The sequence below is a fragment of the Pedobacter nanyangensis genome (assembly GCF_003313505.1).
Lineage (GTDB): Bacteria > Bacteroidota > Bacteroidia > Sphingobacteriales > Sphingobacteriaceae > Pedobacter > Pedobacter nanyangensis.
The window spans coordinates 115343-163176 of record NZ_QMHO01000011.1 but is presented as its reverse complement, the minus strand read 5'-3'; the positions used below and the strand labels follow the sequence as shown (position 1 = coordinate 163176).

Annotated in this window: 52 protein-coding genes (1 of these 52 cut by a window edge); 36 read left to right on the top strand and 16 right to left on the bottom strand. The window is 40.5% G+C overall.

All coding sequences use genetic code 11. The features are described from left to right. Nucleotides 1-981 (bottom strand): site-specific integrase (locus DUT71_RS16460; RefSeq protein ID WP_113663634.1); only part of this gene is annotated, 981 nt, incomplete at its 3' end. A gap of 344 nt (nucleotides 982-1325) precedes the next feature. Between DUT71_RS16460 and cls the strand changes: the two genes are divergently transcribed. After that, a complete protein-coding gene (gene cls, locus DUT71_RS16455; RefSeq protein WP_113663633.1) occupies nucleotides 1326-2798 on the top strand; it encodes a cardiolipin synthase in 1473 nt (490 codons plus the stop codon). A gap of 314 nt (nucleotides 2799-3112) precedes the next feature. Here the strand turns inward: cls and DUT71_RS16450 are convergent, their stop codons facing one another. From DUT71_RS16450 to DUT71_RS16435, 4 genes are all read right to left on the bottom strand, one after another. Next, on the bottom strand, nucleotides 3113-3901 hold the full coding sequence (locus DUT71_RS16450; RefSeq protein ID WP_113663632.1) for a helix-turn-helix domain-containing protein: 789 nt from the start codon (nucleotides 3899-3901) through the stop codon (nucleotides 3113-3115). Next, nucleotides 3901-4995 (bottom strand): MBL fold metallo-hydrolase, encoded by a 1095-nt coding sequence (locus tag DUT71_RS16445; protein WP_205313971.1) that lies wholly within the window; start codon nucleotides 4993-4995, stop codon nucleotides 3901-3903. Before DUT71_RS16445 ends, DUT71_RS16450 begins: the two co-directional genes overlap by 1 nt. 46 nt (nucleotides 4996-5041) lie before the next feature. After that, nucleotides 5042-5713 carry a Rossmann-fold NAD(P)-binding domain-containing protein gene (locus tag DUT71_RS16440; protein ID WP_113663630.1) on the bottom strand — a complete coding sequence of 224 codons (672 nt, stop codon included), beginning with the start codon at nucleotides 5711-5713 and terminating at the stop codon, nucleotides 5042-5044. 145 nt (nucleotides 5714-5858) lie between these two features. Beyond that, entirely contained in the window at nucleotides 5859-6233 is a 375-nt protein-coding gene (locus tag DUT71_RS16435) for a hypothetical protein (RefSeq protein ID WP_162796083.1), read from the bottom strand. Between the two features lie 188 nt (nucleotides 6234-6421). On the opposite strand from DUT71_RS16435, the gene DUT71_RS16430 reads away from it, so the two are divergent. After that, entirely contained in the window at nucleotides 6422-7768 is a 1347-nt protein-coding gene (locus DUT71_RS16430; RefSeq protein ID WP_113663628.1) for a Gfo/Idh/MocA family protein, read from the top strand. 52 nt (nucleotides 7769-7820) lie between these two features. Here DUT71_RS16430 and DUT71_RS16425 read toward each other — a convergent pair whose 3' ends face one another. Both DUT71_RS16425 and DUT71_RS16420 read right to left on the bottom strand, forming a co-directional pair. Then, the gene (locus DUT71_RS16425; protein WP_113663627.1) at nucleotides 7821-8843 is read right to left on the bottom strand and encodes a LacI family DNA-binding transcriptional regulator; all 1023 of its coding nucleotides are present in this window, start codon (nucleotides 8841-8843) and stop codon (nucleotides 7821-7823) included. Nucleotides 8844-8939: 96 nt separating this feature from the next. Next, entirely contained in the window at nucleotides 8940-9287 is a 348-nt protein-coding gene (locus DUT71_RS16420; protein WP_113663626.1) for a hypothetical protein, read from the bottom strand. 173 nt (nucleotides 9288-9460) lie between these two features. On the opposite strand from DUT71_RS16420, the gene DUT71_RS16415 reads away from it, so the two are divergent. Beyond that, nucleotides 9461-9988 (top strand): superoxide dismutase family protein, encoded by a 528-nt coding sequence (locus DUT71_RS16415; protein WP_113663625.1) that lies wholly within the window; start codon nucleotides 9461-9463, stop codon nucleotides 9986-9988. A gap of 80 nt (nucleotides 9989-10068) precedes the next feature. Beyond that, entirely contained in the window at nucleotides 10069-10605 is a 537-nt protein-coding gene (locus tag DUT71_RS16410) for an ExbD/TolR family protein (protein ID WP_113663643.1), read from the top strand. Between the two features lie 72 nt (nucleotides 10606-10677). On the opposite strand, the gene metK is transcribed toward DUT71_RS16410, so the two are convergent. After that, nucleotides 10678-11964 carry a methionine adenosyltransferase gene (gene metK / locus DUT71_RS16405; protein WP_113663624.1) on the bottom strand — a complete coding sequence of 429 codons (1287 nt, stop codon included), beginning with the start codon at nucleotides 11962-11964 and terminating at the stop codon, nucleotides 10678-10680. A gap of 225 nt (nucleotides 11965-12189) precedes the next feature. Between metK and DUT71_RS16400 the strand changes: the two genes are divergently transcribed. The 30 genes from DUT71_RS16400 to DUT71_RS16255 all read left to right on the top strand — a co-directional run bounded on the left by DUT71_RS16400 (nucleotide 12190) and on the right by DUT71_RS16255 (nucleotide 39377). Beyond that, nucleotides 12190-13074 carry a diacylglycerol/lipid kinase family protein gene (locus tag DUT71_RS16400; RefSeq protein ID WP_113663623.1) on the top strand — a complete coding sequence of 295 codons (885 nt, stop codon included), beginning with the start codon at nucleotides 12190-12192 and terminating at the stop codon, nucleotides 13072-13074. A gap of 67 nt (nucleotides 13075-13141) precedes the next feature. Continuing rightward, on the top strand, nucleotides 13142-13498 hold the full coding sequence (locus DUT71_RS16395; protein ID WP_113663622.1) for a translation initiation factor: 357 nt from the start codon (nucleotides 13142-13144) through the stop codon (nucleotides 13496-13498). A 135-nt stretch (nucleotides 13499-13633) separates the two neighbouring features. Then, nucleotides 13634-15238 carry a phosphoenolpyruvate carboxykinase (ATP) gene (gene pckA, locus DUT71_RS16390; RefSeq protein WP_113663621.1) on the top strand — a complete coding sequence of 535 codons (1605 nt, stop codon included), beginning with the start codon at nucleotides 13634-13636 and terminating at the stop codon, nucleotides 15236-15238. Between the two features lie 273 nt (nucleotides 15239-15511). Next, on the top strand, nucleotides 15512-16396 hold the full coding sequence (locus DUT71_RS16385) for a MotA/TolQ/ExbB proton channel family protein (protein WP_113663620.1): 885 nt from the start codon (nucleotides 15512-15514) through the stop codon (nucleotides 16394-16396). 81 nt (nucleotides 16397-16477) lie between these two features. Then, nucleotides 16478-17095 carry an ExbD/TolR family protein gene (locus DUT71_RS16380; protein WP_113663619.1) on the top strand — a complete coding sequence of 206 codons (618 nt, stop codon included), beginning with the start codon at nucleotides 16478-16480 and terminating at the stop codon, nucleotides 17093-17095. 10 nt (nucleotides 17096-17105) lie between these two features. Further along, nucleotides 17106-17651, top strand: coding sequence for an ExbD/TolR family protein (locus tag DUT71_RS16375; protein WP_113663618.1), 546 nt, complete (start codon nucleotides 17106-17108; stop codon nucleotides 17649-17651). Nucleotides 17652-17680: 29 nt separating this feature from the next. Further along, nucleotides 17681-18496, top strand: coding sequence for an energy transducer TonB (locus DUT71_RS16370; protein WP_113663617.1), 816 nt, complete (start codon nucleotides 17681-17683; stop codon nucleotides 18494-18496). A gap of 6 nt (nucleotides 18497-18502) precedes the next feature. After that, the gene (locus DUT71_RS16365) at nucleotides 18503-18742 is read left to right on the top strand and encodes a hypothetical protein (RefSeq protein WP_113663616.1); all 240 of its coding nucleotides are present in this window, start codon (nucleotides 18503-18505) and stop codon (nucleotides 18740-18742) included. Then, nucleotides 18739-19662, top strand: a complete 924-nt coding sequence (locus DUT71_RS16360) for a PstS family phosphate ABC transporter substrate-binding protein (protein WP_113663615.1) — start codon at nucleotides 18739-18741, stop codon at nucleotides 19660-19662. The genes DUT71_RS16365 and DUT71_RS16360 overlap by 4 nt, the downstream gene beginning before the upstream one ends. 82 nt (nucleotides 19663-19744) lie before the next feature. Then, the gene (locus tag DUT71_RS16355; RefSeq protein ID WP_113663614.1) at nucleotides 19745-21460 is read left to right on the top strand and encodes a tetratricopeptide repeat protein; all 1716 of its coding nucleotides are present in this window, start codon (nucleotides 19745-19747) and stop codon (nucleotides 21458-21460) included. Between the two features lie 79 nt (nucleotides 21461-21539). Further along, nucleotides 21540-21911 (top strand): NADH-quinone oxidoreductase subunit A, encoded by a 372-nt coding sequence (locus tag DUT71_RS16350; RefSeq protein ID WP_113647791.1) that lies wholly within the window; start codon nucleotides 21540-21542, stop codon nucleotides 21909-21911. Between the two features lie 123 nt (nucleotides 21912-22034). Then, nucleotides 22035-22577: an NADH-quinone oxidoreductase subunit B gene (locus DUT71_RS16345; protein WP_097133603.1), complete on the top strand. Its 543-nt coding sequence runs from the start codon at nucleotides 22035-22037 to the stop codon at nucleotides 22575-22577. Beyond that, complete coding sequence (locus tag DUT71_RS16340; protein WP_113663613.1) at nucleotides 22577-23077, top strand: NADH-quinone oxidoreductase subunit C; 501 nt, start codon at nucleotides 22577-22579, stop codon at nucleotides 23075-23077. Before DUT71_RS16345 ends, DUT71_RS16340 begins: the two co-directional genes overlap by 1 nt. A 2-nt stretch (nucleotides 23078-23079) precedes the next feature. Next, nucleotides 23080-24294, top strand: coding sequence for an NADH-quinone oxidoreductase subunit D (locus DUT71_RS16335; protein WP_113663612.1), 1215 nt, complete (start codon nucleotides 23080-23082; stop codon nucleotides 24292-24294). Further along, entirely contained in the window at nucleotides 24287-24811 is a 525-nt protein-coding gene (locus DUT71_RS16330; RefSeq protein WP_113663611.1) for an NADH-quinone oxidoreductase subunit NuoE family protein, read from the top strand. The genes DUT71_RS16335 and DUT71_RS16330 overlap by 8 nt, the downstream gene beginning before the upstream one ends. A gap of 65 nt (nucleotides 24812-24876) precedes the next feature. Next, a complete protein-coding gene (nuoF, locus tag DUT71_RS16325) occupies nucleotides 24877-26247 on the top strand; it encodes an NADH-quinone oxidoreductase subunit NuoF (RefSeq protein ID WP_113663610.1) in 1371 nt (456 codons plus the stop codon). 187 nt (nucleotides 26248-26434) lie between these two features. Next, nucleotides 26435-27445, top strand: coding sequence for a 2Fe-2S iron-sulfur cluster-binding protein (locus DUT71_RS16320; protein WP_113663609.1), 1011 nt, complete (start codon nucleotides 26435-26437; stop codon nucleotides 27443-27445). Next, nucleotides 27445-28482: an NADH-quinone oxidoreductase subunit NuoH gene (gene nuoH, locus DUT71_RS16315; protein WP_113663608.1), complete on the top strand. Its 1038-nt coding sequence runs from the start codon at nucleotides 27445-27447 to the stop codon at nucleotides 28480-28482. Before DUT71_RS16320 ends, nuoH begins: the two co-directional genes overlap by 1 nt. A gap of 6 nt (nucleotides 28483-28488) precedes the next feature. After that, nucleotides 28489-29001, top strand: coding sequence for a NuoI/complex I 23 kDa subunit family protein (locus DUT71_RS16310; RefSeq protein WP_113663607.1), 513 nt, complete (start codon nucleotides 28489-28491; stop codon nucleotides 28999-29001). An 86-nt stretch (nucleotides 29002-29087) separates the two neighbouring features. After that, a complete protein-coding gene (locus tag DUT71_RS16305) occupies nucleotides 29088-29594 on the top strand; it encodes an NADH-quinone oxidoreductase subunit J family protein (RefSeq protein WP_113663606.1) in 507 nt (168 codons plus the stop codon). Next, a complete protein-coding gene (nuoK, locus tag DUT71_RS16300) occupies nucleotides 29587-29916 on the top strand; it encodes an NADH-quinone oxidoreductase subunit NuoK (protein ID WP_113663605.1) in 330 nt (109 codons plus the stop codon). Before DUT71_RS16305 ends, nuoK begins: the two co-directional genes overlap by 8 nt. Before the next feature lie 18 nt (nucleotides 29917-29934). Further along, nucleotides 29935-31833: an NADH-quinone oxidoreductase subunit L gene (nuoL, locus tag DUT71_RS16295; RefSeq protein WP_113663642.1), complete on the top strand. Its 1899-nt coding sequence runs from the start codon at nucleotides 29935-29937 to the stop codon at nucleotides 31831-31833. Between the two features lie 19 nt (nucleotides 31834-31852). After that, nucleotides 31853-33319, top strand: coding sequence for a complex I subunit 4 family protein (locus DUT71_RS16290; protein ID WP_113663604.1), 1467 nt, complete (start codon nucleotides 31853-31855; stop codon nucleotides 33317-33319). A gap of 4 nt (nucleotides 33320-33323) precedes the next feature. Next, nucleotides 33324-34697, top strand: a complete 1374-nt coding sequence (locus DUT71_RS16285; RefSeq protein WP_113663603.1) for an NADH-quinone oxidoreductase subunit N — start codon at nucleotides 33324-33326, stop codon at nucleotides 34695-34697. A gap of 46 nt (nucleotides 34698-34743) precedes the next feature. Next, the gene (locus DUT71_RS16280) at nucleotides 34744-35403 is read left to right on the top strand and encodes a DedA family protein (protein WP_113663602.1); all 660 of its coding nucleotides are present in this window, start codon (nucleotides 34744-34746) and stop codon (nucleotides 35401-35403) included. Nucleotides 35404-35411: 8 nt separating this feature from the next. Continuing rightward, nucleotides 35412-35954, top strand: coding sequence for an inorganic diphosphatase (locus DUT71_RS16275; protein ID WP_113663601.1), 543 nt, complete (start codon nucleotides 35412-35414; stop codon nucleotides 35952-35954). Between the two features lie 6 nt (nucleotides 35955-35960). Then, nucleotides 35961-37379 (top strand): hemolysin family protein, encoded by a 1419-nt coding sequence (locus tag DUT71_RS16270; RefSeq protein WP_113663600.1) that lies wholly within the window; start codon nucleotides 35961-35963, stop codon nucleotides 37377-37379. A 64-nt stretch (nucleotides 37380-37443) separates the two neighbouring features. Then, nucleotides 37444-38151, top strand: a complete 708-nt coding sequence (locus tag DUT71_RS16265; RefSeq protein ID WP_113663599.1) for a 16S rRNA (uracil(1498)-N(3))-methyltransferase — start codon at nucleotides 37444-37446, stop codon at nucleotides 38149-38151. Next, a complete protein-coding gene (locus tag DUT71_RS16260; RefSeq protein WP_113663598.1) occupies nucleotides 38151-38873 on the top strand; it encodes a DUF4159 domain-containing protein in 723 nt (240 codons plus the stop codon). Before DUT71_RS16265 ends, DUT71_RS16260 begins: the two co-directional genes overlap by 1 nt. 3 nt (nucleotides 38874-38876) lie before the next feature. Next, on the top strand, nucleotides 38877-39377 hold the full coding sequence (locus DUT71_RS16255; RefSeq protein WP_113663597.1) for a biotin/lipoyl-containing protein: 501 nt from the start codon (nucleotides 38877-38879) through the stop codon (nucleotides 39375-39377). A gap of 100 nt (nucleotides 39378-39477) precedes the next feature. On the opposite strand, the gene DUT71_RS16250 is transcribed toward DUT71_RS16255, so the two are convergent. Continuing rightward, complete coding sequence (locus tag DUT71_RS16250) at nucleotides 39478-41049, bottom strand: SUMF1/EgtB/PvdO family nonheme iron enzyme (RefSeq protein WP_113663596.1); 1572 nt, start codon at nucleotides 41047-41049, stop codon at nucleotides 39478-39480. 445 nt (nucleotides 41050-41494) lie between these two features. Between DUT71_RS16250 and porV the strand changes: the two genes are divergently transcribed. Both porV and ispF read left to right on the top strand, forming a co-directional pair. Beyond that, nucleotides 41495-42658 carry a type IX secretion system outer membrane channel protein PorV gene (gene porV / locus DUT71_RS16245; protein WP_113663595.1) on the top strand — a complete coding sequence of 388 codons (1164 nt, stop codon included), beginning with the start codon at nucleotides 41495-41497 and terminating at the stop codon, nucleotides 42656-42658. Beyond that, nucleotides 42658-43137 (top strand): 2-C-methyl-D-erythritol 2,4-cyclodiphosphate synthase, encoded by a 480-nt coding sequence (ispF, locus tag DUT71_RS16240; protein ID WP_113663594.1) that lies wholly within the window; start codon nucleotides 42658-42660, stop codon nucleotides 43135-43137. The genes porV and ispF overlap by 1 nt, the downstream gene beginning before the upstream one ends. A gap of 344 nt (nucleotides 43138-43481) precedes the next feature. On the opposite strand, the gene DUT71_RS16235 is transcribed toward ispF, so the two are convergent. The 7 genes from DUT71_RS16235 to DUT71_RS16205 form a co-directional block, all read right to left on the bottom strand. Continuing rightward, nucleotides 43482-44357, bottom strand: a complete 876-nt coding sequence (locus DUT71_RS16235) for a pirin family protein (RefSeq protein WP_113663593.1) — start codon at nucleotides 44355-44357, stop codon at nucleotides 43482-43484. Nucleotides 44358-44381: 24 nt separating this feature from the next. Next, nucleotides 44382-44912: a YceI family protein gene (locus DUT71_RS16230; RefSeq protein ID WP_113663592.1), complete on the bottom strand. Its 531-nt coding sequence runs from the start codon at nucleotides 44910-44912 to the stop codon at nucleotides 44382-44384. A 117-nt stretch (nucleotides 44913-45029) separates the two neighbouring features. Then, complete coding sequence (locus DUT71_RS16225) at nucleotides 45030-45617, bottom strand: Crp/Fnr family transcriptional regulator (protein ID WP_113663591.1); 588 nt, start codon at nucleotides 45615-45617, stop codon at nucleotides 45030-45032. Beyond that, on the bottom strand, nucleotides 45618-45782 hold the full coding sequence (locus tag DUT71_RS16220; protein ID WP_113663590.1) for a FeoB-associated Cys-rich membrane protein: 165 nt from the start codon (nucleotides 45780-45782) through the stop codon (nucleotides 45618-45620). It lies immediately after the preceding gene. A 90-nt stretch (nucleotides 45783-45872) separates the two neighbouring features. Further along, a complete protein-coding gene (locus DUT71_RS16215) occupies nucleotides 45873-46433 on the bottom strand; it encodes a type 1 glutamine amidotransferase domain-containing protein (RefSeq protein WP_113663589.1) in 561 nt (186 codons plus the stop codon). A 115-nt stretch (nucleotides 46434-46548) separates the two neighbouring features. Then, nucleotides 46549-47298 (bottom strand): glycosyltransferase family 2 protein, encoded by a 750-nt coding sequence (locus tag DUT71_RS16210; protein ID WP_113663588.1) that lies wholly within the window; start codon nucleotides 47296-47298, stop codon nucleotides 46549-46551. Between the two features lie 260 nt (nucleotides 47299-47558). Further along, on the bottom strand, nucleotides 47559-47834 hold the 3' portion of the coding sequence (locus tag DUT71_RS16205) for a GIY-YIG nuclease family protein (protein ID WP_113663587.1). It continues 21 nt past the right edge of the window; only the last 276 of its 297 coding nucleotides appear in the window; its start codon lies beyond the right edge, outside the window; the stop codon is at nucleotides 47559-47561.

Sequence of the window (47834 nt, the reverse complement as noted above, 5' to 3'; positions counted from 1 at the left end):
GATGTGGCCAGTTTGCAAAAAAAGCAGTGGCCAGTTTTGGAATAATCTACATCTAGGAAGCGTGTTACCGTATTTTGTCATAATTGTCTTAACGATAGGGTGCATAGGAATCGAAACCTGTGTTCCCGTTTTCTGAGTTCTAATCTTAATCATGCTCTTACCACTTGGATCTGTTGAAATATGTTCATTAGTAAGTTGACTAAAATCAGAAAACCTTAGACCTGTATAACATCCAATTAAGAAAAGGTCTCGAGTCCTAGAAAGATATCCTTGTTCGAGTTCTAATAAGTAAAGCTTTTTTAATTCATCTTCATTAAGGTATATATGGTCTCCATCTTCTTTGTCTACTTTAAAGCGTTTACTTTTAAAGTCTTTAGGCACATTTATACCCCTTTCTTCTGCCTCTCGTAAAAAAGCTTTTAATGTTTTAATGTATTTGCCAATTGTGTTATTGGTAAAACCTTTTTTCAAAAGAAACTCTTTAAAATCGAGATAAAAATCAATGGTGATTGAGTCGAAATCAATCTTTTTCCTTTTTTTCTCCGCATAAGTATTTAAGTGACTCAATGTTGTGTTGTAAACACTTATTGTTCCAAGCTGTTTGTTGTCTTTAGACTGTTCTATGAAATCTTTAATAAAAGATGTTAAAGTAACTTTGACATTTACTTCTTTGTCTATATGTAAATCTTTTAGGAGCTCTTTTTTTAAGCTTTCGGGAGTAATAGTTTGTCCGTCGTTTTTTAAACGCCTATATGCATTGTTAACTGCTGTTTCAATATTATTTAGACGGGTATTAAATTCTGAATGTTCAATAAATGTCTTTATGCTCTTAGCCCTCTGTTTATCTACATTCCAGTTTTTAGGATGTATCTTTTCACCAGTAGACCACTTGAGCTTTTTATAGTCAAAATGATATTGTAGATAAACTAGTGTTTCTTTATCGCTTTTTGGTTCTTTAAGTATAAATTTTGCTTCTGGCATGCCCTCATTGTTGATATATTAAAGATAAATATAATTTGAGTAGGGGACGAATGAGGGGACGAAATATTTTTATTTGTTTTAATTTGGCTTTACTTCTATTTGCCTAAAAGTTTGTATATTGCTATTTAAAGAGGTATTTTAAATATGAAGAGATTAAAGAGAAGAAAATATAATCAGTCCCGTCCGGACCGCAAGAAAGCTTCAACAGAAATGTTGGAGCTTTTTGCTTTTATGGACTTTCACCAGCCGCATTTGCGCATTAGTTATCGCCTAAAATTCGTTTTGCTATAAAACTTAAAGGCCATCAATTGTTTTATCCTATATTTGATTAAACAAGCGCTTACATGCTGCAGCAACAAACCATCTGGATTTTAATCGCCGAAATTGCCTACCTCCTCATTTTGGGCATTACCTGTTTTCGTATTGTTTACGATACCCGTTCAGGGAGTAAAACCCTGGCCTATCTGTTGTTTGCCATATTTGTACCGGTTATTGGCATCGTCTTTTATTTCTCCTTTGGCGTAAATTACCGCAAGCGGAAAATGTACGATAGAAAGCTGAACGTGGATGAACAATTCAAGAAAGAAGTACATCGGTTGTTTCAGGCGCATAATCTCGAGGAAGCCATCCATAGCGATGAGGTACTGCTCAAATCTGAACGTTTGATTAAGCTACTGGCCAATAGGAAATCAAACCGGGCCTTTCTGTTACCTAATAACAATTTCCAACTGTTATTTAATGGAGAAGAAAAATTTCCAGCCCTTATTGCTGATCTACAAGGGGCCAAACACCACATCCATATCGAATATTACATCTATGAAAATGATGAAATAGGCAATACCATTAAGGAAATATTGATTGCAAAAGCCCAACAGGGGGTTAAGGTGAGGGTAATTTACGATGATTTTGGCAGTAAGGGCATCCGTAGAAATATTGTCAGAGAACTTAAGCGCAATGGAGCAGAAGCTTATCCCTTTAACAAAGTGCGCTTGTTGCTATTGGCCAATAGGCTCAACTACCGCAATCACCGTAAAATTGTTATTATTGATGGTATTGTGGCCTACACCGGCGGTATTAACGTGAGCGACAAGTACATTAACGCTTCCCGTAACCGAACCTATTGGCGAGATACGCACCTTCGTATTAAAGGAACAGGCGCCATGGCCCTGCAACAAGTTTTTGTGTCAGATTGGAACTTTTGTAGCGATGAACATCTGTCGGTTTCCGGAGATCAGTACTTCCCTTTTAACCAGATGGAGGTGCACGGACAGGGCAAGTTGCAGGTGATTTCGAGCGGACCCGATTCAGACCTGCCCAATATTCTGTTTGCAACCTTGCAGGCCGTTCATACCGCCAAGTCGGAAATATTGCTCACTACGCCATATTTTATCCCCGACGAAACTTTACAGCAAAGCTTGCTCATGGCGGCCATGGGGGGCATTGATGTGAAGCTTTTAGTGCCCGAAAAAGGCGACTCGAGAATTGTGGACAGTGTGTCGCGGATTTACTTTGAGGAGCTGTTACAGGCTGGCGTAAAAATTTACCTTTATAAACGGGGTTTTATCCATGCCAAAACTTTTGTGGTTGATGGGGTGCTGGCATCGGTGGGCACGGCAAATCTCGATTTGAGGAGCTTTGACCTGAATTTTGAAGTATCTACGCTCATTTACGATACCCAGATTGCCGAGCAGTTGCGTAACGCATTTTATGAGGATTTGAAGCATAGCGAGCAACTGTTTTATACTCGCTGGATTAAGCGTTCCTTATGGATCAAGGGCTTGGAAAGGGTACTGCGGTTGGTTTCTCCCTTTATGTAGCTAGTGCTTTTCTTGTCGCTTGTTCGTCTCTTTTTGTTGGGGTCTTCTGCTTTGTGTCACCCTTTCAGGGGCCATCGCATTGTTCCTGCATTTGCTATCATAATATCACCATTTCGTGGTTTCACTTGTTGGTGCTTCGGATGAATATGGTTGTTGGCTGGGCTACCTGGATATTATGCTTTTTGCTGATGGATTTGGAAGGTTAGGTCAGAAGGACAGCCATTATTAAAGGATATTGGATTGGCGCACAACCACGAAGTAGTGACACCATAAACCATGCATCTTTGCTGGAACTGCTAAGCAGATGTGAACAATTAGCTCTCTGCCAATTTGGTGGGTGCATAGCCAAACAGCTTCTTAAAAGCAAAGGAAAAATGCGACAAATCCTCGAAGCCCAAATCCAAGTAAATATCCGAAGGCTTTTGCTGTTTCTTGCTGATGAGGAAATGCGCCTCCTTTAACCGTTTTTGGATGAGCCATCGGCTAGGCGTTTCAGCAAATATCTTCAGGAAATCTCTCTTGAAAGATGACAAGCTACGCCCTGTGAGGTAAGCAAAACGCTCAATCCCAACGTTAAACTTATAGTTTTTGTTCATAAAAGCTTCCAGATCTATTTTAGCCGGAATACCAAAATCAAATAGTACATTGGCCAAATCAGGATTGGTTTGTAGTAAAACAAGCAGGAGCTCCTCTCGTTTTACCATATCAAAAGCACCCTCTATTTGATGCCCATCTTGATAGTAGGGCATGAGCGAACTTACAAAATGAGGGACTAAAGGTGTTTTCTGGAGTTCATAAAAAGCACCTTTGGCTACCGTTCCCGTTTTCCTAACGCCATGTTTTTGCTGGAACTGTTTCAGGAAAGCTTCGTCAAACACTACCACAACCTTTTCAAAAGCTCCGTTATCTTCCGTTTTGGTATAGCGGGCCAGATAGTTCTTTCTAATCAAACAATACTCCCCGCTTTTAATGGTGTATTTTTTATCGCCATCATAACCGGTGGCATTGCCTTTGGCCAAAAACATAAAGATATGCTCCGGAATAAATTGCTCTGGCGAAATTTCGGGACCTATGTAACAAGAGGTAATTTCTGCAGTAGCCATTATTTAACTCCTTTCCACCATTGTTTAAATGCTTGCGTATTATTGTCAAGCTCAACTTTTTCTCCAATCATAGGCGTTACCAAAGGCAGTTTCCCTTCCGCTAATCGGCTAATATCGTTGAGTGGCTCGTCCCATTGGTGCATGGCCAAGGTGAACTTAGAAGAGTGCACTGGAAACAATCGCTTTGCCTTTAAATCTTTGGCCGCTTGTAAAGTCTCGTGTGGTAAAGTGTGGATGGCCTGCCAGGCTACATTGTATTGGCCGTTCTCTAAAATGGCGAGATCCATAGGGCCAAACTTCTCTCCAATTTGTTTAAAGTGCGTATCGTAACCACTATCGCCGCCAATAAAAATCTTAGCTTTTGGCGTTTCTAAAATATAGGAAGTCCAAAGCGTGTTGTTGCGTGTAAAACCACGGCCAGAGAAATGTCGCCCAGGCACCGTATGAAGCTTGAATCCGTCGCCTAGGTTAATTTCTTCGTACCAATCCCTTTCCATAAGCTGGGCAGGAGAATAGCCCCAGTATTCAAAGTGTTCGCCCACGCCAAGTCCGCAAATTACGGTATTCACTTTTGATTTTAGGGCGATAATGGTTTCATAATCCAAATGATCGTAATGATCGTGACTGATTACCAAGTAGTCGATGTTGGGCAAATCATCTGTACTGTAAATTTCTGTACCTTTAAATGATCTGGTAGTGCCCGGCAGGGGCGAAGCATTTCCGCTGAATACGGGGTCTACCAAGAAACGCTTGCCATTCACTTGCATAAAATAAGAAGAATGGCCAAACCATACCAACACATTTTCATTGGCGGGCAAGTTTTGCAAATCCGTTTTTACCGAAGGCAAACGATCCACGGGCTTGCGGCGAGGGTGGTTTTTGAATAACATATCGAACATCACGCCCAACATCGAATAGCCCTCCGTTAAGCTGGGAGTGTGGTGCAAATTTTGGAATTTGCCGTCCTTATAGTTGGGAGATTGCAGCATACGCTCTAAACGTTTACCGCTGGGTGCCTTGCCAAATTTGGGCGAGCGCATATAAAAATAGGTGCTAATGGCCAATAGCAAGGCCAAGCTTAACAATACGATCATAGTGTATTTAAATATTTTAAGTGTTTTTTTCATGGATACCTGAGCGCTAATGTTTGGCTAACTGTTTTATATCCGAAACTTCTAAAATCTGTTTTGGATATCCTATGGCAATGCTATTGATCATTGCTTGGCCAACCTCTTGCATCGTGCTTACGTTGTTGGGCAACAACCATTTAAAAAGCCCATACATTTTTCCAATAACCTTGTAATAGCCTTTAACGTTTTGTTGGCCTTTGGTGGGTTTCATAAATCCCGGCCTGAAATGATATAATGTTTTGAAATCCATTTCAGCAAGGGCGTTTTCGGTTTTTCCTTTTACCCTTGCCCACATGATTCTACCTCGCTCTGTGCTATCGGTATGACTGCCAGAAATGAAGCAGAAAGCCAGGTTTGGATTAATTTCAAGCAAAGTATCGGCAAAAGCCAAAGTTGTATCGTAAGTGATGTAGCGATAATCCTGTTCGTGCATTCCGGCAGAACTGATTCCTGCACAATAAAAACAGGCATCGTAGCCTTTTAACTGGCTTTTTATCTCGTTAAGCCCAAAAAAGTTGGGTACCAATAGCTCTTTAAGCTTGGGATGGGTTTTGCCGCAGGCTTTCCGGCCAACTACCAATACTTCGGCAATTTGGGGCCTGGTGAGGCATTCCAACAAAACACCTTCTCCCACCAATCCGGTAGCACCAGTAAGGATAACTTTTTTAGCAGTGTTATTCAATGCGTTATGAATTGTTTATTTCTCTCTATGATAAATTTACGATACAAAAGTCAGCATAAAAAACAAATAACGCTTTGTTAAAAAGTTCAATTTTGTTTTGTTGAAAAGTTCAATTCAATTGGGTTGCCTGGCGAGGTAAGTGAAGCTATCTGTATTTGCGGAAAAAAATACCTGCTGTAAGGTCCCAAAACCAGCGGTTGGTATCTACTTTGGCTTCTCCGCAGTCAATTACAGCACTTCTAAAGGCAGCAAACCTAGCCAGTTTTGTTATTGGCCAAACCCTAAAATGCTTTTGAATGCCCAAGGAGATCCGGTAGGCAATTAAATGTCCCCAAATTTCGGCCACTAACGAAGCCCTATTGATGTTAAGCGCACGGCCATAGTGTGCCTGGTAGTCTCGTTTGATGTCATCTACTAAAATTTCGCAATGTTTGTACAGCAGGTTAAGGGTCTGTTTCTGCTTGTAAGGCCTAAAATCCAAACTTACCACTTTTGGCCTAAAGCTTACTTCAAGTGTCAAAGATTTAATAAAATATGTTTTAAGGGTACTATTCATTTAAAATATAAAACAAGAGATATCATATCAAACGTTTGCGCATCATTCATGGTTGTCAATATTTCTAATTAGCCTCAGTTTTTTCCTACCTTGAGCCTAAATTTCACCAAGTATATTAACCTAATACAACCAATACAAATAAACCGATTTAAATGGAAAGAAGAGATTTTATCAAAAACGGCGCTTTGGCTACTGCAGGAATGACCATATTGCCTACAGGTTCTTTATTTGCAAAAGATACCGGGAAAGTACGTTTGGGCTATATCGGCGTGGGTGCCCGCGGCATGAACCATATCAAGGAAGGATTGTTGCGGGACGATGTAGAAATTGTGGCCATTTGTGATACCCAGGAAAGCTCCCTGAAGATTTGTAGGGCCGCTATTGCCAAAGCCGGTAGAGCAGCAGCAAAAGAATATACAGGCGGTTTGGATGCCTACAAGGCACTGGCCGACCGAAAAGATATTGATGCGATCATTATTTCTACGCCTTGGCAGTTCCACCATGCACAGGCCGTTTATGCCATGAACGCCGGTAAGTATGTAGGCTGTGAAGTAATTGCCGGATTAACTGTTGACGAACATTGGGATATCGTGAAAACCTCTGAAAAAACCGGAATGCCCTACATGACCTTGGAAAACGTATGTTACCGCAGGGATGTTTTGGCAGCCTTGAATATGGTAAGAAACAAAGTATTTGGCGAACTGGTGCATTTGGAAGGAGGCTACCAGCATGATCTAAGAGAAGTACTGTTTAACAATGGAAAGCAATACTATGGTGGAGGTGTGGAGTTTGGCCCCAATGCGCTAAGCGAAGCCCAGTGGCGCACCCAGTTTAACATTGATGTGGATGGCGATTTGTATCCAACTCATGGGGTAGGGCCTATCATGCAGTGCATCGATATCAACCGTGGCAACCGTTTTACCAATTTGGTTTCTTTCAGTTCAAAAGCTTTAGGTTTGGCAGATTACGTAGAGAAAAAATCACCAGGACATCCAAATGCCAAAATCAAATATAAAAACGGCGATGTAACCACCACCCTACTAAACTGTGCTAATGGCGAAACCGTAATGCTTACCCATGATACGCATTTGCCAAGGCCTTATTCTTTGGGGTTCCGCATTCAGGGAACCAACGGCCTGTGGATGGATGTGAATAAATCTGTACATATCGAAGGTGTCTCAAGGCCACACAGTTGGGACAAAGCCGAAGAATGGTTTAAAAAATATGACCATCCACTTTGGAAAAAATACGAAGACAAAGCCATGGGGGCTGGCCATGGGGGCATGGACTGGTTTGTGTTTAACGCCTTCGTTATTGCCGTAAAAGAAAAGAAACAAACACCTATTGATGTTTACGACTCGGTAACCATGAGTGTAATTACACCACTTTCAACCAAGTCCCTCAAAGAAGGGAATAAGCCACAAGCTTTCCCTGATTTCACCAAAGGGAAATGGGCTAGCCGCAAAAATACTTTTGCATTAGATGACAGTGGCTATTAAAAATACCGGACTAACTTTGGCAACCTAAGCTTAACCGTAAAGATTGTCAAAGTTAGTTTCCTTTTGTACGCTCAATAAGTTCAGCTTCGATCACTGTTTTATAAAAGGCCTGTTCCTCTTCCCCGTCTTTATTGGCAATAAGGTCAAGCAAGGTATCAATAGCTTTCTGGCCCTGTATCGCCGGAAACTGCTCTATCGAAGCCAACGGCGGATAGGCCATATAATCGGTAATGGGTGCATTGGCAAAACTTACCAATTCAATATCCTCATTTACCTTTACTCCTTTTTGGAGCGCATGTTTAACGGCAAAGGCCGAAACATAATCATTAAAGGTAACAATGGCGGTAGGCTTGCGTTTATGGTTAAGCAAGGTTTCCATGGCCCAAATAGTACCTTCTTCGGTCAAATCGCAATTAATCACCAGGCTTGGATCAAACTTCAGCCTGTTTTTCTGTAAAGCTTTAATGTAACCTTCTTTTCGCTGTCCACTGGCCAGCAGAGAAGTGGGCCCATTAATCAGGCCGATATTCCGATGGCCACGTTTCAGTAAAAAGTTAACTGCTTCAATACTGCCATTTTCTATGTTACAGGCCACATAGTGGATGTTTTTGAGTGGCGGTATGCGGTCAAAGAAAACCGTTGGGATACGAGATTTCTTCAATTGCTCAAAGTGCTCGAAATTGGACGTATTTTTGGCTACAGAAACCAAAAGCCCATCAATGCGGTGCGTTTTTAGTTTTTCCACCAAAAGCTTTTCCCGTTCTTCATCATCGTGCGATTGTGCCAACAAAATGGTATAGTTCCGCTTGTAGGCAATGTCTTCGATAGCACTCATTGCTACTGCAAAGAACGCTTCCGCCAGTTCCGGTAAAATAACACCAATGGTAAAAGTTTTGCCTTTTTGGAAGAAAATAGCGGTTTGATTGGGTTCATAGCCCATTTCGGTAGCCATTTGCTTTACTCGCTGCTGTGTAGCCAAGCTAATGCTGGGGTGCGCATGCAATGCCCTTGAAACCGTGGAGAACGATAAGTCTAGCTTTTTCGCAATTTCTTTAATAGTTACTGGTTTCTTCATTGATGATTGCACGCTTTAACGCAAATATATGTTTTTCCAGTATAATTAATATCAAGCGTTTGCGTAAAGGTTTTGCAGATACTAAAAGAGCTTTTTCTAATGAAAAAGCTCTTGTTCGTCTCGGTCGGCAGTATTAATGCGCTTGAGGAAGTCTGCAAAGGCAGCGCCATCATTATCAGAATAGGCCCCGTAGGCATCTAAAATGTAGCCCATGTTCTTGTCGCTATCCTCAATCATATACAGTACCGAATTATCTGCAGGGTCCGACATCCCTTCAAACCTATAGGTTTTCACAATGGTGAGATCATCTGGCGTATATATTTTGTTGAGCGCTTTTGATTGCATCTTACCGTGGTCGGTCATTTTAAGTTCGTTGTCTATGCCCTTTTTCCTTAGTTTTTCAAGGATTTGGCTAAGGGTATTCATCTCTATTGGCTGTTCCATAACTTTTAAAATTGATCTACCTTAAAAACATCCCAAGTTTGGAATAGTTTTGCTTTTTATTTGCAGTAAAACCACACCTATACAAACCAAAAGTGCTGGCGGTTGTTGTGCTAAAGTGTTTTAAGTCCTTAAACCATGAGGTAAACTAATTAGTAACAACTTAAACCAATATTATGAAACATTATTTTTTATGCTTTGCTCTTGCTGTTTGTACCACATTTATGGGGTGTGCAAATAAGGAAAGAGAGGTGGCTTCGGCCAATTTAAATTCAACCGCTAATAACCAGGCTATAGGTACTGCCAAGTTTTATCAAATGGACAATGGCAAGATCAGGATGGATTTGGAAATAAACATGCCCGAAAGAGCAGATAGTACCGTGGCGGTGCATTTTCATGAGCACGGAGATTGCGGCAATATGGGCGAAAATACACATGGTCACTGGAACCCAACCAACGAACCACATGGCAAGTGGGATTCTGATTCATTCCATTCCGGAGACATCGGCAACATTGCGCTTGATGGTAAAGGCCATGCTAAAATTTCGTTGAGCACCACCAGATGGAGTATCGCAGATGGTGATGCGAAAAATATTATCGGAAGAGGAATTATTGTTCATGGCGGGACCGATGACTACCAGACACAGCCTACGGGAAACTCTGGCCCGAGGATAGGGTGTGGGGTGATAGCTGCCGTTAAGTAATTAAAAGGGTGATTAAATTTTAATCGCCCTTTTTTATGCAAATAAAGCAAAATGGTCATCATCCTAAAAACCGAACAAAGATGGCAACACTTAACGTTCCTCAAAGCGGCAAGGCCGTAAAAGGAAGCACTCGCAGACCGATTCCAGAGGTAGACTTAACCGCAATGGTTGATTTGGCATTTCTGCTTATCACCTTTTTTATGCTCACGACCTCCTTAAGTAAAATGAATGTAATGGACATTGCTAAGCCAGTACCAGTAACGCATCCCGAGCACTTAGCGCCTTGGCCAGCTTCAAAAACCCTAACTATTTTGCTAGGTAAAGACAATAAAGCCGTTTACTATCTTGGTAGAGCCACCGATGGCCAGATGCATGTTGTCGACGTTGCTCAGATCCAAAAGGCAATTTTAGAAAATAGACAAATTGTAGCAAGCACACACCAAGAAGCAAAAGACAAGGAAATGTATGTGATCATCAAACCTACCGCCACGTCTGTTTTCCGCAACTTTGTAGATTTAGTTGATGAAATGCACCTCAATAAGGTGAATACTTACGCGATTGATGATAAATATGTGCTGGCAGAGGAAGCCAGCTTTATGAAAGCTAAAGGGATATAGCTAAACTAAAAACCACATAGAACCATAGATGTATCAAGAAAGATTAACCTATGTTTCTATGTGGTTAAAAAATTATAAACCGAAAGCAGCTTTTACTTGATCAACGTAATCTAGTTTTTCCCAAGTAAACAACTCAACGCTAACTGTTTTTTCCTCACCATTTGGCGATTTGAAAACTTTAGTTACCGTTTCCGGTTGACGGCCCATGTGCCCATAGGCAGCAGTTTCACTGTAAATTGGGTTTCTTAATTTCAAGCGTTGCTCAATAAAGTAAGGGCGCATATCGAAAATAGATTCTACCTTTTTGCTAATTTCCCCATCGGTTAAGGCCACTTTGGAAGTTCCATAGGTAACCACATTGATAGAGGTAGGCTTTGCAACACCAATAGCATAAGAAACCTGCACTAAAACTTCATCGCACAAACCAGCCGCAACCAAGTTTTTGGCAATGTGTCGAGTAGCATAAGCAGCACTTCTATCTACTTTACTTGGATCTTTTCCCGAGAAAGCCCCACCACCGTGCGCTCCTTTGCCACCATAAGTATCTACAATGATTTTTCTGCCGGTTAAACCAGTATCGCCATGCGGCCCACCAATTACAAAAACGCCAGTTGGGTTAATATGGTAAGTAATATCATCATTAAATAAATGAGCGTATTGAGGATATTTAGCTTTAATTCTTGGAATCAAGATAGAGATTAAATCATTTTTGATTTTAACCAACATTTCCTCGTTTGCGGCATTCTTGTCTTCTTTCGAATCAGATTTAGGCTGCACAAAGTCATCATGCTGTGTAGAAATTACAATGGCATCAATTCTTTGGGGCTGGTTGTCGTCTGAATACTCGAGGGTAACCTGTGATTTTGCGTCAGGGCGTAAATAAGTAATCTCGGCATTCTCTCTCCTTAGCGTAGCCAACTCCCTTAATAGGGCATGCGATAAATCAAGTGCCAATGGCATATAATTTTCGGTTTCGTTGGTTGCATAGCCAAACATCATTCCTTGGTCGCCGGCACCCTGCTCTTCTTTAGTGCTTCTGTCAACGCCTTGGTTAATATCTTGAGATTGTTCGTGGATAGCAGACAAGACACCGCATGAATTGGCTTCGAACATGTACTCGCTTTTGGTGTAACCAATTTTCTTGATCACATCTCTCGCAATTTGTTGTACATCTAAATAGGTTTTAGATTTTACCTCGCCCGCCAAAATTACTTGTCCTGTAGTAACCAATGTTTCACAAGCTACTTTTGACTCGGCATCAAAAGCCAAAAAATTATCAATTAACGCGTCCGAAATTTGGTCGGCAATTTTATCCGGGTGACCTTCAGATACAGATTCTGATGTAAATAAATAAGACATCTAATTTTTTAATTAATTAAACAAACAATAAAAAAATAAAGTGTTTGATGCCCCCGATAGGCTGTAAATAGAAGTGTAGCAACAGAATTAGCACTTTTTTTTACGTGGTTGCAATCAGTCCCGAAACTTTCGGCATTAGCAAATCAGTCCACTTTAATGCTGCAAAACTACTACAATAAATTTTAATACTCAAAAATTATCAATTATTTTGTGCGCTAATTATTTATGTCGCAAAACAAGTCTAATATCCTTTTCATCATTAATCCTATTTCGGGAGGCAAAAAGAAGACCGATCTGCCAGCTTTGATCGATCAGTTTTTGGACAAGGATAAGTATGCGCCTATATATGCCTTCACCGAGTACGTTGGCCATGCAGCTGAGCTGGCTGAAGAAGCAGAGAAGAAGGAGTACGATGTTATTGTTGCCGTGGGCGGCGATGGTACCATCAACGAAGTTGCCAGCAAATTGGTGCACAGCGATAAATCGTTGGCTATTGTTCCTTTTGGCTCGGGCAATGGCTTGGCACGTTTCTTAAATATCCCGCTGAGCGCAAAAAAAGCCATCGCCCTAATCAATACGGCCAAACCACGGGTCATAGACACTGCCGAATTAAATGGCAGAAAGTTTTTTAACATGGCAGGGATGGGATTCGATGCCCATTTAAGTTCGGTTTTTGCCGGCAACAAAAAGCGGGGACTAAAAAGTTACGTAGAGCTTGGGTTTAAAGAAATTACCACTTATAAGGCGCAGCCCTATCATATTGAGATTGATGGGGAGGCATATGATAACTCGGCCTTTGCCATTAGTATTGCCAATTCATCGCAATATGGTAACAATGTTTACATCTCCCCCAAATCATCTTTAACAGACGGTTACTTAGATGTTTGCATCATACATCCCATTTCTTTGGTGAAATTGCCCGTTTTGGCGTTTCAAATGATTACCGCAAAAACACATCGATCAAGTTTAGTCAAAATCATCAGAGGAAAGCATATTAAAATAAAACGTATGGCGGCTGATGCCGTGCACCTGGATGGCGAACCTTTGAAACTTGGCGAAGAGCTTGAAATAAAGATAATCCCAGCATCGTTAAAGATACTAAGCAACTAATTTTAACGAATCCATGTACACTGTACTGGCACTATCCACTAATCCCTAACCACCAGTTCCTAATACCATGAGCAAGCAAAAGAAAAATACCTTTAATGATTTCAGCGGAATCATGTTTTCTACCGATCCTGATTTTGTTTATGAAAATCAGCAAACGGAAGAGCAGCAAACACTGCCCAATGCTCAACAAGATTTGAGGGTGATGTTAGACCGGAAAAACAGGGGCGGGAAAACAGTGACCCTGGTTACGGGTTTTATTGGTACGGAGGCCGATTTGGAGAAGCTGACCAAAACCCTTAAAACCAAATGTGGAGTTGGCGGAAGCGCCAAAGACGGCGAGATTATCCTGCAGGGCGATTTTAAAGAAAAAGTGTTTTTACATCTTCAAAAAGAGGGCTATAAAGTGAAGAAGTCTGGAGGATAGATTTTATTTGTAAGTTGCTGAAAAACAATTGTTTATTCCTTAGTGTAATTGCCACAATAAGTAAAAAAATTATCTAAATATGGCATTTTTTGCATAAATATCTACTTAGCTTTGCGGGATATTTAAACCAAAAATATGACCAAATATAGTATCCAAAAGCCTCAGCTAGATTATCTGGGTTTGGCTTCGCTGCAGTTTAAATATCAGCTGAGCGTGCCAGAACTAGTAGAGGAGGCAATCAAAAACGGGGAAGGTTCCCTAGCCGATTCAGGCGCATTAGCCATCGACACGGGTAAATTTAAGGGCCGCTCACCAAAAGACAGATTTATTGTTAGTGATGATGTTACCAATGACACCGTATGGTGGGGCGACATTAATATTAAAATAAGCACGCAATACTTTGATTTGCTTTACCAAAAAATGCTTGCGTATCTGCAGCATAAGCAGGTTTATGTAAGAGATGCTTATGCCTGTGCCGATAAGGATTATAGCATCAGTATCAGGGTAATTACTGAATATGCCTTCCAGAACATATTTGCCAACAACCTTTTTTTGAGATATGGGAACCAGGAGCTACCGGCGCAGCCAGAGTGGACCATTATTGCCATTCCATCTTTTTTAGCTAACCCGCAAACGGATGGGACCAGGCAGGAAAATTTCTCTATCCTTAATTTTTCAAAAAAAATCATCTTAATAGGAGGTACAGCCTATACCGGAGAAATTAAAAAAGGGATTTTTTCGGTATTGAACTATATACTGCCGGAGCAACGGAATACCTTATCGATGCACTGCTCCGCAAATGTGGGCAAGAATGGTGATTCTGCCGTTTTCTTCGGCCTGTCCGGAACCGGGAAAACAACACTTTCCGCAGATCCCCATAGAGCTTTGGTAGGGGATGATGAGCATGGCTGGGGCGAAGACAGTATCTTTAATTTTGAAGGCGGCTGCTACGCCAAATGTGTTGATTTAACCGCCGAGAAAGAACCACAAATTTTTAATGCGATCAAATTTGGGGCATTGTTGGAGAACATCAACTATTTCCCAGCTACCCGGACAGTTGATTTTTCTAATATCGAGAAAACCGAAAATACCCGGGTGGCCTATCCAATGCATCATATCGATAATGCCTTGGAAACATCTATAGCGCCAATCCCAAAAAATATTTTCTTTTTAACGGCTGATGCTTTTGGCGTACTGCCTCCCATATCTAAATTAACACCAGGACAGGCCATGTTCCATTTTATTTCAGGATACACCGCAAAAGTGGCCGGCACTGAAACAGGAGTAACCGAGCCGCAATTGACTTTTTCAGCTTGTTTTGGTAAAGCTTTCTTGCCCCTACATCCAACCGCCTATGCCAAACTGCTGGGCGAAAAAATGAAAAAACATCAGGTAAATGTATGGTTGGTAAATACCGGCTGGAGTGGTGGCCCTTTTGGCGTTGGCAACAGAATGAAGCTGTCTTATACCCGTGCCATGATTACTGCTGCGCTGAACGGCGAACTGGAAAATGTCGGATTCAGCCATCATCCCATCTTTGGCCTAGCAATGCCCAATACATGTAGTCACGTGCCTTCGGAGGTATTGAACCCCAAAAATACTTGGAGCAATCCGCAACACTATGATACAAAGGCTAATGAACTGGCACAGGCATTTCTGAGCAACTTCAAAGATTTTGAGGAATTTGCAGATGACGAAATGAAAAAAGGGATGCCGAAACTTGCGGAAATTATTGCCTAATACGTTTTTTTTTCTTGCAAAAATTTGCATTTGATTAAATTTTTAGTTTTAATTGCGGAAAGATTGCCTCAAAGGCAATCTTTTTTAGTTATGCGCATTTCCCAATGCGGCGTAAGTAACGAATTAATTGTGTAATGAATATTTAATTTGTAATTTAAATCAAAATTATAAATTTGCTTCCGCAACAATTCGGCCTACGCTGCGTTGAGTGTATTAACTTATTTATTTAATTAGAAATTTAAAAAACAAGTACTAAAACTAAAAATTAAAAAAATGGCAAACGCACCAAAACCTACACCAGCTAAAAAAGAGAGCAGCGCAACAGCGTCTAACTTATTTGCTACCCTAGTTATCCCAATCTGTATTCTCATTGGTGTAACGCTTTTTATCTTCGTATTAGGTAAACCATCTAACTTTAACATTCCAGAAGACGTAGCTAAAGCTAATAGCCAATTATCCCTAGCTTTCTACAATGACGATACTCACGCCTATCTTCCTCACCCAGGTAACTATGGCGGTATGGCTTTCAAAGGCGGTTTTATTGTGCCTATCTTAATGGGTATGCTTTTAATGGTATTCGTTTTCTCAATTGAGCGTTTAATCGTTATTGGTAAGGCAACTGGTAAAGGAAGCTTAGAATCATTTATCAAAAAAATCCAATCGTTCTTGAGCTCAGGAAACATCCAAGCAGCAGTAGCAGAGTGTGATAAACAACAAGGGTCTGTGGCCAATGTAATTAAATCAGGTCTTAAAAAATATAGCGAAGTAGAAGTTGACACCAACTTAGACGTAGAGCAGTCAATTGTAGCTATTCAAAAAGATATTGAAGAAGCAACCGCTTTAGAAATGCCTATGTTGGAGCAAAACCTAACCATTATTGCTACATTGGTTTCTGTAGGTACATTAACAGGTCTATTAGGTACTGTAACAGGTATGATCAAGGCGTTTGGTGGTTTAGCTAACTCAGGTGCTCCTGACCAAGCGGCTCTTGCAACAGGTATTTCTGAGGCACTTATCAATACAGCAACTGGTATCGGTACTTCAACCTTAGCGATCATCATGTACAACATCCTTACATCTAAAATTGATAAATTAACTTATGCTATTGATGAAGCTGGTTTCAGCATAATCCAAACTTACGCAAGTACACATAAATAAAATTATTTTATTTTCTTTTGCCGGCTTTATGGAAAACCGGAACAAATAGCATCATTAGTTAAAATATTAATAATTTAGATTATGGGTAAAGCAAAAGTTAAAAGGAGTAGTACCTCGATCGATATGACAGCCATGTGCGACGTGTCGTTCCTGTTGCTTACTTTCTTTATCTTAACAGCCACTGCTCGTCAGCCAGATCCCCTAGAGATCACTACGCCATCTTCTTCAGTGCAGTTTAAAATGCCTGATAAAGACATCTCTATCGTAAGTATAGGTAAAGGCAAGGTGTTCTTGGAAATCATCGGCCAAGATGTGAAAAAAGCAACACTTGCGAGAATGGCAAACCTTTATGGCCAAACGTTTTCCGAAGAAGAGGCTAAAAAGTTTGCAGTAGTTTCCGCTTTCGGTGTACCAATGGGTAATATGAAGCAGTTTTTGGCTATGAACGGCGAGCAGCGCTCCAAGTCAGGCATACAGTCAGGTATTCCAATGGACTCAACCACCAACAATGAGTTGTTCAACTGGATCAAGGAAGCTAGATATGCTACTTCTGAACTACACGGCATAGATATGCGTTTGAGCATTAAAGGTAATGCCAACGAAGAATATCCAACCGTTAGAAAAGTTGTTGACTTACTGCAAAAGCAAAAAATTAACAAATTTAGTTTAATTACATCGTCAGAAGGCGGTGCACAATAGAGATTAAGCAATGGCAGAATTAGATACCTCCGGTAAGGACGGCGGTAAAGGTGGAAAGGTAAGAAGCAAGAAGGCCTCTACTAAAGTCGATTTAACGGCGATGGTAGACTTAGCGTTCCTTTTGATTACTTTCTTCATGTTAACCACGTCTTTATCTAAACCTCAGGCAATGGATATTGCAAAGCCTGACAAGGACGCAAAGGATGAGAACAGGCTTGAACTTAGAGAGTCGCAGACGATGACCATTTTATTAGGTAAAAACGATAGGATTGCTTGGTATATGGGCGAGGCTGGTAAATCGGCTCCAACAATTGAAGGATATAATGATATTAGAGCTTCATTGTTAAAGAACAAGAAGGACGTAAAAGATGCAAGTGGTAGAGATATTGTGATTATTGTTAAGCCTACCGATGGAGCTACTTACAAAAACTTTGTAGACATCATGGACGAGATCAATATCACTAAAACAAATATCAACGCTCCAGCTGTTGACGACGATCCTAAGCATCTTTTAGATAGCGAAAGAGATTTTATGAAATCCAAAGGGATTTTATAACGAGTTGATAACAAATAAAAAATTGAGCAATGTCTAAAATAGATTTATTTAATAAGGAATGGATTGACGTTGTGTTCGCCAAAAAGAACAAGGCCTACGGAGCTTACGAGCTTCGCCAGACCAATGCTTGGAATACAACCAAATCACTGTTTATTGCTTCGGCAATATTCATCTTCCTTTTCCTGGCTCCAAAGCTATATGCCTTGTTGAAAGGAATGGTTCCTGAACCTCCAAAAGAGACAGTGACCGAGGTGGTAATGCAACCACCCCCACCAATTAACCCAGAGGTGAAAACTCCGCCACCGGTAGAGCCACCTCCACCAAAGCAAGACCAGGTGAAATTCCCGCCGCCAATCGTTAAACCAGATAACGAAGTGCGTGACGAAAAACCACCAACCGTTGAGGATTTGAAAAAAGCCGACCCCGGACAAAGAACCATTGAAGGTGACCCAACTGCAGACGTAGTGCAAATTACCGCCGCAGGTGAAGGCCCTAAACAAGCGGTAGTAGTAGAAGATAATACCGTTTACAGCTTTGTAAGTATGGAAAACCCTCCAATGTTTCCAGGCGGTATCGAGAAGTTCTATAAATTCTTGAGCGATAATATCAAGTATCCTCCAATGGCTGCGGAGAACAATATTCAAGGTAACGTGTTCGTTTCTTTCACCGTAGAAAAAGATGGATCGCTAACGGATATCAAAATTGATAGAAAACTTGGATATGGAACCGATGAAGAAGCAGTTCGTGTATTGAAACTGAGTAAACGTTGGAACCCAGGTATGCAAAACGGTAAACCGGTGCGTGTTAAATATAACATCCCAATTAAATTTAGCTTGCAACAATAGTTAAGCATGTTTAATTTAGATACTTTCAAACAGAAATCGCCTCAACAGCGATTTCTGTTTATTTTAGGGGTTGCGATGATTTTTATCTTCTGCGCTTTGGCCGTTGTGGTAATGTTTTGGGGTGAGCTTTTGAATTTAGATCCACTGAAATTTCCTCAAAAGTACCGTATCGCCTTTGGCATTGTATTGATTGTTTACGCAACGATTAGATTTTTTAGAATAATTAGAGATCACAGAACAGAATGAGAAAAGCATCAGCTTTAGCGCTCGCATTACTTTTAACATTTGCCTGTCTTTCCTGCAAGAGAAAAACAAACAAAGATACGGTTGGCGATTCGCGGACTTCTGGAAAAACAACGATATTGGTTGATGAAACCTATGCCCAAATTTTGGATGATCAGATAGCTGTTTTCAAATCTGACTATCCTTCGGCAACGATAGCTGTTGTTGCCGGAAACGAAAATGAGATTATCCCAAGGTTTAGAAAGGGCGAAATCAAGATGCTTGTGCTTTCAAGAATGTTAAAACCCGGAGAGGATAATTTTTATAAACAAAAACAAAGTCGTATCTATACAGATCGGTTTGCTATAGATGGATTGGCACTGATTGTCAAGAAGAACGATGCCGACAGCACTATTACAGCCGAGCAGGCCTATGATATCATGAAGGGAATTTCTAAAACCGGTAAGAAATTGGTTTTTGACAATGCCTACTCTAGCACAATTAGATATTTTATCGACTCGGCTAAAATAAAGCAGTTGCCAAAAGAAGGAGTTTACACCCTGAAAACAACGAATGACGTGATTAAATATGTGGCAGAAAATGAAGGCTACATTGGCGTAATTGGCGTAAACTGGTTGTTAAAAAATGTTAAAGTTTCTTCTCCTTTTTTATCAGGTGTTAAGGCCTTAGCAGTTAAAAACTTAGCCGGTAAAAATGGGTCGGATGCCTATTATAAGCCTACCCAAGAAAATTTGATCAACGGAAAATATCCCTTTTTGAGAAACGTTTACCTGATCAATGCAGAAGGAACAAATGGTTTAGGCACGGGTTTTGCAACTTGGTTATCAAGCCCTCGTGGACAATTAATAGTACTTAAATCGGGTCTAGGACCTCATAAAGTAGCAGAAAGAGAATTTAACTTTAAAACTAATAACAAAAAATAATTTATTTTAATCAACTTAGGGAAATAGAGAACACTGTACATAAGCAGTTAACAGTTATTTCTAATTTTAACAAATAGAGACAATGAAAATGATTAAGAAGAACATAGCCTTGGCCACAGGCTTATTATTGATGGGTAGCACTGCCTCATTTGCTCAAAGTTTAGCTGATGCAAAAAAGGCTATCGATGCCGAGCAATATCAGAAAGCCACATCAATGCTTAAAACTTTGGTGGCAAATCAGCCGAAAGAAGGAGATAACTACTTTAACTTAGGGAAAGTATATTTATTGACAGACAATATTGATTCTGCTAGGGCAGCATTTACTAATGGTACTACTGCGGATCCTAAAAATGCTTTGAACTTTGTAGGTTTAGGCCAGGCAGATTTGTCACAAGGTAATGCAACTAACGCAAAAACCAACTTTGACAAAGCAATAGGCTTAAAAGCTAAAGATTACGCTACCTATTTAGCAATCGGTAGAGCATATATTGATCAAGTAGATAAAAAAAATATCGACTACGCACAGGCATTGCCTAATTTGCAAAAAGCAGACGAGCTAGATTCTAAAGATAAAGATCCAGAGACCTTTTTGGCCTTAGCAGATTTTTATGCGATGCAAAGAAAAAATACTGAGGCTTATCCTCAATATTTGAGAGCTTTGGATATTAACCCTAACTTGTACAGAGCTAACGTGCAGATTGGAAAAATGTACAAAGACGCATTTGCTTTCCCGGAAGCAGAAGCTGAAATTAAAAAAGTAATCGCTGCTGATCCAAATTATGGTCCAGCTTACAGAGAGCTTGCAGAAACCCAAAACCAATGGTCTTTTGCTGATCCAAAAAATGGCGCTGCAAAAAAAGCGGAATCTTTAGAGAACATGAGAAAATATCTAGATTTAACCGATAAATCTTTTGATTCTCGTTTGCGTTATGCACAGTTCTTGTTCTATGCGAGTGACTTTGCAACATTGGAGAAAGAAGTGAGTACATTAAATGCTCCAGATCCTAAAGATCCTAAGAACTTTATCGTAGCTAGGATGAGAGGCTATTCTGCAATTGAGAACAAAAACTTCGAGCAAGGTTTGAAATACATGAATGAGCTTTTTGGTAGAACACAAGATGCTTCTCGTATTATAAGCTCAGATTATTTGTACTTGGGAAAAGCGCAATTAGCTACAGGTCAAGATAGCCTTGCGGTAATTAATGTGACGAAAGGTGTGGAGCTAGACTCAACAAAAGTTGAAGAATTGGCTAGCATCGGTTTGAAATATTTTAATGACAAGAACTTTCCTAAAGCAGCGAAGGTTTATGACAAAGTAGTTAAGGTTAATTCAAAAAACCCTTCTTTGGCAATGGCTTACTTTTATTTAGGAACTTCTAATTATGTAAGTTCTAAAGGAACAGATATGGCACTTTTAAGAGCTGCAGATTCATCTTTCGTTAAGTTGTTAGAATTGGCACCAGAGTACGAAGCAGCACAATTATATAGAGCACGTACTTATAAATTGCTAGATGATCCAAAAGAACCTAAAGGCCTTGCGGTACCTCATTTTGAAAAATATATTCAAATGGTAACGGTTGATAAACCAGAGAAAGCAAGTACACCTCAAAATCAAAGAGGCTTAGTTGATGCTTATAACTATTTAGGAGCTATTACTGCAGCTACGGATAAGGAAAAAGCTAAAGAGTATTTTAACAAAACTTTAGCTATTGATCCTCAAAATGCGTTAGCTATAGACAATTTGAAGTTTTTGGCGGGTCCATCTACTCCAGCTAAAAAAACGCCAATTAAAAAGTAATTTTTAATGTCATAAAGGAAAGGCAGGATTTGTAATCCTGCCTTTTTATTTTAATTTTGCCTCCAAATCCATTGTTATTATGCAAGCACAAAGTACCGCACAAGATTTCATTCCTATTATATTTCAGGTTATTGTTGCTTTAGGTTTTGTGGTAGTAACCTTGTTTGCTACACACCTTTTAGGCCCCAAAAGAAAAACCAATGATAAGTTGACCACCTTCGAGTCGGGTATTAAGGTGATTGGAAATGCTCGTCAGCCCTTTTCTATCAAATATTTTTTGGTAGCCATTTTGTTTGTGCTATTTGATGTGGAGGTAATTTTTATGTACCCTTGGGCTGTTAACTTTAGAGAGTTGGGCTGGAACGGCGTGATAGAGATGTTTGTTTTTATGGGAACGTTGCTTTTGGGCTTTATCTATATCCTTAAAAAGAAAGCATTAGATTGGCATTAGAAGCCCGTATTCAAGTTATTTAGATTGTTTCTAAATGATGATGATGCGACCCAAATCCTACTAAATGTTGTAAATTTGCTGCTTGTCCTTGTTGTTATTGGACAAGCTTTTTTGTTTATAAACATGAGTGAAATCAAAATAGTTGAGGCGCCTCCAGGCATAGAAGGGAATGGCTTTTTCGCCACTTCTCTAGACAAGGCAATTGGCTTGGCCCGTTCACATTCGTTGTGGCCGTTGCCTTTTGCAACCTCTTGCTGTGGTATTGAGTTTATGGCAACCATGGGCTCGCATTACGATTTTGGACGTTTCGGTTCAGAAAGGTTAAGTTTTTCTCCTCGTCAAGCCGACGTTTTAATGGTAATGGGCACTATTGCCAAAAAAATGGGGCCGGTATTGAAACAGGTTTATCTTCAAATGGCTGAGCCTCGTTGGGTGATGGCAGTGGGTGCTTGTGCATCAAGCGGAGGTATTTTTGATACTTATTCGGTGCTGCAAGGTATTGACGAGATCATTCCGGTAGATGTTTATGTGCCGGGATGTCCGCCCAGACCAGAAGCTATTTTAGATGGCTTCCAGCGTATCCAGGATTTAGTAAAAAACGAATCGGGCAGAAGAAGACATTCTCCTGAATATAAAGAACTGTTAGCGAGTTACGGAATACAATAATGGCTAAAGCAACAAATACTGAACTGATTGACCTGCTAGGTGAAAAATTTGGCGAGCAGCTTTTTGATGTTTCCGAGCCTTATGGCTTATTGACTTTTTCCACTACAAAGGATAAAGTAATTGATGTGCTATCTTTCCTAAAAGAAAACGGCCGGATCAATTTTAACTTCCTTACGGATATTACCGCAGTGCACTACCCCGAAAAGGAGCAGATTGCTGTGGTTTATCATTTGCATAGCATGGTAAGTGGCATTAGGGTAAGACTGAAAGTGTTTTTGCACGAAAACGATCCAAAAATTGCTTCGGCAACTGTTTTATGGAATGGTGCAAACTGGATGGAAAGAGAAACCTATGATTTCTTTGGGGTTAAATTCGAAGGACATCCTGACTTAAGAAGAATATTAAACATGGACGACTTAGGTGTGCATCCCATGTTGAAACAATACCCGTTGGAAGATCCTAACAGGGTAGATAAAAAAGATGAATATTTTGGTAGATAACTATGAGTAACAATCAACCAGTATATACAGACAACGATCCTCAAAGTGAGTTGGTAACCCTAAACTTAGGCCCTACTCACCCCGCAACACATGGCGTTTTCCAAAACGTGTTGCAAATGGATGGGGAGCGCATAGTAAGTGGAGTTTCTACCATTGGGTATATCCATCGGGCATTTGAGAAAATTGCGGAACACCGCCCTTTTTATCAGATTACACCGCTAACCGACCGTTTGAACTACTGCTCGTCGCCTATTAACAACATGGGCTGGCACATGACGGTAGAAAAGCTCTTGAATATCCAAATTCCGAAGAGAGTGGATTATTTGAGGGTAATTATCATGGAACTTTCGCGTATTGCCGATCATATCATTTGCAATACCATTATTGCCCAAGATACAGGTGCCACTACTACTTTCCTTTATCTTTTCCAATACAGAGAGCATATCTACGAAATTTTTGAGGAGATATGTGGTGCCCGTTTAACCACTAACATTGGCCGTATAGGCGGATTGGAAAGAGATTTTAACGAGGTAGCATTTGCGAAAATCAATAAATTCTTAAAAGAGTTCCCGGCGGCATTAAAAGAGTTTGAAAGCTTGCTTAATCGTAACCGTATTTTTATCGATCGTACCAAAGGGGTGGCCGAGGTAACCGCGGATACCGCTTTAAGCTACAGTTGGACGGGTCCGTTATTACGGGCGACGGGTATCGATTACGATGTTCGCGTAAGTGAGCCTTATTCTTCTTACCAAGATTTCGATTTTGAAATTCCAGTAGGTACAAGTGGGGACATTTTTGATAGGTATTTGGTGCGTAACGAGGAAATGTGGCAAAGTGTACGCATCATTGAACAGGCGATGGAGAAATTAAAATCAGAGCCTAAAGGCATTTTCCATGCTGATGTTCCTGATTTTTACTTGCCTGGAAAGGAACAAGTGTATAACAATATGGAGGCATTGATCTATCACTTTAAAATTGTGATGGGAGAAATTGATGCGCCAAAAGCGGAAGTTTACCACGCGGTAGAAGGTGGAAACGGAGAGCTTGGCTTTTATTTGATCAATGATGGCGGTAGAAGTCCTTATCGTTTGCACTTTAGAAGACCAAGTTTTATTAACTACCAAATGTATGCGAAAATGAGCGAGGGCATGTTATTGTCTGATGCCATCATCAACATGAGTAGTATGAACATTATTGCAGGAGAATTAGATGCTTAAAGTAGAAGAAACACAGCCTGTAGAATTTTCATCAGCTTTGCTAGCCAAGTTTGATGAAATAGTGAAGCGTTATCCAGAAGGAAAGCAAAAATCAGCTTTGCTGCCATTATTACATTTGGTGCAAGCCGAGTATGGTTGGACAAGTGTGCCTGCAATGGATAAAGTTGCTGAATTCTTGAAAATTCAGCCTATAGAAGTATATGAGGTGGCCAGTTTCTACACCATGTACTTTTTGCAGCCAAAAGGAAAATATGTTTTGGAGGTTTGTCGTACTGGGCCTTGTTGCCTAGTTGGCGCCGAAAAAATTATGAATCATATCGAACAAAAGTTAGGGGTTAAAGAAGGCGAAGTTACGGCTGACGGTTTATTCAGCTGGAGAGGCGTTGAATGCTTGGCGGCTTGTGGGTTTGGTCCGGTTTTACAAATTGGTCCGGAATATACTTTCTACGAAAACTTGACCGAACAATCGGTAGATCAATTAATTGACGATTTAAAAAATAAAGATTTGCGACAATAGATTTGAGTATTGAGAGATAGACTTATAGTCTCATATCTCACATCTCACATCTCATATCTAACAAAATGGGACGTAAACTATTATTAGAACATATCAATGTGCCTGGCATCAACACGCTAGCCGTTTACCGCGAAAAAGGCGGTTACCGTGCGGTTGAAAAAGCCTTAAAGACCCTAACTCCTGATGATGTAGTTGAGGAAGTGAAGAAATCGGGTTTGAGAGGTCGTGGAGGTGCAGGTTTCCCTACGGGAATGAAGTGGAGCTTTTTGGCCAAGCCAGAAGGCGTGCCTCGTTACTTGGTCTGCAACGGTGACGAATCTGAACCAGGTACTTTTAAGGATAGATATTTAATGACACACATTCCTCATGCGTTAATTGAAGGAATGATTGTTTCAAGTTATGCCTTGGGTGCAAATACCTCTTACATTTACGTGAGAGGCGAAATGATGCCCCAGATCAGAATATTAGAAAGAGCCATCGAGGAAGCCAAAGCCGCAGGTTGGTTAGGTAAAAATATCTTGGGAACAGGATATGATTTAGAACTTTACGTTCAACCAGGTGGCGGTGCTTATATCTGCGGCGAAGAAACTGCACTTTTAGAATCCCTAGAAGGAAAAAGAGGTAACCCGCGTATTAAACCACCATTCCCAGCCATTGCGGGTTTGTATGGTTGTCCAACAGTAGTAAACAATGTGGAGTCAATTGCGGCCGTAGTTCCAATTGTAAATGATGGTGGCGATGAATATGCTAAAATCGGTATTGGACGAAGTACAGGTACAAAGTTAATCTCTGCTTCTGGAAACTTGGTAAAACCAGGAGTTTACGAGATCGAGTTAGGCATACCGGTAGAGGAATTTATCTATTCGGATGAGTATTGCGGCGGTATTGCTAACGGAAAAAGATTGAAAGCAACGGTTGCCGGTGGTTCTTCGGTGCCAATTTTGCCCGCTAACTTAACTTTAAAATATGCCAATGGCGAGCCTCGCTTGATGAGTTACGAGTCGTTATCCGAAGGTGGTTTTGCTACTGGTACCATGTTAGGCTCAGGCGGTTTTATCGCGTTTGATGAAGACCAATGTATCGTGCGTAATACTTGGAATTTCTCTCGTTTCTACCATCATGAAAGCTGTGGACAATGTTCACCTTGTAGAGAGGGAACCGGATGGATGGAGAAAATCCTTCACAAAATAGAGCACGGTCATGGTACCATGGAAGATATTGATCTTTTATGGGACGTACAGCGTAAAATTGAAGGAAATACCATTTGCCCATTGGGTGATGCAGCAGCTTGGCCGGTAGCCAGCGCCATCAGACACTTTAGAGATGAGTTTGAATGGCACGTGAAAGAGCCAATGAAAAGCCAAAGCACCAATTACGGATTAGCGAATTATGCTAATCCGATTGAGAAAAAGCCTGAGGAAGTAAAAGAGTCTTAGACTGCTATTTGCGGTTTAAGACTAGCCGATACGTCATTGCGAGGAACGAAGCAATCCTAAAGCGATAGACGAATAAATAAAATGAGATTGCTTCGTGCCTCGCAATGACGGCATAAAGCTTAATAAAGAATAGATTAAAAACCACCGTAGGTTTTTGATTTTTGAATTTTCACTTTTGACTTAAAGAATGAGTGATTTAGTTAAAGTAACCATAGACGGAATAACAGTAGAGGTAGAGCCAGGAACTACTATTTTAAACGCTGCCCGACAAATTGGAGGAGACATTGTGCCTCCTGCCATGTGCTATTATTCCAAGTTGAAGGGCAGTGGGGGTAAATGCCGTACCTGCATTGTAAAAGTGAGCAAGGGTTCTGAAAAAGACCCTCGGCCAATGCCTAAATTGGTGGCTTCTTGCCGTACTACCGTAATGGATGGGATGGAGGTGTTGAACATTACTTCACCAGAAGTTTTGGAAGCTCGTGCAGGCGTGGTAGAGATTTTGCTCATCAACCACCCTTTGGATTGTCCCGTTTGCGACCAAGCCGGCGAATGTGATTTGCAGAACTTGGGCTACGAACATGGCTTACAGAAAACCAGATATGAATTTGAGCGTCGTACTTTCGATAGGATAGATATTGGCGATAAGATCCAGTTGCACATGAACCGTTGCATTTTATGCTACCGTTGCGTGTTTACTGCCGATCAAATTACCGATAAACGCGTTCACGGAATTTTAAATCGTGGTGATCACTCAGAGATTTCCACTTACATCCAGGCAGCTGTTGATAACGATTTCTCTGGAAACGTAATTGATGTTTGTCCAGTTGGTGCTTTAACCGATAAAACCTTCCGTTTTAAAAACCGTGTATGGTTTACCAAACCTGTTGATGCACACCGGAACTGCTCACACGAAAAGTGTAATGGCAAGGTAACCCTTTGGTACAAAGGCGATGATGTATTGCGTGTTACCGCAAGGAAAGACCAATTTGGAGAAGTAGAGGAGTTTATCTGCAACGAATGCCGTTTCGATAGGAAGAAAACTTCTGATTGGACTTTGGAGCACCCAACGCACATCTCTGATACTTCAGTGATTTCATCAAACCACTACGAAACATTTAAACCGCTTCCGGTAATTAAGGAAAACCTGGCATTGCAAGAGGCAAATCAACGTGAACTAGAAAAAACCTTTAAAATCTAATGGGAATCGATTTCGTTATAGAGAAGTTTATACTCGTTATTGCACTATTTGCAATCAGTTTGCTGATAGCGATGTATTCAACCTATGCAGAGCGTAAGGTTGCCGCTTTTTTACAAGATAGGCTTGGTCCGGATAGAGCTGGTCCCTTTGGGATTTTACAACCATTGGCCGATGGGGTAAAAATGTTCATGAAAGAGGAAATCATTCCAGCCAACGCCAATAAATGGCTATTCATGGTTGGCCCTGGCTTAGCTATGCTGTGTGCCTGTATTGGTACCGCGGTTATTCCTTGGGGACAGGATATGATGGTGGGCGATAGATTGGTAAAACTACAGGTAACCGATATCAACGTAGGCTTGCTATATATCTTTGGCGTTATTTCCCTAGGCGTTTACGGCGTGATGATTGGGGGGTGGGCATCTAACAACAAATATTCGTTGTTAAGCGCTATCCGTGCGGCCTCTCAAAACATCAGTTACGAAATTGCAATGGGCTTATCCATCATCGCTTTGCTTTTGGTAACCAACTCGCTTAGTTTAAGAGAAATTGTAGCCCAACAACATGGCTGGCACTGGAATGTGATTTACCAACCACTGGGCTTTATCATCTTCATGGTTTGTGCTTTTGCCGAAACCAATCGTGCCCCATTCGATTTACCAGAGTGCGAAGCTGAGCTGAATGGTGGATATCACATGGAATACTCATCGATGAAATTAGGTTTTTACCTGTTTGCGGAGTATATCAACATGTTTGTGTCTTCAACAGTGATGGCGGCATTATACTTTGGAGGTTACAACTATCCAGGAATGGATTACATGGCTACCGTTTTAGGCCCAACTTGGGCACCTCTTTTCGGTACGTTAATCTTCTTCCTTAAAATATTTGCATTCATTTTCTTCTTCATGTGGGTGCGCTGGACCATACCTCGTTTCCGTTATGACCAGCTGATGAATTTAGGATGGAAAGGTTTAATCCCTTTAGCTATTGCAAATATTGTGATTACAGGTATTGTTATTGCTATTGTAAATAAATTTTAGAGAGACATGGAATCATTAAGCAATAAGAAAAAAGTATTGGTTTCGAAGCCATTAAGTTTGGCCGAGCGAATGTACCTTCCAGCTATCGCAAGTGGTTTGAGTACTACAATAGGTCACTTCTTCAAGAAACCGGCTACGGTTAAATATCCAGAGCAGGAGCGTGAGTTCTCGATTAACTGGAGAGGAATGCACTCTTTGAAAAGAGATGAGCAAGGTAGAGAGCGTTGCACGGCATGTGGCTTATGTGCTTTGTCTTGTCCTGCGGAGGCAATCACCATGATTGCTGCTGAACGTAAGAATGACGAGAAGCACTTGTATCGCGAGGAGAAATATGCATCGGTTTACGAAATTAACATGTTGCGTTGCATTTTCTGCGGTTTATGTGAGGAAGCTTGCCCTAAAGAGGCCATTTATCTAGATGGGCCAATTGTTCCAGCTGATTATTTACGTAAAGATTTTATTTACGGTAAAGATAAATTGGTAGAAGCTCCTTTGGAGAGCGTTTTGGAGGTAAAATAGTATGTCATTCAGAGCGTAGCGATGAATCTCCAGATTGCTTCGTACCTCGCAATGACGGTAAAATTGAAACAACTAAATAAAAATTAATGGGTACATCGGTATTCTATTTTGTAGCAACATTAAGCGTAGTTTTTGCGCTGATGGTGGTTTTTGCAAAAAATCCCATCCACAGTGTGCTATACCTAATCCTGACGTTCTTTACGTTTACGGTTCATTACGTGCTATTAAATGCACAATTTTTAGCGGTAGTTAACTTTATTGTGTACATGGGTGCTATCATGGTACTTTTCCTTTTTGTGCTCATGCTCCTCAACCTCAATAAAGACAACGAGCCCAATAAATCGGCCCTGCTGAAAATAGTAGGCATTATTGCTGGCGGATGTTTGGTGGTTACACTAATAGGATCCTTGAAATCGGTAGCTATTGCCAATCCATTGGTGCTAAAAAATCCAAACTTGGGATTGGTAGAAAACTTGGGCAAAGAGCTGTTTGGTCCGTTTATGTTGCCATTCGAATTATCGTCGTTGTTATTGTTGAGTGCAATGGTTGGTGCGGTACTTTTAACCAAAAAGGAGGAAAAAGCAAATGGGTAGTTTATTCGAAAATATGCAAGCTGTACCATTGAACCATTACATTTGGTTCTGTGCCATTATCTTCACTATTGGGGTTGTTGGCGTATTGGTACGTAGAAATGCCATCGTAATTTTTATGTCGGTAGAGTTGATGTTAAATGCAGTTAACCTGCTTTTGGCGGCATTTTCAGTGCACCACAATGATCCTTCCGGGCAAGTGTTCGTATTCTTCATCATGGCTTTGGCCGCTGCCGAAGTAGCGGTAGGGTTGAGTATCATCGTGATGGTTTACCGCAACACACAATCAATAGATATTAATGTATTAAATCGCCTTAAGTGGTAATTCTAATAAAATAAGATGATTACAAGTTTACTTTGGTTAATTCCAGTTCTTCCGCTTTTAGGCTTTGTGATTAATGGCTTAGGCCGTAATACATTGAGCAAAGGTGCTGTAGGCTTCATTGGAAGCGGAGTGGTTTTAGCTTCATTTATGCTTAGCGTTTGTTTCTTTTTTGAGTTAAGCTCAAGCGTAGAAAAGCAATTTACCGTTAACTTTTTCGATTGGATTAGTGTTGGCGATTTAAAAATTCCTTTATCGTTTTTATATGATCCTTTGAGCGCTATCATGCTCTTGATCATTACTGGAATTGGTTTCCTTATCCATATTTACTCTACGGCTTATATGCACGAAGATGCTGGCTTTGGCAAATTCTTCGCTTACTTGAACCTTTTCATCTTCTTCATGTTGATTTTGGTTTTAGGGTCAAATTACATCGTGATGTTTATTGGATGGGAAGGCGTAGGATTATGTTCATATCTATTAATTGGATTTTGGTTCACAAACAACAGTTATGCCAGTGCCGCTAAAAAGGCATTTGTAATGAACCGTATTGGCGATTTAGGTTTCCTTTTAGGCGTATTCTTGATGTTCCAGGTTTTTGGAAGCTTGGAGTTCGCAAAAGTGTTCCCTCAAGCGGCCAACATGTTGCCTGGCGATAATACCATGGCTATCATCGGCATATTGTTATTCATCGGAGCCTGTGGTAAATCGGCGCAGTTGCCTTTGTTTACTTGGTTGCCTGATGCGATGGCTGGTCCAACCCCAGTTTCGGCATTAATCCACGCAGCTACCATGGTAACGGCAGGTATTTACATGATTGCCCGTTCAAGCGTGGTGTTTGATCTGGCACCATTTACACAAAATATTATTGCCATTGTTGGTGCCGCAACGGCATTAATTGCGGCATTAATTGCGTTAACACAAACCGATATCAAAAAAGTATTGGCCTATTCAACCGTATCGCAATTAGGCTATATGTTTTTAGGTTTAGGTGTGGGTGCTTATACTGGTTCATTCTTCCATGTACTGACCCATGCTTTCTTTAAAGCTTTATTATTCTTGGGAGCTGGTGCGGTTATCCACTCTTTACACCACGAGCAGGATATGCGCCACATGGGTGGATTGAAAGCGAAATTGAAAACTACTTTTGCCACCATGATGATTGGTACCATTGCCATTGCAGGTATCCCGCCATTTTCTGGCTTCTTTTCTAAAGATGAAATTTTAGCGCATGCTTACCAACATAGCCCGGTTCTTTGGGGAGTAGGGGTATTAACCGCATTTTTAACGGCGTTCTATATGTTCCGTATGATGTTCCTGACTTTTTACGGAAAATTCAGGGGCTCCCACCACACCGAAGAGCATATCCACGAGTCGCCAAAAGCCATGACTATTCCATTGGTGGTATTGGCCATTTTAGCAGCAGTTGGAGGTTTGTTAAACATTCCACATGTATTTGGCGGAAATGAATGGTTGGCACACTGGTTAACGGGTGCAAAGGTTACTCAAAGCCATTTGGAGTTAGATCACACTACAGAGTTTACTTTGATGGGCGTTTCAGTATTGGCAGCGGTGGTAGCTATTCTTTTAGCTTACAGCAAGTATGTTAAAAAAGCAGAAGTACCTGTAGCTGATGAAGCACCTAGAACAGCTTTGGAGAAACTGTCTTATCACAAGTTCTATTTGGATGAGATCTACGATGCCATCATCAGAAAACCTTTGGACGCTTTTTCTACTTTCTTCTATAAAATTATCGACAACAAAGTAATAGATGGTTTGGTGAACGGCCTGGGCTGGACTGCCAACGAAGGAAGTAAAAGTTTGCGCTTATTGCAGTCGGGTAACGTAGGTTATTACATCATGATGATGGTTATCGGTATCGTAGCACTATTGCTGTACACTTATTTGTCTATCGCTTAATTTGGTTCAAACATTATAAATGGAACTTTTAATACTCATATTTCTACCCTTAGTTGGCGCAATTGCCACCGCTTTATTTGCCAAGCAAAACACGGCTAAGGTAGCAGCATTAGCATTTTCAATTTTCTCATTGGCAGTAGCCATAGGTTTATTGTGCAAATTCACTCCAGATGCGAGTACACAGTTTTCGGTTAACTATCAGTGGATTAGGCAGCTGGGCATTAATTTTCATGTTGGTATCGATGGAATTAGTATGATCACGGTGTTATTAACTAACGTTTTAACTCCTTTGATTATCCTTGCAAGCTATAAGCACGAATATAAAAATGCCAATGCCTTTTATGCACTAATTTTATTCATGCAGGCTGGTCTACTCTTAGTATTCACTGCTTTGGATGCTTTCTTGTTCTATATCGGATGGGAAGCCGCTTTAATTCCAATTTACTTCATTTGTGCTACTTGGGGCGGTAAAGACCGTATCAAAGTAAACATGAAGTTCTTTGTGTATACCATTGCAGGTTCATTGTTCATGCTGTTGGGGATCATTTACTTATACCTACAAAATCCAGCGAACAATTTTGAACTGGCTGAGTTTTATAAATTAGAATTAGATTCTACACAACAAGGCTGGATTTTCTGGGCGTTCTTTATCGCTTTTGCCATCAAGATGCCGATTTTCCCATTTCATACTTGGCAGCCAGATACCTATACCACAGCACCAACTCCAGGAACCATGTTGCTATCAGGTATCATGTTAAAAATGGGTATCTATGGGGTCATCAGATGGTTATTGCCTGTGGTACCTCACGGCGTACAAGATTGGAGCTGTGTAGTGATGTTATTGGCCGTTATTGGCGTGGTTTACGCTGCCATTATTGCCTTCATGCAAAAAGATGCTAAACGTTTGGTGGCTTACTCTTCTATTAGTCACGTAGGTTTAATTGCGGCGGGTATCTTCACTTTAAGCCACCAAGGTTTACAAGGAAGTATGGTTCAAATGTTGAGCCACGGTATCAACGTAATTGGTTTGTTTTTCGTGTTGGATATCGTCCAATCACGTTTGGGAACCAACAAAGTTGATGAATTGGGTGGCTTAGCGAAAGTTGCTCCTCAATTGGCCATTACTTTCCTCATCATTTTACTGGGAACGGTAGCTTTACCAGGTACTAACGGTTTTATTGGCGAGTTTTTATTGCTGATGAGCGTTTACAACTACCATGCCTGGTTGGGAGCGGTAGCAGGCTTAACCATCATTTTTGGAGCGGTATATATGTTTAGAAGCTACCAAAAAATTATGCTGGGCGAAACGAACGCACTTACAGCAAGTTTTAAAGACATTAACGGAACGGAAAAAGTAGTGTTGTACACCATTTGTGCATTGATTATCGTAATTGGGGTTTATCCAAAACCTTTATTGCAAATTTCAGATGCCTCGGTACAGCATTTATTGGAACAGATTAATCATAAATTAACAGGGGTTAACTAAGCAAATGAATATTATTATCACCATTGCCGTAACGGCTTTAGTAGTACTTTATGCAGGATTGTTTAAGGCAAAAAAGGCATTGCTGCCTTTAACTTTGCTTGGCCTTTTGGTTTCTTTGGGCTTTGCCATTTGCTCATGGAACCAACCAACTGTTCATTTTGGAATGATGCAGATTGATAATTTTGCATTGGCCTTTGCAGGTATTTCCATTATTGGTACGTTCTTGATTTTTCTGCTCACACAGCGTTATTTTGCAGAAAACAGTCCAAATGTAGCCGAATACTTTACCCTGATCCTATTTGCGTTGTGTGGTATTGTAATCATGGTTTCCTACAAAAACCTTTCGATGTTGTTTATCGGGGTTGAGATCATGTCGGTATGTTTATACATTTTAGCAGGAATTAGAAAGCTTAATTTTGCTTCTAACGAGGCTTCGTTGAAGTATTTCTTAATGGGTGCTTTTTCTACAGGTTTCTTGCTATTTGGTATTGCTTTGATTTACGGAGCTACTGGCTCTTTTGATATTGATGTTATTCAAAATGTATTGGTGAATAACGTAAGCAATGTTTCGCCATTATTCTATCCAGGCATTATTTTGATGATGGTTGGACTTTGCTTCAAAGTTGGCGCTGCCCCTTTCCACTTCTGGACACCAGACGTGTACGAAGGAGCACCTTCATTGATCACCGCCTTCATGTCAACCGTAGTTAAAACGGCTGGTTTTGCGGCTTTCCTACGATTGTTTGCAGGTGCTTTTGAGCCTTTGCACGATTTCTGGATGCCCGCATTAATGGTGATTGTCATCATCACCCTGTGCTTAGGCAACATTACCGCCTTGTATCAAAAGAACTTCAAGCGAATGCTAGCCTACTCTAGTATCTCTCATGCAGGTTATCTGTTGTTTTCATTAGTGGTATTAACCGCAAGTTCGGCAAGTAATGTTTTGGTTTATGCAGCGGCTTACACCTTTGCCAGTATTGTGGCTTTTGCGGTGCTTATTAACGTAAAACAAAAAACAGGCAGCGACGATATCGAAAGCTTTAACGGCCTGGCAAAACGCAATCCTTTAGCGGCACTGGCGTTGACTATTGCTATGCTATCGTTGGCAGGTATTCCGTTAACAGCAGGCTTTATAGGTAAATATGTCATGTTCCTAAACGTATTAGAGAACTATCAGATCATCCTAGTGGTCATCGCGATATTAAACGCCCTAGTTGGCTTCTATTATTATTTCAGGGTAATCATTGCCGTTTACTTTAAAGAGGGCAAAGAAATAGAATTAGATACCCCAATGCAGTACAAAGTAGTTTTAGTCGTTTCTACGATAGTAATCTTGCTTTTAGGCGTTTATCCTTCGCTTATTTTAAACCTGATATAACTAGCGATGTAGAATATTATTTGTAGTTTTACAAATAATTGTAACTATGGAGCAATTTTGGAACCACCTACAGCATCTTATAGATCCTGAAAAACTGCTGCGCGAAGGTGGTTTCTACTTGGTTGTTTTCGTTATTTTTGCTGAAACAGGCCTCTTTTTCGGCTTCTTTTTGCCAGGCGATTATCTCCTTTTTTTAGCAGGAATGTTTGTGGCCACGGGTAAATTAGACGTAAACATTTATGTGCTGGTATTTTCGCTGATTATTGCCGCCATTTCCGGGAATTTCACTGGATATTGGTTCGGCAGAAAGACCGGGCCGGTGCTCCACACCAGAAAAGATACCTTTTTCTTCAAGAAAAAATTCCTTAAAACAGCAGAAGATTATTATCGTAAGCAAGGCGCTTTCGCCTTAATTATGGGACGCTTTGTTCCTATTGTAAGAACCTTTGCGCCAATTGTAGCGGGTATTATCCGAATGGATTTCAAGAAATTTGTACTCTACAATGTTTCAGGTGCACTTTTATGGATTTGTTCCTTAACTTTGTTGGGCTATTTTTTGGGCAAGAGTTTCTCCAAACAAATAGAAGAATATTTGGGTTACATCATCATGGGTTTTATTGTAATTACAACAATTCCATTGGTGATTACCTTTATAAAAAATAAAATATCAAAGAATACTAGTAATTTAGAAGACACAGAGATTTAAAGAAAAAGATGATCAAAGACGAAACCCATCCGTGGCACAGCGTATCTCCTGGCGAAAATTTGCCAGAAACAGTAAATGCAATTATCGAAATCCCAAAAGGATCAAAAGCAAAATATGAAATAGACAAAGATTCTAACCTGATAAAGTTAGATAGGGTATTGTTCTCCTCAGTAATGTATCCGGCCAATTATGGCTTTATCCCACAAACTTATTGCGACGACAAGGACCCATTGGATATTTTGGTGTTATGCTCCGTAGATGTTTACCCAATGACCATTATCGAAGCCAAGGTAATTGGTGTAATGCACATGATCGACAATGGCGAACAAGATGATAAAATTATAGCGGTTGCTAAAAATGATCCATCAGTTAACTACATTAACGATTTGGGCGAATTGCCCCCGCATACCATGAAAGAAATTGTAAAGTTCTTTCAAGATTATAAAGCATTAGAGAACAAACAAGTTACCATTGAGCATTTATTAGGTGTAAGATATGCACATAAGGTGATCAATGAGAGTATTGAGCTCTATAATAATACATTTAGATAATTCTTAATGATATACTCCGTCTGTACGCCCCTAGTGGCTTTTTTAACAAATATCCCAACATCAATACTGGCAGTGGTAACTCCTGCCGACTCGGATGGTGGGTCAATAGGGTGGCGCCTATTGTTTGCGCTGTTTTTAGTTTTTTTAAATGGTTTTTTTGTGGCTGCCGAATTTGCAATTGTAAAAGTAAGGGCCTCGCAAATTGAAATCAAAGCCAAGTCTGGCAGCAGATTGGGCAAAATGGCTAAAAATATTGTTCACAATTTAGACGGATATTTAGCAGCTACGCAGCTGGGAATTACCTTGGCCTCACTGGGTTTGGGTTGGGTAGGTGAAGGTGTAATGCACACTATTTTCCTGAACATGTTTAACAGCCTGGATATTGCTGTTAGCGATGCATTCCTACACTCGGCAGCTACGGTGGTTGCTTTTTCAATCATTACGGTAATGCACATCGTGTTTGGAGAGCTGGCGCCAAAATCGCTGGCTATCCAAAGACCAGTGGCTACCACTTTATTTGTTTCGGCCCCTTTACAGGGCTTTTATATCCTTTTCAGGCCATTTATTTGGGCATTGAACGGATTAGCGACCATCATCCTAAAACCTTTCGGCATTAATACTTCTGGGGGCCATGATTCGATACACAGTAACGAGGAGTTACAATATCTTTTGGATCAGGGTAAGGAAAGCGGTGCCCTGGAAGATAACGAACACGAGCTGATCAAGAATGTGTTTGATTTTAACGAGCGTGTAGTAAAAAACATCATGGTGCCCCGTACCAAGATATCAGGGATAGAATTGGAAACATCCAAAGATGAAGTGGTAGAAAAAATCATTTCCGAAGGCTATTCTCGTATGCCCGTGTACGACGACATTATCGATAAAATCATTGGGATTATCCATGCCAAAGATGTATTGCCACTGTTAGCGAGCAATAAGGAATGGACTTTGGCCGATATTATTAGGAAACCATATTTTGTTCCTGAGACGAAAAAAATCAACGATCTTTTAAGCGAGCTACAGCAGAAGCGCATCCAAATTGCCATTGTTTTGGACGAGTTTGGCGGTACCGCAGGTATGGTAACGTTAGAAGATATTGTGGAAGAAATTGTTGGCGAGATCCAAGATGAGTACGATGAGGAAAAGCCCATTGTGGAGAAAATCAGCGATACGGAATTCGTGGTAAACGCCTATGCTACGGTTTATGATGTAAACGAACATTTGCCTCATGATTTGCCCGAAGATGAAGACTTTGATACCGTTGGTGGCTTGGTTTCGCACGCTTTTGGTAAAATCCCGGAAGTAGGGGATAGCGAAGAATGTTACGGCTATTTGTTTACCATCCTTAAAAAAACCGAGCAAAATATCGAAACGGTAAAACTCGAGATCGTCATCAACAAAAGTGACATGGTAGATTTGCATTAATAAGTTTAGCGTTTGGCGTATTGCGCCAATTCGCTTATCGCTTAACCTTATGTTCGGCTAAATCATGTATTTATTTTATACACCAGATATTACCTCAGATACCTATACCCTAAACGAGGAAGAAAGCAACCATTGTAACAAGGTTTTGCGTCTTAAACAAGGTGATACGGTTCATTTGATTGATGGTGTTGGCGGATTGTATGTAGCACAAATTGCCGAAACAGCTAAAAGGGCCGTACTTTTAAACATTATTGACAAGCAACAAGGTTTTGGTAAGCGTAACCACTACCTCCATATCGCTATTGCCCCTACCAAGAACATTGATAGGATAGAGTGGTTTTTAGAAAAAGCTACAGAAATTGGCATTGATGAAGTAACCCCTGTAATTTGCGAACGCTCTGAACGTAAAATCGTGAAAGAAGAGCGCTTGGAAAAGGTGGTTACCTCGGCGGTTAAACAATCGTTAACGGCATATCATCCCAAAGTAAACACAGCGATTGCCTTTAAGGACTTTATTAAACAGAGCAATGCCGAGGTTAAAATGATTGCGCATTGCATGGATGAAGATAGTAGACGGGCCATTTCGCAGCTGATTAAACCTCATCAAAAATACCTGATTTTAATTGGCCCTGAAGGAGATTTTACGCCGAAAGAAATTGAGCTTGCTTTGCAGAACGGATATAAACCAGTAACTTTAGGCAACACCCGCCTGCGTACAGAAACTGCTGGTTTGGCGGCTTGCTTTGAAATCAATTTTTTAAATAGGGATTAATGAACAAAGAACGAGGATTAAAGGCTATACGATCTTTTGGTCGAAGAATAAAGGTTCGCCCTTATTCCTTTATCCTTATTCTTTTATCTTTTACCTTTCTACTTTTTACGGCCTTCACCTTTCCCCCAACCTATAAAATAGGTAAATTAAAATATGCTGGTGGTGGCGATTGGTATGCTAACCGGACAGCACTGCCCAACCTAATGGCTTTCTGTAACCGGAACATTGCCACAAATTTTGCTTCAGATGAAGGTATTGTAGAAGTGGGCAGTGCCGAACTGTTCAATTACCCTTTTATATATATGACTGGGCACGGAAATGTGACCTTCAATGCTCAAGAGGTGGCAAATTTGAGGAAATACCTCATTGGCGGAGGTTTTCTTCATATAGACGATAACTACGGTTTGGATAAGTTTATCCGCCCACAAATGAAGAAAGTTTTTCCAGAGCTTGATTTTGTGGAACTGCCAGCAAACCACAAAATCTATAACCAGAAATTTAGGTTTCCCAATGGCTTGCCAAAAATCCACGAGCATGACAACAAACGCCCGCAAGGATTTGCGCTTATTTATAAAGGCAGGGTAGTTTGCTTTTACACGTACGAGTGCGATTTGGGCAATGGCTGGGAAGACTTTGGAACTTATCCTTCCGACACTCAAGAAAGTAGAAATAACGCCCTAAAAATGGGCGCAAATTTAATACAGTACGCCTTAACCAACTAACTTATGAATAAAGTAACCGTAAATAGCCATTATCAGTTTGATATGGATTTTATCCAAGATGTTTTACAGGTCAATGATCAACCTACTGATTTTGATTTATTGAAAATAGGCCCACAATCTAGCCACATCATTCACGACAATAAATCTTATGCTGTCGAAGTGGTAGCTTTTGATAAGGCCGAAAAGCTGGCCCATATCAAAGTAAATGGGAACGTTTACCAGGTGCAGGTAACGACTCCATTGGATTTGCTTTTGAAACAACTGGGAATGGATAATCTTTCCAGCAACAAGATACTGCAAATTAAAGCCCCAATGCCTGGGCTGGTGCTTAATGTGTTGGTAAGCGAAGGAACAGAGGTGAAAAAAGGTGATAATCTTTTGGTACTCGAGGCCATGAAAATGGAAAACATGATCAAATCGCCAACTGATGGCATCATTAAAAAAATAGCAGTTAAACAAGGAGATAAGGTGGAGAAGAATGAATTATTGGTGGTTTTTAGTTAGTCAATAATTACGCGAATTCATTTTATTTAGGAGTGATGTAAAACAAAAAAAGTCCCATAGGCATATTGCTTATGGGACTTTTTTTGAAGCGAAACGCTTGTTACTTCACCTTAAATGGTTTAGTGCCTTTGTTTTTGAACTGAGGTTTGCCTGCCGACCTAACTTCTGGCGCCCCAAGCATGGTCATTGCACAGCGGAAACCAATATCAGCAGTCGATTCGTCTTCCTGTAAAAATCTTCTAGCCGCAGGATTTAGCCACATGGCCTGGTCATTCCATGAACCACCTTTGTAAACCCTAGATTTGTCATTGTATAAGGTAAGTAATTCGCCATTTGGCAAATCTTTTTCCGCATCCTTGTAACCGCGTTGGTCTGCTTTGTAAGTCGAATCTACATATTGTGATTGTAGTTGCGCCCAAGTTTGTTTTACACCGGTTCCCGCAGGTTTCATCACAGGACGGCCTTTGCCATCTATTTTGATCACACTATTTTGCGGGTCTCTTTCTTTATCAGCATAAACATTGCCCCTAAAAGGATTTAAACCTTCGGTAGCTTCAAAAGTGTTAGGACGATAAACGTCTTGTACCCACTCGTTCACGTTCCCTGCCATATTGTAAAGGCCAAAGTCGTTAGGAGTAAAGCTACGTACAGATTGAGTGATACTACCTTTATCGTTCAGTGAACCACCTACACCCATATAGTCTCCTTTGCCACGTTTAAAGTTGGCCAGGATCATCCCTCTGGTTGATTTTTTGGGCGATGTAATGCCCAAACCGTTCCAAGGATAAACTTTCTTTTCATTGATGTTGGCATATTGGGTATTTCCTATCAAGCCCATTGCGGCATATTCCCATTCGGCTTCTGTGGGCAAGCGATAGGGCTGGAAAATTTCACCATCTTCCAACCTAACGTTTCTTTGAGCTTTATTTTTGCCGGTAGTAGGGGCGGCATTGGCGCTTAAATCTAATGGTGCTTTTTTACCAATATCTTTGATTTGTCCATTCAGATACACATCGGTGTTAAAGATGGTGTCTGATTTCTTTACGGGCGTTCCGCCTTTTGCGGTAGGTTTATTAAGGTCTTTAAAGGTGGTCATAAAGCCTTTTTCTCTTAAAATCAGCTCATTAACCCTGTCGGTACGCCATACGCAATAATCTGCAGCTTGCTGCCAGGTTACGCCTACAACCGGATAGTCTCCATAGGCGGGATGCCTTAAATAATTGTTTACGTAAGGTTCGTTGTAGGACAAAGGCCTTCTCCAAACCAAAGTGTCGGGCAAGGCGGTGTAATAGTATTCCGCAAGTTCTGGCTTACCTCTAAAAGTTGTTCTGATCCAATGCAGATATTCGAGCCAGTCGGTGTTCGAAACTTCGGTCTCGTCCATGTAGAAAGAGCTTACGGTCACCTGACGTTTATAGTTGTAGGAGGTCATGTCCTGGCCTGGAATTTCAATGGCACTGCCGCCCATGATAAACTCCCCACCTTCAATTTCCATTAAACCTGGGCCAGGTCCTCTCTTATAGTTCTTTTTTACTTCAAAACCGCCGTTTTCACGCTTATTGTAAGCATAGCCGGTTTTTTCAGATACCGCAGATCCGCCTTTAGGTCCACAGGAGCTTAATGCTCCAACACCGAATAAGGATACCACTGCGTAAAAGTAAATTTTATTCATATATCGTAAATTGCACTTTAGTTGTTAAAAATACACAAAAAAAGAGCTAGAAATAAAAAATCTTTTTTATTTGCCCTTTTTCCCTAAAAAAGTTGCCGCCTAAAATGCTTAAAAGCAATATGGAACAATCTCTATTTTAGCAACTAAACGTTGAAAACCATAGGATATTGTTAGTATCTTTTTGAAAAAATAAATTAAGGAAAATTTTCCCCAAATTGTGGGGTTTGCTGTGGCTAAATGCGATCTTTTTGGTCGGGTTTCGACTAAGCGCAGTAACTTTTGATGGCAGCAGCTTAGCGGCCTGCTTGCTGTTTTTTCTATTTCGGTGAAATGAGAACAATATTGCCCGCTATAAAACGTTTAGTTGTGAGAATGCAATTAGCGTAGCGATAAGGCTTTGAAATTAACGAACTCTATACTAAATTGCGCAAATATTAGATATAAAATGAGATTAAACCGCCTAAGTAGCGCTTTGTTGCTTTTATCGTTTTTAGTTGGAAAGAATGCGCTTGCTCAGCAATCTACTGGTAGTAGTGTAACGCAAACCAATGGTGTTTATCCTGATGTACCGTTTTTATTGATTACTCCTGATGCACGTGCAGGCGCCATGGGCGAAGCTGGTGTTGCGGTAATGCCAGACGGTAACGCTATGAGCATTAACCCCGCCAAGCTTGCTTTTTTGGAAAAGCCTTACGGAGTGAGTTTATCCTATAGCCCTTGGCTTAAAAATTTGGTTCCTGATATCAATTTGGCGTATTTGAGTGGCTATTACCAGCTTGATGATAGAACTGTGCTTGGGGCTTCGTTAAGATATTTTTCATTGGGAGAAATTACCTTGGTAGATGAATTTAGAAATAACCAGGGAACCTTTAGCCCAAATGAGTTTGCCATTGATGCGACCTATTCCCGTCGTTTTGGTGATAACTTTTCCTTGGGAACTACTGCACGTTTTATCCGCTCAAATTTAACTACCGGACAAATAGGGGGCAGCCAGCAAAAAGCAGGAAGTGCCGTGGCAGTGGATGTTTCGGCATTCTTTAAAAAACCAACCGTACTTTTTGGCAAAGATGCGATTTTATCGGCAGGTTTGAACCTTTCCAATATTGGTACAAAGATGAGCTTTGCGGAAACGCAAAACAGAAGATTTTTACCAGCCAACATGAAATTGGGCGGAGCTTCAACTTTTATCATCGACGATTATAACCAGTTTACCATAGCACTTGATTTCAATAAATTGATGGTTCCTACCGATCCAATTAGGGATACAGATGGAAATATCATTTCAGGAAAAGATCCATATCGATCAGTACCTTCGGGAATTATAGGCTCTTTTGGCGATGCACCAGGAGGCTTTAAGGAAGAACTCAAAGAAGTAGCTATTTCCACAGGCCTTGAATATACTTACAACCAACAGTTCGCCGTAAGGGCTGGATATTTCTACGAAAATCCTCAAAAAGGTGATAGAAGATATTTTACCTTAGGTGCTGGTTTGAAATACAATATGTTTAATCTGGATTTTTCTTACCTTGTAGCTAATGCTCAAAATAGCCCTTTGGCTAACACCTTAAGGTTTAGCTTGTCATGGAATATCGATAAAGTAAGTAAATAATGCGTATTAAAGTTGGGTTTGGTTTTGATGTCCATCAGTTAAAGGACAATCATCCATTTGTGGTAGGAGGTGTAAATTTAGATCATCACCGGGGTGCGTTTGGGCATTCGGATGCGGATGTGTTATTACATGCCATTTGCGATGCGCTACTTGGCGCTGCTAATTTGAGAGATATCGGCTTTCATTTTAAAAATACCGATCCCAGATGGAAAGGTATTAGTAGCCTGATTTTGTTGCAGGAAACGGTTAAACTACTCAAGGGAAAAGGTTTTGAGGTTGGGAATATCGACGCCATGCTGTGTTTGGAAGCGCCTAAAATCAATCCACATATTCCGCAGATGCAAGAGAATATTGCAAAAGCAATGGGCATTTCTATCGAAGATATTTCAATTAAGGCCACTACGAATGAACAAATGGGTTTTATTGGTAGGGAAGAAGGTGTAGTAGCTTACGCTGTTTGTTTGATCGAGAAAGTTTAAGAGTTACAAGTTATGTGACTAATCTCCTAACACTTCATCAATAAAAACGGAGAAATCTAACATCATAGATTTCTCCGTTTTTTTTATGCTTTAGTCGAAATGAGGATATGGGAACACTCATTGAGATTTGAACAAAATCCGAAGGATTTCAATCTTTATAGTATAACGGTTCCAAGGGCATACGACTCCGTAAGAGTCGCATCTATGTTAGTCGATTGTTTTTATAAAGATTGGACCTCGTCGAGGTCTTGAAAGAAGATAGGATGAAGCTCCAAGGTCTTCGCAACCGAGGTATTGGTGTACAGGTTGCATACATCTTAATCTCATAACCCGAAACATGTCACCTACTCTTCCAAATAGCCAAATTTTCCTGTATTGTAATCCTCAATGGCTTGCTGTAATTCTTCCGGTTTGTTCATCAGGAAAGGGCCATATTGAGCGATAGGCTCATTAATTGGATCACCAGAAAGATATAATACCACGGCATCTTCACTCGCTTCTATGGTGATGGCATTTCCTTCATGGGCAAAATGGACCAGTTGATTGGTCGTTGCTTTTTCATTCCCATTCACCGCAATGCTTCCTTCAATCACCAACAGTGCAGTGTTAAAATGCGCTGGTGTTTCCAGATGAGCTTTGGCACCTGCTTTAAGACGTAAGTTATATAGCTCTATTTCTGTAAAGGTGGATGCACTTCCTTTTACCCCATTGTAATTTCCCGCAATCACTTCAATTTTTCCCTCATGATTGGGAAGCTCGAAGCTGGCCATCTCGCGATGCGTAACCGACTGATATTTGGGGGCTGTCATTTTATGTTTAGCCGGCAGGTTTACCCAAAGTTGTACCATTTGGAAAGGTCCACCTTTTTTACTGTAGTTTTCCTCATGGTATTCCTTGTGCAATATACCACTGGCAGCAGTCATCCATTGTACATCGCCCGGATAAATGACACCGCTATTGCCTGCACTGTCATGATGCGCCACGGCACCGTGATAGGCAATGGTTACGGTTTCAAATCCGCGATGGGGGTGTACGCCTACACCTCTTGGGGTGTTACTTGGCGAGAACTCGAGTTTAGCATTGTAATCGAGTAAATAAAACGGATCCATTTTGATTTTATATCCGCTTGGGAAGAAGTTGTGCACCCTAAATCCATCGCCAACCATGTGTGGGGCTGTAGGATTTAGAATAGCAGCAACTTTTTTGAATGTTGTAGGCATGTTTGCCTCCTTTCTATATTAAAACTAAGCTTGTTTTACAAACTGTAGCTCGCCTAAGATTTTTACTTCTTCGCTAACCATTACACCGCCAGTTTCTAAGGCAGCATTCCAGGTAAGACCAAATTCTGTACGGTTAATTTTACCGCTTAGGGTAAATCCAGCTTTGGTGTTTCCCCATGGATCGGTTGCAATACCTCCAAATTCGGCGTTCAATTTTACCGCTTTTGTTACGTCTTTAATGGTCAAATCACCTTTTACGGTATAATCATCGCCATCTTTCTCTACGCTGGTAGATTTGAAAGTAATTGCAGGGTATTTTTCAGCTTCAAAGAAATCACCACTTTTTAGGTGACCATCTCTATCGCCGTTACCTGTGTCAATAGAGTTGATGTCTCCTGAAAATGAAATCGCTGCATTGGTAAAATCGTCGCCGTCAGATTCTAATTCAGCTTGGAAAGATTTGATGCTACCAGTAACGGTAGTAATCATCAAGTGTTTTACCTTAAACTGTAGTTCGCTGTGGGTGGGGTCTAAAGCCCATTTTGTTGTTGCCATAATATTTTAATTTTTAGATTGTTAAATTTTATGCAACAAATTTACGGCGACAATGTTGGCCGGACATTGATGTATGTTAAGTAATTAGCTAATGATCAAATTGGAAAATTAGCTAATTTATTTGAAATGTTTTTTCGCAAGGTCTTTACGTACGCGGCTCAATGATTCGGGAGTAATGCCCAAATAGGAGGCAATCATCCACTGCGGAACCCTTAAAGTTAGGTTGGGGTAAAGTTTGATGAAGTCCAGATAGCGTTCTTCGGCGGTTGCGCTCAATAACATGTTAATGCGTTTTTGCATAAACCTGATGGAGTTATGCAACATCCGGATATTCAATTCTAAAATATGCGGAAGGAGTTTTTGAATATCAACGAAGAAATGGCTAGGTACAATAAGCACTTCGGTATTTTCTATGGCATCGATATAAAAAACAGATGGTTCGTTAAAAACAGAACTGTTCCGATCTGAAAGCAGCCAGTTTTCCGGAGCGAATTGTATGATGTGCTCTTTGCCTTTCTCGTCAATAGAAAAATAACGTAACAAACCTTCGTTAATGAAATAGTTGTCTGACCTTAAATCGCCAGGACTTAATAAAATCGCTCCTTTTTTAATGGTTTTGGTCTTCAAACAGCTCGTAGCTTCCTTGGCTTGCTCATCGGTAATGGCAAGTCGCTCTTTTAAATAGGCCTGGAATTTTTCTAACATCTACTTGGTGTTGGTGTCAGGTATTTTACTGAAATCAGCCCCACATTTGCCACAGCCTGTTGCGCATGAACCTTTTTTAGGGGTAATGCTACGATAAATGACCCTGCCCACATAAATCAGGGCAGCAACAAAAAGCGCAATCATCAAGATAAACTGAATATCCATGCTTACAAAGTTAGGATTATTTGATACTCGCAGTTCAGTATAATGTAAAATTTGGTTTTGAACGCTAAAGTCCAAAACCAAAACCAGGTATTAAGCGTGTTGCTTTTCGTGAATGCCCTCGGCAAATTCCTCCACCATTTTATCATTAAAGGCGGGCAAGTCTTGCGGACTACGGCTGGTTACCAAACCTTGGTCCACCACTACTTCTTCATCTACCCAAGTTGCCCCGGCATTTACCAAATCCTTTTTGATGGATTTGTAGGAAGTCATTTTTCTGCCTTCTACTACTTCAGCATTGATCAGGGTTTGTGGCCCGTGGCATATTGCCGCTACAGGCTTCCCTTTTCTGAAAAAATCTTTCACAAAGGCTACGGCATTATCATTGGCTCTTAACGCATCAGGATTGATCACGCCACCAGGCAATACCAGTCCATCAAAATCATTTACGTTTACTTCCTCTACCGCATTGTCCACTTCAATCTCTTTGCTCCATTGGTGGTCTTTCATTCCTTTAATAACACCTTTTTTGCTGGAAATGATGCGTACGCTGGCGCCTTCTTCTTTTAGCCTATTTAGTGGTTCAAACAATTCAGATTCTTCGAAGCCATTCTCTGATAGGATGGCGATGTTTTTATTGCTCAACTTTCCCATTTTCTTTATGTATTTAATAAAACAATCTTATTTAATACAAGAAGTTTGGAAGGATTGTTTTTAGAAAACTAGAATTGCCATTTGGCGAGATAGGATCGAAACAATAAATACGGTTTTAATCATTGGTCCGTCTATGTTTTAGAAAATAGAATACCAGGTTAAAAGCAATTACAATATGATTAATGAGGTTTGAAAAGAAACCATAATAATGGCTAAAAATATGGAAGCGTTCTTTTAAACTTTCGCGATGCTTTTTCTTGCTCATGCCGCCCACTAAGTATTTGGCAACGTATAAATGGGTATTGACAATGCTGGAGGCCTTTTTGGCGATTTTAATGATCCAATCAATATCTGCACTGTACTTGTACTGCAAGTTGTAAGGTTCTGTTAGGCTACGTTTGATGTAAATGGCCTGATGACTGATGCTCATTCCATATTTGAAGCTTTCCCAAGTGAAATGCTCAGGTGCTTGATGCCTACGCCTGCCTAAACTGTTCCAATTTTCGTCGTACATCTCAGTTTCGCCGTAATAAATATCAGCGTTGGGAGCAGAGGCAAAAATCTTTTCAACGGTTTCTGGTTCATAAATTTCATCGCCTGAGTTCATGAACAACACGTAATCGCCCGTGGCTATTGCTAGGCCTTTGTTCATGGCATCGTAAATACCTTTGTCTTTTTCCGAAATCAGTGTTGCGATACTGTCTTCGTATTTCTTGATGACTTCCAAGGTGCCATCATTAGAGGCGCCGTCGATCACAATGTATTCTATATTGGGATAAGTTTGGTTCAGGATGGAAAGCATGGTGCGTTCAATGTCCTTTACATTGTTGTACACGATGGTGATGATAGACAGTTTGGGAAGCATGGTACAAGTTTAAGGATTTAGTCCGTTATTTTGAGTGTGGATTTTTGGTTGAAGTTTCTTTTTTAAGAAGGCAGGACCAAGCTGTTTTTTGCAATGACGGGAATAGGTGCGTCATTGCAAGGAGGTACGACGAAGCAATCTCTGCATATTAACGCTTTCGTGTTTTGTTGATTAGCTAGGTTGGAGACTGCTTCGTTCCTCGCAGTGACGGGAATAGGTGCGTCATTGCGAGGAACGAAGCAATCTCTATCGGATAATGATTAAATATTTATCTCATCGTATAAATCTTTCCATTGAGGATTTAAACTTTCTATCAATTTTATTTTGGCTAGTCTGCTACCTGCTTTAATACGTTTTTCCGCATCGATGGCTTCTTCGATGGTGGGATAGAAACAATAATAAACTAATTTTTCACAGTTATATTTTGAGGTGAAACTATTTGGATAAACATGATTTTTATGCTGCCAGATTCTATAAGCAATATCAGAAGTTACTCCCGTATATAAAACGGCGTTAGATTTATTGGTTAAGATGTA

What these genes read in the sequence shown, in the direction of transcription:
- DUT71_RS16340 (WP_113663613.1), top strand. Translation starts at nt 22,577, where the DNA reads ATGGCTAAAGCAACAAATACTGAACTGATTGACCTGCTAGGTGAAAAA.
- DUT71_RS16230 (WP_113663592.1), bottom strand. Translation starts at nt 44,912, where the DNA reads ATGGCAACAACAAAATGGGCTTTAGACCCCACCCACAGCGAACTACAG.
- DUT71_RS16310 (WP_113663607.1), top strand. Translation starts at nt 28,489, where the DNA reads ATGGAATCATTAAGCAATAAGAAAAAAGTATTGGTTTCGAAGCCATTA.
- DUT71_RS16215 (WP_113663589.1), bottom strand. Translation starts at nt 46,433, where the DNA reads ATGGGAAAGTTGAGCAATAAAAACATCGCCATCCTATCAGAGAATGGC.
- DUT71_RS16345 (WP_097133603.1), top strand. Translation starts at nt 22,035, where the DNA reads ATGAGTGAAATCAAAATAGTTGAGGCGCCTCCAGGCATAGAAGGGAAT.
- DUT71_RS16270 (WP_113663600.1), top strand. Translation starts at nt 35,961, where the DNA reads ATGATATACTCCGTCTGTACGCCCCTAGTGGCTTTTTTAACAAATATC.
- DUT71_RS16350 (WP_113647791.1), top strand. Translation starts at nt 21,540, where the DNA reads ATGCAAGCACAAAGTACCGCACAAGATTTCATTCCTATTATATTTCAG.
- DUT71_RS16395 (WP_113663622.1), top strand. Translation starts at nt 13,142, where the DNA reads ATGAGCAAGCAAAAGAAAAATACCTTTAATGATTTCAGCGGAATCATG.
- DUT71_RS16370 (WP_113663617.1), top strand. Translation starts at nt 17,681, where the DNA reads ATGTCTAAAATAGATTTATTTAATAAGGAATGGATTGACGTTGTGTTC.
- DUT71_RS16420 (WP_113663626.1), bottom strand. Translation starts at nt 9,287, where the DNA reads ATGGAACAGCCAATAGAGATGAATACCCTTAGCCAAATCCTTGAAAAA.
- pckA (WP_113663621.1), top strand. Translation starts at nt 13,634, where the DNA reads ATGACCAAATATAGTATCCAAAAGCCTCAGCTAGATTATCTGGGTTTG.
- DUT71_RS16330 (WP_113663611.1), top strand. Translation starts at nt 24,287, where the DNA reads ATGCTTAAAGTAGAAGAAACACAGCCTGTAGAATTTTCATCAGCTTTG.
- DUT71_RS16335 (WP_113663612.1), top strand. Translation starts at nt 23,080, where the DNA reads ATGAGTAACAATCAACCAGTATATACAGACAACGATCCTCAAAGTGAG.
- metK (WP_113663624.1), bottom strand. Translation starts at nt 11,964, where the DNA reads ATGTCTTATTTATTTACATCAGAATCTGTATCTGAAGGTCACCCGGAT.
- DUT71_RS16430 (WP_113663628.1), top strand. Translation starts at nt 6,422, where the DNA reads ATGGAAAGAAGAGATTTTATCAAAAACGGCGCTTTGGCTACTGCAGGA.
- DUT71_RS16355 (WP_113663614.1), top strand. Translation starts at nt 19,745, where the DNA reads ATGAAAATGATTAAGAAGAACATAGCCTTGGCCACAGGCTTATTATTG.
- DUT71_RS16285 (WP_113663603.1), top strand. Translation starts at nt 33,324, where the DNA reads ATGAATATTATTATCACCATTGCCGTAACGGCTTTAGTAGTACTTTAT.
- DUT71_RS16235 (WP_113663593.1), bottom strand. Translation starts at nt 44,357, where the DNA reads ATGCCTACAACATTCAAAAAAGTTGCTGCTATTCTAAATCCTACAGCC.
- DUT71_RS16450 (WP_113663632.1), bottom strand. Translation starts at nt 3,901, where the DNA reads ATGGCTACTGCAGAAATTACCTCTTGTTACATAGGTCCCGAAATTTCG.
- ispF (WP_113663594.1), top strand. Translation starts at nt 42,658, where the DNA reads ATGCGTATTAAAGTTGGGTTTGGTTTTGATGTCCATCAGTTAAAGGAC.
- DUT71_RS16255 (WP_113663597.1), top strand. Translation starts at nt 38,877, where the DNA reads ATGAATAAAGTAACCGTAAATAGCCATTATCAGTTTGATATGGATTTT.
- DUT71_RS16425 (WP_113663627.1), bottom strand. Translation starts at nt 8,843, where the DNA reads ATGAAGAAACCAGTAACTATTAAAGAAATTGCGAAAAAGCTAGACTTA.
- DUT71_RS16360 (WP_113663615.1), top strand. Translation starts at nt 18,739, where the DNA reads ATGAGAAAAGCATCAGCTTTAGCGCTCGCATTACTTTTAACATTTGCC.
- DUT71_RS16320 (WP_113663609.1), top strand. Translation starts at nt 26,435, where the DNA reads ATGAGTGATTTAGTTAAAGTAACCATAGACGGAATAACAGTAGAGGTA.
- DUT71_RS16260 (WP_113663598.1), top strand. Translation starts at nt 38,151, where the DNA reads ATGAACAAAGAACGAGGATTAAAGGCTATACGATCTTTTGGTCGAAGA.
- DUT71_RS16210 (WP_113663588.1), bottom strand. Translation starts at nt 47,298, where the DNA reads ATGCTTCCCAAACTGTCTATCATCACCATCGTGTACAACAATGTAAAG.
- nuoH (WP_113663608.1), top strand. Translation starts at nt 27,445, where the DNA reads ATGGGAATCGATTTCGTTATAGAGAAGTTTATACTCGTTATTGCACTA.
- DUT71_RS16380 (WP_113663619.1), top strand. Translation starts at nt 16,478, where the DNA reads ATGGGTAAAGCAAAAGTTAAAAGGAGTAGTACCTCGATCGATATGACA.
- DUT71_RS16365 (WP_113663616.1), top strand. Translation starts at nt 18,503, where the DNA reads ATGTTTAATTTAGATACTTTCAAACAGAAATCGCCTCAACAGCGATTT.
- DUT71_RS16400 (WP_113663623.1), top strand. Translation starts at nt 12,190, where the DNA reads ATGTCGCAAAACAAGTCTAATATCCTTTTCATCATTAATCCTATTTCG.
- DUT71_RS16385 (WP_113663620.1), top strand. Translation starts at nt 15,512, where the DNA reads ATGGCAAACGCACCAAAACCTACACCAGCTAAAAAAGAGAGCAGCGCA.
- nuoK (WP_113663605.1), top strand. Translation starts at nt 29,587, where the DNA reads ATGGGTAGTTTATTCGAAAATATGCAAGCTGTACCATTGAACCATTAC.
- DUT71_RS16445 (WP_205313971.1), bottom strand. Translation starts at nt 4,995, where the DNA reads ATGATCGTATTGTTAAGCTTGGCCTTGCTATTGGCCATTAGCACCTAT.
- DUT71_RS16410 (WP_113663643.1), top strand. Translation starts at nt 10,069, where the DNA reads ATGGCAACACTTAACGTTCCTCAAAGCGGCAAGGCCGTAAAAGGAAGC.
- DUT71_RS16375 (WP_113663618.1), top strand. Translation starts at nt 17,106, where the DNA reads ATGGCAGAATTAGATACCTCCGGTAAGGACGGCGGTAAAGGTGGAAAG.
- DUT71_RS16265 (WP_113663599.1), top strand. Translation starts at nt 37,444, where the DNA reads ATGTATTTATTTTATACACCAGATATTACCTCAGATACCTATACCCTA.
- nuoF (WP_113663610.1), top strand. Translation starts at nt 24,877, where the DNA reads ATGGGACGTAAACTATTATTAGAACATATCAATGTGCCTGGCATCAAC.
- DUT71_RS16250 (WP_113663596.1), bottom strand. Translation starts at nt 41,049, where the DNA reads ATGAATAAAATTTACTTTTACGCAGTGGTATCCTTATTCGGTGTTGGA.
- DUT71_RS16290 (WP_113663604.1), top strand. Translation starts at nt 31,853, where the DNA reads ATGGAACTTTTAATACTCATATTTCTACCCTTAGTTGGCGCAATTGCC.
- porV (WP_113663595.1), top strand. Translation starts at nt 41,495, where the DNA reads ATGAGATTAAACCGCCTAAGTAGCGCTTTGTTGCTTTTATCGTTTTTA.
- DUT71_RS16305 (WP_113663606.1), top strand. Translation starts at nt 29,088, where the DNA reads ATGGGTACATCGGTATTCTATTTTGTAGCAACATTAAGCGTAGTTTTT.
- DUT71_RS16415 (WP_113663625.1), top strand. Translation starts at nt 9,461, where the DNA reads ATGAAACATTATTTTTTATGCTTTGCTCTTGCTGTTTGTACCACATTT.
- cls (WP_113663633.1), top strand. Translation starts at nt 1,326, where the DNA reads ATGCTGCAGCAACAAACCATCTGGATTTTAATCGCCGAAATTGCCTAC.
- DUT71_RS16220 (WP_113663590.1), bottom strand. Translation starts at nt 45,782, where the DNA reads ATGGATATTCAGTTTATCTTGATGATTGCGCTTTTTGTTGCTGCCCTG.
- DUT71_RS16280 (WP_113663602.1), top strand. Translation starts at nt 34,744, where the DNA reads ATGGAGCAATTTTGGAACCACCTACAGCATCTTATAGATCCTGAAAAA.
- DUT71_RS16275 (WP_113663601.1), top strand. Translation starts at nt 35,412, where the DNA reads ATGATCAAAGACGAAACCCATCCGTGGCACAGCGTATCTCCTGGCGAA.
- DUT71_RS16225 (WP_113663591.1), bottom strand. Translation starts at nt 45,617, where the DNA reads ATGTTAGAAAAATTCCAGGCCTATTTAAAAGAGCGACTTGCCATTACC.